The organism is Bacillus sp. N13C7 (assembly GCF_026790065.1).
Classification (GTDB): Bacteria; Bacillota; Bacilli; order Bacillales; family Bacillaceae; genus Bacillus.
Genome location: NZ_JALAMO010000002.1, coordinates 1 through 57370, shown reverse-complemented (window position 1 = coordinate 57370; position 57370 = coordinate 1). Strand labels below are relative to the sequence as shown.

57 protein-coding genes and 3 pseudogenes are annotated in these 57370 nt (G+C 44.7%); 27 read left to right on the top strand and 33 right to left on the bottom strand.

The window, feature by feature from the left end:
• Positions 1 to 55: 55 nt before the first annotated feature.
• Positions 56 to 1051: a lipoate--protein ligase LplJ gene (gene lplJ, locus MOB98_RS02595; protein WP_268357871.1), complete on the bottom strand. Its 996-nt coding sequence runs from the start codon at positions 1049 to 1051 to the stop codon at positions 56 to 58.
• A gap of 12 nt (positions 1052 to 1063) precedes the next feature.
• Positions 1064 to 1798: an MBL fold metallo-hydrolase gene (locus MOB98_RS02590; RefSeq protein WP_268357870.1), complete on the bottom strand. Its 735-nt coding sequence runs from the start codon at positions 1796 to 1798 to the stop codon at positions 1064 to 1066.
• 157 nt (positions 1799 to 1955) lie between these two features.
• On the opposite strand from MOB98_RS02590, the gene yhfH reads away from it, so the two are divergent.
• Entirely contained in the window at positions 1956 to 2090 is a 135-nt protein-coding gene (gene yhfH / locus MOB98_RS02585) for a protein YhfH (RefSeq protein WP_284439648.1), read from the top strand.
• 270 nt (positions 2091 to 2360) lie between these two features.
• Positions 2361 to 3650, top strand: a complete 1290-nt coding sequence (gltT, locus tag MOB98_RS02580) for a glutamate/proton symporter GltT (RefSeq protein WP_268357868.1) — start codon at positions 2361 to 2363, stop codon at positions 3648 to 3650.
• Positions 3651 to 3686: 36 nt separating this feature from the next.
• On the opposite strand, the gene MOB98_RS02575 is transcribed toward gltT, so the two are convergent.
• The 4 genes from MOB98_RS02575 to MOB98_RS02560 all read right to left on the bottom strand — a co-directional run bounded on the left by MOB98_RS02575 (position 3687) and on the right by MOB98_RS02560 (position 6339).
• The gene (locus MOB98_RS02575) at positions 3687 to 4094 is read right to left on the bottom strand and encodes an ASCH domain-containing protein (protein ID WP_268357867.1); all 408 of its coding nucleotides are present in this window, start codon (positions 4092 to 4094) and stop codon (positions 3687 to 3689) included.
• An 11-nt stretch (positions 4095 to 4105) separates the two neighbouring features.
• Positions 4106 to 5146, bottom strand: a complete 1041-nt coding sequence (locus MOB98_RS02570; RefSeq protein WP_268357865.1) for a M42 family metallopeptidase — start codon at positions 5144 to 5146, stop codon at positions 4106 to 4108.
• Positions 5147 to 5280: 134 nt separating this feature from the next.
• Positions 5281 to 5466, bottom strand: coding sequence for a hypothetical protein (locus MOB98_RS20795; RefSeq protein ID WP_311766015.1), 186 nt, complete (start codon positions 5464 to 5466; stop codon positions 5281 to 5283).
• Between the two features lie 96 nt (positions 5467 to 5562).
• Entirely contained in the window at positions 5563 to 6339 is a 777-nt protein-coding gene (locus MOB98_RS02560; protein ID WP_268357862.1) for a YhfC family intramembrane metalloprotease, read from the bottom strand.
• 129 nt (positions 6340 to 6468) lie between these two features.
• Here MOB98_RS02560 and fabHB point away from each other — a divergent pair.
• Positions 6469 to 7445 (top strand): annotated as a pseudogene (fabHB, locus tag MOB98_RS02555) (beta-ketoacyl-ACP synthase III FabHB).
• 41 nt (positions 7446 to 7486) lie between these two features.
• Here fabHB and MOB98_RS02550 read toward each other — a convergent pair.
• The 6 genes from MOB98_RS02550 to MOB98_RS02525 form a co-directional block, all read right to left on the bottom strand.
• Positions 7487 to 9814, bottom strand: a complete 2328-nt coding sequence (locus tag MOB98_RS02550; RefSeq protein ID WP_268367231.1) for a YhgE/Pip domain-containing protein — start codon at positions 9812 to 9814, stop codon at positions 7487 to 7489.
• A 70-nt stretch (positions 9815 to 9884) separates the two neighbouring features.
• Positions 9885 to 10460: a TetR/AcrR family transcriptional regulator gene (locus MOB98_RS02545; RefSeq protein ID WP_268362757.1), complete on the bottom strand. Its 576-nt coding sequence runs from the start codon at positions 10458 to 10460 to the stop codon at positions 9885 to 9887.
• A 148-nt stretch (positions 10461 to 10608) separates the two neighbouring features.
• Positions 10609 to 12021, bottom strand: coding sequence for a protoporphyrinogen oxidase (gene hemY / locus MOB98_RS02540; RefSeq protein ID WP_268362760.1), 1413 nt, complete (start codon positions 12019 to 12021; stop codon positions 10609 to 10611).
• Between the two features lie 14 nt (positions 12022 to 12035).
• Positions 12036 to 12968 carry a ferrochelatase gene (hemH, locus tag MOB98_RS02535; protein WP_268362761.1) on the bottom strand — a complete coding sequence of 311 codons (933 nt, stop codon included), beginning with the start codon at positions 12966 to 12968 and terminating at the stop codon, positions 12036 to 12038.
• 71 nt (positions 12969 to 13039) lie between these two features.
• The gene (gene hemE / locus MOB98_RS02530; protein ID WP_268367230.1) at positions 13040 to 14101 is read right to left on the bottom strand and encodes a uroporphyrinogen decarboxylase; all 1062 of its coding nucleotides are present in this window, start codon (positions 14099 to 14101) and stop codon (positions 13040 to 13042) included.
• 120 nt (positions 14102 to 14221) lie between these two features.
• A complete protein-coding gene (locus MOB98_RS02525; protein ID WP_268367229.1) occupies positions 14222 to 16366 on the bottom strand; it encodes a transglycosylase domain-containing protein in 2145 nt (714 codons plus the stop codon).
• Between the two features lie 121 nt (positions 16367 to 16487).
• Between MOB98_RS02525 and hmoB the strand changes: the two genes are divergently transcribed.
• The 4 genes and pseudogenes from hmoB (at position 16488) to sndC (ending at position 20069) form a co-directional block, all read left to right on the top strand.
• A complete protein-coding gene (gene hmoB / locus MOB98_RS02520) occupies positions 16488 to 16988 on the top strand; it encodes a heme-degrading oxygenase HmoB (protein WP_268362623.1) in 501 nt (166 codons plus the stop codon).
• 44 nt (positions 16989 to 17032) lie between these two features.
• A pseudogene (locus tag MOB98_RS02515) lies at positions 17033 to 17351 on the top strand (hypothetical protein).
• Between the two features lie 67 nt (positions 17352 to 17418).
• Positions 17419 to 18810: a hypothetical protein gene (locus tag MOB98_RS02510; protein ID WP_268362634.1), complete on the top strand. Its 1392-nt coding sequence runs from the start codon at positions 17419 to 17421 to the stop codon at positions 18808 to 18810.
• Positions 18811 to 18878: 68 nt separating this feature from the next.
• Positions 18879 to 20069 carry an N-acetyl amino acid acetylase SndC gene (gene sndC, locus MOB98_RS02505; RefSeq protein WP_268362625.1) on the top strand — a complete coding sequence of 397 codons (1191 nt, stop codon included), beginning with the start codon at positions 18879 to 18881 and terminating at the stop codon, positions 20067 to 20069.
• A gap of 17 nt (positions 20070 to 20086) precedes the next feature.
• On the opposite strand, the gene MOB98_RS02500 is transcribed toward sndC, so the two are convergent.
• From MOB98_RS02500 to ecsA, 3 genes are read right to left on the bottom strand one after another with little or no spacing between them, the layout of a single operon-like run.
• Positions 20087 to 20797 (bottom strand): EcsC family protein, encoded by a 711-nt coding sequence (locus MOB98_RS02500; RefSeq protein WP_268362627.1) that lies wholly within the window; start codon positions 20795 to 20797, stop codon positions 20087 to 20089.
• 19 nt (positions 20798 to 20816) lie between these two features.
• On the bottom strand, positions 20817 to 22043 hold the full coding sequence (gene ecsB / locus MOB98_RS02495) for an ABC transporter permease EcsB (protein WP_268362628.1): 1227 nt from the start codon (positions 22041 to 22043) through the stop codon (positions 20817 to 20819).
• Complete coding sequence (ecsA, locus tag MOB98_RS02490) at positions 22036 to 22779, bottom strand: ABC transporter ATP-binding protein EcsA (protein ID WP_268362631.1); 744 nt, start codon at positions 22777 to 22779, stop codon at positions 22036 to 22038. Before ecsA ends, ecsB begins: the two co-directional genes overlap by 8 nt.
• Positions 22780 to 23262: 483 nt before the next feature.
• Between ecsA and MOB98_RS02485 the strand changes: the two genes are divergently transcribed.
• From MOB98_RS02485 to trpP, 3 genes are all read left to right on the top strand, one after another.
• Complete coding sequence (locus MOB98_RS02485) at positions 23263 to 23700, top strand: HIT family protein (RefSeq protein WP_003239494.1); 438 nt, start codon at positions 23263 to 23265, stop codon at positions 23698 to 23700.
• A gap of 146 nt (positions 23701 to 23846) precedes the next feature.
• On the top strand, positions 23847 to 24926 hold the full coding sequence (gene serC / locus MOB98_RS02480) for a 3-phosphoserine/phosphohydroxythreonine transaminase (RefSeq protein WP_268361882.1): 1080 nt from the start codon (positions 23847 to 23849) through the stop codon (positions 24924 to 24926).
• 122 nt (positions 24927 to 25048) lie between these two features.
• Positions 25049 to 25567, top strand: a complete 519-nt coding sequence (gene trpP, locus MOB98_RS02475; RefSeq protein ID WP_268361884.1) for a tryptophan transporter TrpP — start codon at positions 25049 to 25051, stop codon at positions 25565 to 25567.
• A 71-nt stretch (positions 25568 to 25638) separates the two neighbouring features.
• Here trpP and MOB98_RS02470 read toward each other — a convergent pair whose 3' ends face one another.
• Positions 25639 to 25830: a hypothetical protein gene (locus tag MOB98_RS02470; protein ID WP_079288669.1), complete on the bottom strand. Its 192-nt coding sequence runs from the start codon at positions 25828 to 25830 to the stop codon at positions 25639 to 25641.
• Positions 25831 to 25959: 129 nt separating this feature from the next.
• On the opposite strand from MOB98_RS02470, the gene MOB98_RS02465 reads away from it, so the two are divergent.
• Both MOB98_RS02465 and MOB98_RS02460 read left to right on the top strand, forming a co-directional pair.
• Positions 25960 to 26316, top strand: a complete 357-nt coding sequence (locus tag MOB98_RS02465; protein WP_268361887.1) for a YtxH domain-containing protein — start codon at positions 25960 to 25962, stop codon at positions 26314 to 26316.
• Positions 26317 to 26493: 177 nt separating this feature from the next.
• The gene (locus tag MOB98_RS02460) at positions 26494 to 27105 is read left to right on the top strand and encodes an HTH-type transcriptional regulator Hpr (protein ID WP_268361890.1); all 612 of its coding nucleotides are present in this window, start codon (positions 26494 to 26496) and stop codon (positions 27103 to 27105) included.
• Here MOB98_RS02460 and MOB98_RS02455 read toward each other — a convergent pair.
• Positions 27102 to 27443 carry a YhaI family protein gene (locus MOB98_RS02455; protein WP_003239502.1) on the bottom strand — a complete coding sequence of 114 codons (342 nt, stop codon included), beginning with the start codon at positions 27441 to 27443 and terminating at the stop codon, positions 27102 to 27104. The two genes, MOB98_RS02460 and MOB98_RS02455, sit on opposite strands and share 4 nt — an antisense overlap.
• Before the next feature lie 205 nt (positions 27444 to 27648).
• Between MOB98_RS02455 and MOB98_RS02450 the strand changes: the two genes are divergently transcribed.
• Positions 27649 to 28167, top strand: coding sequence for a DUF3267 domain-containing protein (locus MOB98_RS02450; protein WP_268361893.1), 519 nt, complete (start codon positions 27649 to 27651; stop codon positions 28165 to 28167).
• Between the two features lie 328 nt (positions 28168 to 28495).
• Here MOB98_RS02450 and yhzE2 read toward each other — a convergent pair whose 3' ends face one another.
• Entirely contained in the window at positions 28496 to 28582 is an 87-nt protein-coding gene (gene yhzE2 / locus MOB98_RS02445) for a sporulation protein YhzE2 (protein ID WP_003155248.1), read from the bottom strand.
• Between the two features lie 124 nt (positions 28583 to 28706).
• Positions 28707 to 28793, bottom strand: coding sequence for a sporulation protein YhzE1 (gene yhzE1, locus MOB98_RS02440; RefSeq protein WP_003327753.1), 87 nt, complete (start codon positions 28791 to 28793; stop codon positions 28707 to 28709).
• Positions 28794 to 28952: 159 nt separating this feature from the next.
• Between yhzE1 and prsA the strand changes: the two genes are divergently transcribed.
• On the top strand, positions 28953 to 29831 hold the full coding sequence (gene prsA / locus MOB98_RS02435; RefSeq protein ID WP_268362800.1) for a peptidylprolyl isomerase PrsA: 879 nt from the start codon (positions 28953 to 28955) through the stop codon (positions 29829 to 29831).
• A gap of 44 nt (positions 29832 to 29875) precedes the next feature.
• Here prsA and yhaL read toward each other — a convergent pair whose 3' ends face one another.
• From yhaL to MOB98_RS02405, 6 genes are all read right to left on the bottom strand, one after another.
• Positions 29876 to 30088 carry a sporulation protein YhaL gene (yhaL, locus tag MOB98_RS02430; protein ID WP_061188284.1) on the bottom strand — a complete coding sequence of 71 codons (213 nt, stop codon included), beginning with the start codon at positions 30086 to 30088 and terminating at the stop codon, positions 29876 to 29878.
• 125 nt (positions 30089 to 30213) lie between these two features.
• On the bottom strand, positions 30214 to 31158 hold the full coding sequence (gene yhaM / locus MOB98_RS02425; protein ID WP_268362798.1) for a 3'-5' exoribonuclease YhaM: 945 nt from the start codon (positions 31156 to 31158) through the stop codon (positions 30214 to 30216).
• A 73-nt stretch (positions 31159 to 31231) separates the two neighbouring features.
• On the bottom strand, positions 31232 to 34126 hold the full coding sequence (locus MOB98_RS02420) for an ATP-binding protein (RefSeq protein WP_268367228.1): 2895 nt from the start codon (positions 34124 to 34126) through the stop codon (positions 31232 to 31234).
• Positions 34127 to 34130: 4 nt separating this feature from the next.
• Positions 34131 to 35357: a metallophosphoesterase family protein gene (locus MOB98_RS02415; RefSeq protein ID WP_268367227.1), complete on the bottom strand. Its 1227-nt coding sequence runs from the start codon at positions 35355 to 35357 to the stop codon at positions 34131 to 34133.
• 106 nt (positions 35358 to 35463) lie between these two features.
• Entirely contained in the window at positions 35464 to 36723 is a 1260-nt protein-coding gene (locus MOB98_RS02410) for an ABC transporter permease (RefSeq protein ID WP_268362476.1), read from the bottom strand.
• On the bottom strand, positions 36716 to 37612 hold the full coding sequence (locus MOB98_RS02405; RefSeq protein ID WP_268362477.1) for an ABC transporter ATP-binding protein: 897 nt from the start codon (positions 37610 to 37612) through the stop codon (positions 36716 to 36718). The genes MOB98_RS02410 and MOB98_RS02405 overlap by 8 nt, the downstream gene beginning before the upstream one ends.
• 125 nt (positions 37613 to 37737) lie before the next feature.
• Between MOB98_RS02405 and MOB98_RS02400 the strand changes: the two genes are divergently transcribed.
• Complete coding sequence (locus MOB98_RS02400) at positions 37738 to 37923, top strand: YhzD family protein (protein WP_268362478.1); 186 nt, start codon at positions 37738 to 37740, stop codon at positions 37921 to 37923.
• 20 nt (positions 37924 to 37943) lie between these two features.
• Here MOB98_RS02400 and MOB98_RS02395 read toward each other — a convergent pair whose 3' ends face one another.
• Positions 37944 to 38711, bottom strand: coding sequence for an enoyl-CoA hydratase (locus MOB98_RS02395; RefSeq protein WP_268362480.1), 768 nt, complete (start codon positions 38709 to 38711; stop codon positions 37944 to 37946).
• A gap of 164 nt (positions 38712 to 38875) precedes the next feature.
• On the opposite strand from MOB98_RS02395, the gene khtS reads away from it, so the two are divergent.
• The 3 genes from khtS to khtU are packed head-to-tail and all read left to right on the top strand — an operon-like array spanning position 38876 to position 40999.
• A complete protein-coding gene (gene khtS / locus MOB98_RS02390) occupies positions 38876 to 39235 on the top strand; it encodes a K(+)/H(+) antiporter modulator KhtS (RefSeq protein ID WP_268362482.1) in 360 nt (119 codons plus the stop codon).
• Between the two features lie 41 nt (positions 39236 to 39276).
• Entirely contained in the window at positions 39277 to 39774 is a 498-nt protein-coding gene (khtT, locus tag MOB98_RS02385) for a K(+)/H(+) antiporter subunit KhtT (protein WP_268362485.1), read from the top strand.
• A gap of 7 nt (positions 39775 to 39781) precedes the next feature.
• On the top strand, positions 39782 to 40999 hold the full coding sequence (khtU, locus tag MOB98_RS02380) for a K(+)/H(+) antiporter subunit KhtU (protein ID WP_268362488.1): 1218 nt from the start codon (positions 39782 to 39784) through the stop codon (positions 40997 to 40999).
• Between the two features lie 18 nt (positions 41000 to 41017).
• On the opposite strand, the gene MOB98_RS02375 is transcribed toward khtU, so the two are convergent.
• Together MOB98_RS02375 and MOB98_RS02370 are read right to left on the bottom strand one after the other, a co-directional pair.
• Positions 41018 to 42523, bottom strand: coding sequence for a coproporphyrinogen III oxidase (locus tag MOB98_RS02375; RefSeq protein ID WP_268362491.1), 1506 nt, complete (start codon positions 42521 to 42523; stop codon positions 41018 to 41020).
• Positions 42524 to 42635: 112 nt separating this feature from the next.
• A complete protein-coding gene (locus MOB98_RS02370; RefSeq protein ID WP_268367226.1) occupies positions 42636 to 43502 on the bottom strand; it encodes a Cof-type HAD-IIB family hydrolase in 867 nt (288 codons plus the stop codon).
• Positions 43503 to 43989: 487 nt separating this feature from the next.
• On the opposite strand from MOB98_RS02370, the gene MOB98_RS02365 reads away from it, so the two are divergent.
• Positions 43990 to 45063 carry a DNA alkylation repair protein gene (locus tag MOB98_RS02365; RefSeq protein ID WP_268362847.1) on the top strand — a complete coding sequence of 358 codons (1074 nt, stop codon included), beginning with the start codon at positions 43990 to 43992 and terminating at the stop codon, positions 45061 to 45063.
• Between the two features lie 43 nt (positions 45064 to 45106).
• Here the strand turns inward: MOB98_RS02365 and MOB98_RS02360 are convergent, their stop codons facing one another.
• Both MOB98_RS02360 and MOB98_RS02355 read right to left on the bottom strand, forming a co-directional pair.
• Complete coding sequence (locus MOB98_RS02360) at positions 45107 to 45460, bottom strand: YlbF family regulator (RefSeq protein ID WP_268362849.1); 354 nt, start codon at positions 45458 to 45460, stop codon at positions 45107 to 45109.
• A gap of 92 nt (positions 45461 to 45552) precedes the next feature.
• Positions 45553 to 46686: a DUF445 domain-containing protein gene (locus MOB98_RS02355; protein ID WP_268362851.1), complete on the bottom strand. Its 1134-nt coding sequence runs from the start codon at positions 46684 to 46686 to the stop codon at positions 45553 to 45555.
• Between the two features lie 253 nt (positions 46687 to 46939).
• Here MOB98_RS02355 and spaC point away from each other — a divergent pair, with 253 nt between their 5' ends.
• From spaC to MOB98_RS02325, 6 genes are all read left to right on the top strand, one after another.
• Positions 46940 to 48031, top strand: a complete 1092-nt coding sequence (gene spaC, locus MOB98_RS02350; protein ID WP_268362853.1) for a spore coat associated protein SpaC — start codon at positions 46940 to 46942, stop codon at positions 48029 to 48031.
• The gene (gene yheD, locus MOB98_RS02345) at positions 48021 to 49382 is read left to right on the top strand and encodes a spore coat associated protein YheD (RefSeq protein WP_268367225.1); all 1362 of its coding nucleotides are present in this window, start codon (positions 48021 to 48023) and stop codon (positions 49380 to 49382) included. Before spaC ends, yheD begins: the two co-directional genes overlap by 11 nt.
• 157 nt (positions 49383 to 49539) lie before the next feature.
• Positions 49540 to 49749 carry a YheE family protein gene (locus MOB98_RS02340; RefSeq protein WP_268360015.1) on the top strand — a complete coding sequence of 70 codons (210 nt, stop codon included), beginning with the start codon at positions 49540 to 49542 and terminating at the stop codon, positions 49747 to 49749.
• 207 nt (positions 49750 to 49956) lie between these two features.
• Positions 49957 to 50160, top strand: a complete 204-nt coding sequence (gene sspB, locus MOB98_RS02335; protein ID WP_003224226.1) for a beta type acid-soluble spore protein SspB — start codon at positions 49957 to 49959, stop codon at positions 50158 to 50160.
• Positions 50161 to 50265: 105 nt separating this feature from the next.
• Positions 50266 to 50391 carry a hypothetical protein gene (locus tag MOB98_RS02330; RefSeq protein WP_268360014.1) on the top strand — a complete coding sequence of 42 codons (126 nt, stop codon included), beginning with the start codon at positions 50266 to 50268 and terminating at the stop codon, positions 50389 to 50391.
• A gap of 36 nt (positions 50392 to 50427) precedes the next feature.
• Entirely contained in the window at positions 50428 to 51048 is a 621-nt protein-coding gene (locus tag MOB98_RS02325) for an NAD(P)-dependent oxidoreductase (RefSeq protein WP_268360013.1), read from the top strand.
• 50 nt (positions 51049 to 51098) lie between these two features.
• Here the strand turns inward: MOB98_RS02325 and bmrD are convergent, their stop codons facing one another.
• The 3 genes and pseudogenes from bmrD to MOB98_RS20790 form a co-directional block, all read right to left on the bottom strand.
• Positions 51099 to 53117, bottom strand: coding sequence for a multidrug resistance ABC transporter ATP-binding protein/permease BmrD (bmrD, locus tag MOB98_RS02320; RefSeq protein WP_268360012.1), 2019 nt, complete (start codon positions 53115 to 53117; stop codon positions 51099 to 51101).
• Complete coding sequence (gene bmrC, locus MOB98_RS02315; protein ID WP_268360011.1) at positions 53114 to 54871, bottom strand: multidrug ABC transporter ATP-binding protein BmrC; 1758 nt, start codon at positions 54869 to 54871, stop codon at positions 53114 to 53116. Before bmrC ends, bmrD begins: the two co-directional genes overlap by 4 nt.
• A gap of 128 nt (positions 54872 to 54999) precedes the next feature.
• Positions 55000 to 55156, bottom strand: a pseudogene (locus tag MOB98_RS20790) (hypothetical protein); the annotation flags it as partial.
• Positions 55157 to 55318: 162 nt separating this feature from the next.
• Between MOB98_RS20790 and MOB98_RS02305 the strand changes: the two are divergent.
• A complete protein-coding gene (locus MOB98_RS02305; RefSeq protein ID WP_268360010.1) occupies positions 55319 to 55819 on the top strand; it encodes a universal stress protein in 501 nt (166 codons plus the stop codon).
• A 124-nt stretch (positions 55820 to 55943) separates the two neighbouring features.
• Positions 55944 to 57305, top strand: a complete 1362-nt coding sequence (gene nhaC / locus MOB98_RS02300; protein WP_268360008.1) for a Na+/H+ antiporter NhaC — start codon at positions 55944 to 55946, stop codon at positions 57303 to 57305.
• Positions 57306 to 57370 lie beyond the last annotated feature (65 nt).

Here is a 57370-nt window from a genome sequence, read left to right as displayed (position 1 = left end):
TCCTGTCTCCATTATTTCAAAAACACAACCGCTCTTTCAAACAATGTGTTTCGCCTTAATAAATCAGATCAAGAAAATCCTCTTTCGTAATGTCCCCAAAATAATGCTTGAGATTCACATTTTCCAGGACATCAGCGATAACGCTGCGTTCATATTGTTTTCCAACCAGCAGGTTTTCGATTTCAGATACATCACCGGCACCGAAGAAATCTCCGAAGATTTTGCAATCCTCAATTTTGCCTTTCTTCACTTCCAGGCGCAAATCAATCGAACCGATCGGATAACGTTTCGAATGATTGAGGTTAAATTTCGGTGAGCGCCCATAGTTCCAATCCCAATTTTGATAGCGTTCTCTCGAAATTTGATGAATAACTTCCCAATCTTTTTCCGTCAGCTTATACTCCGGTACGTTTTGAATGTCATTTGTGTTAAAAATATGGCGAAGCAAATGGCTGCGGAATTCTTCCGTGGTCATTTTTTCATCAAGAAACTCACTGATGTTTGCCACGCGGCTTCTGATCGATTTAATGCCTTTTGATTCAATTTTATCCTTTTTCACCTTTAACGCAGACACGACATGATCAATCGCTGAATCAAACATGAGGGTGCCGTGGCTGAAGATGCGTCCTTTTGTCGCAAACTGGGCGTTTCCGGATATTTTCCGGCCGTCTACTACAATGTCGTTCCTGCCGCTCAATTCTGCTTCAACCCCAAGCTGGTGTAAAGCCTGGATCACCGGCTCAGTGAATTTTTTGAAGTTATGAAAGCTGTCCCCATCATCCTTTGTGATAAAGCTGAAGTTCAAATTTCCCAGATCATGATATACAGCCCCCCCGCCTGATAAACGGCGGACAACGATGATCCCGTTTTCGTCTACATATTTTGTATTGATTTCTTCTATTGTATTTTGGTTTTTCCCAATGATAATAGACGGCTGATTCACGTAAAAGAGCAAATACGGCTGTTCAGGGTCTAAGTGCTTTACACAGTACTCCTCGATAGCAAGATTGATCCGCGGATCATTGATGTTTTGATTGTCTATAAATAACATGGTGCTCCTCCTTTATCCTTCCCACACAAAACCTGATTTCGCAATATTCACTTTACCGTTAAAAACGGTTTTCGCTTCTTTGCGGAGATTGTCATGAACGCCGAAATGCGGCAAGTGCGTCAGCAGCAGCTCTCCCGCTCCCGCTTCTTTTGCAATTCGCCCGGCCTCCAGGCTGTTCATATGGCCAGCGCTTGTCCCATCTTGATCAGCATAAAAATTGCATTCTGAGATCAGCAAATCGGCATTTTTCGAAAACGGAATAAATGAATCCTGATAGCTGGAGTCAGCAGTATATACGACAGTATGGCTGCCGTCAGTAATCCGCATGGCATAGCAGGTCACCGGGTGGATTGTTTTTAAAAAGGTGATCGTAAAAGGACCGACAGTCAGCGCCTGATCCGGCTGATAGGCAATCCCTTTCGTATGTGTTTTATATGTAAGCTTTTGAAACTGTTCTATATCAGCATCATGTCCGTAAATCGGAAGCGTGTGCTCTCCTTTGCCGAGAAACGAACCGACTTGTTTGGCAAATTGCAGCGGCCCGATGTCAGCAATATGGTCATGGTGATAATGAGACAGAACGACCGCATCCAGCTTTTCCGCCGGCACATACCCGAACAGCTTAGACAATACGGCACTGCCGCAATCGACAAGCAAAGAGTAATTACCTGATTGAAACAAATAGCCCGACGTTGCTTCATTTGCAGCCGGAAAACCGCCATAGCATCCGATAACTGTAACTTTCATAATGTCCTCCTATCTTTTCAAGAAAATTGATCCTCCTTCAATATACCCATTTTTCTTAAAAAAAGCATGTTTTAAACATTGTATCAAAACAGTTATTGATTTTTTCAATCTGTTATATTACAATGAAATCACTACAAAGGGGAAAGAGGGATTGGTTATGCTGGGAAAAATCACAGAATTTTTTAGAAACCTGCCTTCGAAAAAGTGCGCGGAATGCGGAAAAAAGATAGAAGAACAGCATGAATGTTATGGTAATATCTGCAATGACTGTATAAAAGTAAACAATTTGTAATGAGCGAAAATCCCGCGCCTTACGCGTGGGATTTTCTTGATTATTCACATATCTTTTCATTTTGAAATAATAGTCAAGTTAGGTCAAAGCTCACCTGTTTTTAGATAATTCTGGTGATTACGCTAACATCATTGAATATTCTTTATTTTCGAAATATAATTTACTATAGACGAATTCTATTCTTATCTATTATAATTTGATCTAATAGTGAGATTAAATATATGTCTATTCATGATATATGTTGATACTTTGTTTTTTGGGAGGTAATCTATGAAAAGAATTAAGTTTGGATTAGCCACACAAATATTCGTTGGACTTATTCTAGGTGTCATTGTTGGCGTCATTTGGTATGGCAACCCAGCACTGCCTACTTATCTGCAGCCAGTCGGGGATCTCTTTTTACGCTTAATCAAAATGATAGTGATTCCTATTGTTGTATCCAGCTTAATCATCGGTGTAGCCGGTGCAGGAAATGGAAAGCAAGTCGGTAAACTAGGCTTCAGAACGATTCTGTACTTCGAGATCATTACCACTTTTGCCATCATTCTCGGACTAGCCCTTGCAAACATCTTCCATCCGGGTACAGGAGTTAATATACACGAAGCTCAAAAAACGGACATTAGTCAATATGTTGAAACTGAAAAAGAACAAAGCAATAAATCAGTGGCGGAAACGTTCCTGCATATTGTGCCGACCAACTTCTTCCAATCATTGGTTGAAGGGGATCTTCTTGCCATTATCTGCTTTACAGTACTATTTGCATTGGGAATTTCAGCGATCGGCGAAAGAGGAAAGCCTGTATTAGCCTTTTTTGAAGGCGTATCCCATGCTATGTTCCACGTTGTAAACCTTGTCATGAAAGTAGCGCCATTCGGCGTTTTCGCACTAATCGGAGTGACTGTGTCTAAATTCGGGCTCGGTTCTCTTCTCTCTCTTGGAAAGCTCGTCGGATTGGTTTATGTCGCGCTTGCTTTCTTCTTAATTGTCATTTTCGGGATTGTCGCAAAAATTGCCGGCATTAGCATCTTCAAATTCCTTGCTTACATGAAGGACGAAATTTTACTGGCGTTCAGTACGTCCAGCTCTGAAACAGTTCTTCCTCGCATCATGGAAAAAATGGAGAAAATCGGCTGCCCGAAAGGCATTGTTTCATTTGTTATTCCGATCGGATATACGTTTAACTTAGACGGTTCCGTTCTCTATCAATCTATTGCCGCGCTGTTTTTGGCACAGGTATACGGCATTGATTTGACAATTTGGCACCAAATTACGCTTGTGCTCGTATTAATGGTGACATCTAAAGGGATGGCTGCCGTGCCTGGTACTTCTTTTGTCGTCTTGCTTGCGACACTTGGCACGATCGGCGTTCCAGCTGAAGGGCTTGCCTTTATTGCCGGTGTAGACCGCATCATGGACATGGCGCGTACAGTTGTCAACCTGACTGGAAATGCGCTTGCTGCTGTTGTTATGTCTAAATGGGAAGGCATGTTTAATCCTGCGAAAGCAGAAACTGTTATGTCCCAAGCAAAAGCAGATCAAAACGCAACCATTTCCGGTTAATGAAAAGCCTGCGGGGTTCTTGCCCCGCAGGCTTTTTTAATCTGTAGCTAGCTTAAATAGCTCTGTAATCAAAACCGTATCCTCATCCAGCTCCAGTTCACCGCTTTTGATCAGTTCCGCCCATGCCATCCGGTGATCCTCCTGAAATTCATCAATTCGGTCTCCATTGCCCTCCCCTTTGACTAGCCGCATATCAGGCGCTCCAAAAGTTGTTTCAAACACATCTGTCACTTTTATATTGCATCTCGGATTGTCATGTTTATCATAAACAGTAACAAGCTGACCCGCTGTTTGATACACGGCCATTAATTCATCTTTTGAATATAATATTTTCGGCGCGCATGTGGCTGTTTTTTCTCCAGCGATGATTTGCTGAATCAGCTGTTCCCCCAAGCCGGCATCACCTTCCCAGCCGAATGTGCTTTTCAGTTCATAAATCTTCATTCGCCTTCCCCTTATACCATAGGTGACTGGACATAGTAGTACAGAAGCTTAGCCGTATGGCGAAGAGATGATTTATGGGTGCGTTCAAACGCATGCGAAGCGTCAATTCCCGGCCCAATGAGGCCATGCACAATATCATGCCCGGATTTGATCGCCGCTGACGCATCCGACCCGTAGTACGGATAAATATCAAGCTTGTAGTCGATATGATGCTTCTCGGCTAAATGGACTAAATGCTTTCTGAGCTGATAATGATACGGCCCGCTCGCATCCTTCACACAAATTGATACTGAATATTCATCTGTCGCCTGTCCGTCTCCGATAGCCCCCATATCCACCGCCAAATACTCGACCGTTTCAGGAGGAATATTCGAGTTCCCCCCATATCCGATCTCTTCATTATTTGAAATGAGAAAATGAGTTGTATACGGCAGTTCAATGTCTTCTGTTTGAATCTGATGAATTAAGCGGAGCAATAAGGCGACGCTTGCTTTGTCATCCAAATGGCGCGATTTAATAAATCCGCTTGAGGTGATCTCGACGCGGGGATCAAACGACACAAAGTCACCGACGCCAATGCCGAGCTCTTCCGTATCTTTCCTGCAGTGAACAGGTTCATCAAGGCGGATCTCCATATTCTCTTGATCCCGCTCAGCTTTTCCCGCGTCTTTGTAGACATGCACAGACGTTTGATGCATTAAAATTGTTCCTGTATATGTTTTTCCCGTGGCGGTTTCAATTTGGCAATACTCCCCCTCAATCGAGTTGTAGCGGAAGCCGCCGATCAAATCGATTTTCAGCCGGCCGTCAGCTTTAATTTCTTTTACCATAGCTCCGAGGGTGTCAACGTGCGCCGTCAGCATGCGGTGACGGGATGTATCGCGTCCGGGAAGCGTTGCAATTAAGCCGCCCTTATGGTTCCGGACTGTTTCTACCTTCCATTCTTTTAAAAGGCTTTCAATATAATTGATCACCTCATATGTATTTCCTGTCGGGCTTGGGATCGATACAAGTTCTTTAATGAGCTCCATCGTTTTACGTACGGACGTCACAGGACATTCCTCCTTTTATTTTTCTATTTAAAATATACTCTTTTCCCGAGGGACCCGTCCAATCTTTTCCTATCAATCTCTCATATGCTGTAGTAAGCATGGGAAGAGGAGGGATATCTATGTGCTGTCGTCATTCACATGAACAGAAATGTCATTGTCACAGTTGGTTCGATGATTTTTGGTTCTTTGACGAGTGGTTCGATAAAGATTTCCACGACCATTGCGAGAAAAAGAAAGAATGCCATGACCCTTGCAAGAAGAAGAAGAAAAAGAAAAACCATTGTTTCTCTTGTAAAAAACACAGACACTCTTGCTGTCATTGGTAAAGACCGAATCAGAAATATTCTGATGACCCATGCTTAATGAATATTTCCATTCACATTTTTCCAAGCGGGCATTGCTGCTGCTTGGACCTTTTATTGAAACAGCCTTTTTGCTTTTACGATCCAATAAACTGATACGGCCGCTATCAGAGCAACAATGATTTCAACAGCAGCAGCATGTTCTATTATTCTTTTTTGGTATAAAACCGCCGGTACATTAAACAGTGCATGTAAAAGGATAGAATACAGCAAAAACAGCGGCCGGCGGTTTTTAACCGCGTACAAAACAAGCAGAGACAGACCAATTTGGACAGCAATGGCACTGATTCTTTCTACTCCGCCCAGCAGCCATTCATATGAAGGAGTATGCAGCAGCTGCTCCTGAATCGGTAAAAGTGCCTGTTTGACATCGCCATTGATCAAAAGCTGTTCAAACGTCCCGCTATTGATCGCAAATGCGTATACAATAAGTGAGATAGAGGACAAGCCTGTAATCAGGATGGCTTCAAGCCCCCCATGCCCCGCTCCGAAAGCCAGGCCATCCGCCCAAGTATGATGGCGCTTCATAAAAAATCGCATCATAATATACCGCCCGCACTCCTCAAAAATTCCGGCCATTAAGCACCCGTAAATGCCATACCATAATGGATGCTGCATCGCTTCTTTCGTCATTTCATTCACCTGCAGTACATAAACATGAACGCTGCCTTCCAGCAGCTGAGCAAAGACAAAAAACGTGAGAGCGCCAATAAAAAACACCTTCAGCGAGGCGCCATACCTTCGCTTAAACCATACAATCAGTCCGATCGGCAACAAAAACGCAATAGCTCCGGATATTGCCATAAAGACTACTGCTTCTTGACTGACCATTTTTCAGCCTCCTTTTTCTATTTTAAAGATTCCTTATTTCACACTTCTCTATTTTTATCAAAAAACCCTTCTTTTTAGTACCAGATACTAATATCTAGTGTTATAATCTGACCATAAGTAGTGATTGATATGTCAAAAGCAAAAATAACAGCTATCGGCACCTATGCGCCGAGCAGGCGCTTAACTAATGCTGATTTAGAAAAGATTGTTGATACATCTGATGAATGGATTGTTCAGCGCACAGGAATGAGAGAACGCCGGATCGCAGATGACAGCAGTTCACCTCTGATTTATGCATCGAAGCTGTAAAGGATCTCAAGAGCCGTTATGAAGGGACGCTTGATGATGTGAATATGATCCTTGTTGCCACAACAACATCCGATTATGCTTTTCCGAGTACAGCTTGCCGTGTGCAGGAATATTTCGGCTGGGAAAACACCGGTGCGCTGGATATTAATGCGACGTGCGCGGGGCTGACATACGGCCTTCATTTGGCAAACGGATTGATTACATCCGGACTTCATCAAAAAATTCTCGTCATCGCGGGAGAGACATTGTCAAAGGTTACGGATTATACCGATCGAACGACATGCGTTCTGTTCGGCGACGCCGCGGGTGCGCTGTTAGTAGAACGTGATGAAGAGACACCTGGATTTCTAGCTTACGTCCAAGGAACTAGCGGGAACGGAGGAGAAATTTTATACCGTGCCGGTTTGCGGAATGACCTAAATGGAGTCCCGCTTGCTGGTTCCGGTAAAATGGTCCAAAATGGCCGAGAAGTGTATAAATGGGCGGCGAGAACCATCCCCGTCGAATTTGAACGGCTTTTACATAAAGCGGGGCTCAGTTCTGATGATCTCGATTGGTTTGTGCCTCACAGCGCCAACTTGCGCATGATTGAGTCAATTTGTGAAAAAACACCGTTCCCAATTGAAAAAACGCTTACCAGTGTCGAATCCTTCGGAAACACATCTTCTGTTTCGATCGTGCTGGCGCTGGATCTCGCAGTGAAAGCCGGAAAGCTGAAAAAAGACCAAACCTTAATGCTTTTTGGGTTCGGCGGCGGATTAACCTATACAGGATTGCTTGTCAAATGGGGAATGTAATAAAAAAAGAACTTGTTTCCAAGGAAACAAGTTCTTTTTCATTATGAAGCCGGCTGTTCTTCTGATGTTTCTTCCTTCCGGCTTAAAATCGTAAAGTAAGTAATGCTGAGCGCAATCATGACGAGGGCAATGCCGATTAAGACGCCGGCCATCTGCCACATGTAGCCAAAGTCCCCGTTTGAAATAACCGCTCTGAATCCATTAATGCTGTAAGTCATCGGCAATGCGCCATGAATCACCTGATAGAAATGAGGAAGCAATTCCAGCGGGAAGGTTCCTCCGCTCGCCCCCAGCTGCAGCACTAAAATAATGACTGCGATAAATCGTCCCGGGTTGCCCATTGTGGTGGCCAAAAATTGAATCATCGCCAGGAAAGCGAGACTCGTAATGATCGTAAACACGTAAAATCTCCACGTGCTCTCAACCTCGAGACCGATCCCTAGCAGAAGAACCGTCGCCACAATCAATGATTGAATGATTCCCACGAGCATCATGACATTAAATTTGCTGAAGAACCACTCAAAACCGTTTCTCGGACGTCCTGATGCTTCCTTCAGCGGGAAGACAACCGTCAGCATGATACCGCCGACATACAAGCCCATTGACAGGATATAAGGTGTCAGCCCTGTTCCGTAGTTAGGAACAGAATGAATGGCATCATCTTTGGTTTTCACCGGATCGGCAAACATGCTGTATGTTTGATCATCAGCATCGACATCTCCTGTTTGGTCAGCCGCATCCTTCAGCTTACTAGACAGCTCTCCTGTGCCGTCCAATAGCTTGCCTAAACCTGTATCAAGTGAAGCAGATCCGTCTGCAAGTTTTGAAGATCCGCTTTGGACCTGTTTGGAACCTTCTAACAGCTTAAACAATCCGCCGGATACTTGGCTGCTTCCTGTTACCAATTGCTCTGAGCCCGCTTTTGCTTTTGCGAACTGCTTATTATATTCACCGATACCGGCTGTCAGTTTGTTTTGATTTTCTGTCAGCTGCTGTGAACCGTTGTATATCTTCTCAGTTCCTTCGGTTAATTTATCAATAGCATCTTGAGTCGTTTTTGCACCGTTATAAAGCTTAGATGTAGCTTCCGGCATTGCTTTCAGCTGTGCGACCTCCGCTTTCACATCTTCAAGAGAGCTTTTTATCGTTGCAATGTCAGGCAGCTGATCAGCTGTAGGAAGCTGGCTTAAGATTTGATCAAAATCAGGCGCATCAACTTGCGGAAGCTTTTTCTCAACAGATTTAATCAGCTGGCTCTTTTGCTCCGCTGTTAAGAAATCACTTGAATTGATGAGATTTTTAAATGCCTGATCACGGTTTTTCAAGCTGTTTTCAAAGTCAGTCAGCTGTTTTTGGAATTCCTTCATCGCTGTTTCTGACTTTTCCAGGTTGTTCACAGCTGTTTCAAGCTTTGTTAAATCGAGCGCATTTATGATTTTTTCCGCTTTTGCTGCTTTCTCAGAACCTTCTTGCGCTTTACTGTTGAGCTGATCCAGCCCGTTTGTCAGATTAGGCAAGCCCTGCTGCACTTTTTGAAGTCCGCCAAGAAGTTCATTCAGTTTGCCTGTCAGCTCGCCCGATCCTGCCGCAAGCTTGTTAGAATTATCATAAATCTGGTTGCTGCTGTCCTGGAATTTACCGAGCGAGCTGTCAAGCGATTGGATGCCGCTCGTCACCTGAGCCGCTCCATCTGCAAGCTGCGCTGTTTTGTCACTGATGGTGGCTGTGCTTTCCTTCAGCTTTGCCAGATTTTCTTTCAGCTGGGCGCTTCCGTTTTTCGCATCCTTTGTGCCGTCATCAATTTTTTTCGCGCCGCTGCTCGCGTCGCTCAAACCTTTTGCGATATCTTTAAAGTTATCAAAAATGACTTTCGTATATTGCTCGGTCACTTCTTTTGAAACAGAGGCTTTCAGTTTATCAATCGCTTTTTCGCCGATCGTTGCCCCTACATAGTTTGAACCGGCATTCGTATGGTATTTCAGATCCAGCTTTTTCGGATTTTTGTCCAACACAGTGCTGGCATTCTTAGAAAAATCCTCAGGAATCTCGACTACTAAATAGTATTTTTGATTTAATAAGTCCTTTAACGATTGGTCGAGATCAGTTGAAAAATGCCAATCAAAGTTGTCATTATCCTTTAATTCTTTAACCAGATCATCGCCGATTTGAAGTTTTTCTCCTTCATATGTTGCTCCTTTGTCTTGATTGACAACGACGACAGGCAGCTGGTCAACTGTGCCGTATGGATCCCAATAAGCCTTTAAGAATACGCCGCTGTAAATAAGCGGGACAAACAAAATGGCAATAATAGGAATCAATAGTTTTTTACTTGTTACGATGTCTTTCCACTGACTTCGTATTGTGTTCATCCTGATGCCTCCATTCTAAAACTGACTCATCATGAAAAATGGTCATTTTCTTGCAAAGAGAAAGGATTATCTAGTTAGCTGACAATCCTTTGACAACATACACTTCAAGCATTTCTGCAATCGTCTCTTTATCAAGCGGGGGATGCTGTTTTTCCCAATCAAAAATGAGTGCGATATAAAGCTTCAGCATCACAAAAGCTGTCAGCTCCGGGTCGCACGGCTTGATTGCACCGCTTTCGATCCCGTCTTCAATCTTATTTTTTATATAAGAGAGAATGGCACGCTCCATTTTTTGAATTACATCTTGAACTGCTATTGTACCAATCTCAGCATTTTCTTGGAAAATTTTAATCGTCAGCTGATGTGTTTTCCTGAATTCCAGAATGGCAAACAGCGCTCTGTGCACATTTTCATGGAACGGAAGATCCGGCTCCATCGCTTCGTCCGCTTTTTGCTTCATTTCCTTCAATATAGTAGTGAAAATCTCGTCAAACAGCTCTTCTTTGTTTTTGAAAAAAGTATAAATGGTTCCCTTCCCCACGTTCGCAAGCTTTGCCACAAGATCCATTGTCGTCGCTTTATACCCGAACTGCGTGAAAGACTTTGTAGCCGCCTCTAAAATGAGCTTTTTTCGATCTATTGACATTGTATTCACCTCAAAACTGACCATTTGAACATTTTAGTCATTAAGTACATATGCAAATGTATCATAACCAGCTGATCAAATCAATCATTTTTTTAAACAATATGGCCATTGCAAAATAAAAAAAACCCCCGTTATATGGCGGAGGTTTTTAGCTGAATAAATAGGTAAGCGCGTCAGATACAGCAGCTTTTCCTTGATCGATGCAGTCCGGAATTCCGACACCTTCAAAAGAAGCGCCTGTCATGTAAACACCCGGATATGCGGATGCCAGTGCTTCACGCAGCTCCTTAATGCGCTGCTTATGGCCGACATGGTACTGCGGCATGCTTTCATGCCAGCGGGTGACACATGTCATTTCAGGCTCCCCGTTTATGTTCATGACTTTCTTTAAGTCTTCTAACACAATGTTGATAATGTCGTTATCTGAGAGATCAACGATGGATTCGTCTCCGGCTTTTCCGACATACGCCCGAAGCAGCGTTTTGCCTTCCGGCGCTGCGTGCGGCCATTTTTTGTTCGTCCACGTACAGGCTGTGATCGCGAAATCACTGTTTCTGGAAATAACAAATCCCGTGCCTTCATGCTCCATTTGGACGGCGCCTTCAGGAAAGCCCAAGGCCACATTTGCCACGGATGTGGAGTGCATATGTTTCAAATGAGAAATGGCAGGAAGCTCAGATAGCATTCCTGCAGCCGCTTTATGCGGAGCAGTTACAATTACTGATTCTGCATCTAACGTGACACCATTATCCAGTTCGAGCGAGTAGCCAGTGCCGCCTCGGCTGATCTTGGTCACTTTTGTGCCTTTGTACACGTTCGTCAGCTTTAGTTGCTTCTCAATCTCTTCTACAAGGGTCTGCAAACCGGTTGTCAGGGTCTGAAACTGCCCTTGTTTTTTAGCCGTCAGCTGCTGGCCAGAGCTTTGAGGCCTTGTTTTTTTCATGCCGAGAATCAGGCTTCGATGCTTTTGTTCCGTCTGGTAAAATTGCGGGAATGTCGACATCAGGCTGAGCTTGTCAATGTCGCCTGCATAGATGCCTGATAGGAGCGGCTCGATTAAATTCTCAACCACTTCATCTCCGACACGTCTGCGGAAAAATTCCCCCAATGACTGGTCGTCTTTTGATTTGCTTGCAGGCAGGATGAAATCCATAGCAGCTCTTGCCTTCCCGGACAAAGAAAACAGGCCGGTTGAAACGAACGGAGCTATTTTTGTCGGTATCCCCATTACGGCGCCTTTCGGCATTGGATGCAGGGTGCGGTTTACAAGCACATAGGATTGTCCGGTCGCATTGTTGACAAGCAAATGTTCAAGCCCTACATCTTTGACAAGCTGCGGAGCGCTTGTCTTCCGTTCCAGAAATGAGTCAGGCCCTCTTTCGATGATATAGCCGTCTTTCTTGACAGTCTGGATTTTCCCGCCGACTCTCGGGCTTGCCTCAACAAGCGTCAGTTCAAGCGGCAGATTTTTTTCTTTGATTTCTTTTTCCATATAGAAGGCGGCGGCTAAACCGGTAATGCCGCCGCCGATGATGACTACATGTTTTTTGCCTTCACTCATGTTCATCGCCTTCTTTAACGTCCTAATTTTTTTAATACAACTGTTGCCAACGCATCAATAAACTCAGGCTTAGCATTCGGCATTTCCGGCCGGTAATAGCTTGCGCCGATATCGTCAGTTACCACTTTGCATTCATAATCATTATCATAAAGCACTTCTAAGTGGTCCGCGACAAATCCGACAGGAACATATACAAATGCCCGATAGCCTTTTTGTTCGAATAGATCACGTGTTAAATCCTGCACATCAGGTCCGAGCCAAGGATCAGGCGTGTTCCCCTCACTTTGCCAGCCGACCGCATATTCGGAGACGCCTGCACCTTCAGCAATCATTTTCGCAGATTCATGAAGCTGGTCCGGGTACGGGTCTCCCAATTCTTTAATTTTTTCCGGCAGGCTGTGTGCGGATACGATGAGCATTGCGTTTTCTCTTTCATCCTCAGGCATTGACGCATATGTTTCCTTCACTCGGTCAACCCAATATTTCACGAACTTCGGTTCATCGTACCAGCTTTCAACTGACGTAATCGTTAAGCCGCCAATTTTTTCTGCCTCTTCTTTGGCACGTTTGTTGTAGGACTGCACGCTGAACGTGGAGAAATGCGGTGCCAGCACGATGCTGACCGCTTCTGTAATGCCATCCTTATGCATCTCTGCCACAGCATCTTCAATAAATGGCTCGATATGCTTCAGTCCAATATACGCTTTAAATGTTATCTCGTCCTGAATCTCATTTAAGTGCTGTTCAAGCTTGTGCGCTTGCTCCTCTGTGATTTTGGCAAGCGGTGAAATGCCGCCGATTGCTTCGTATCTGTCTTTCAAATCTTGAAGCATTTCAGGCTCAGGCTTTCTGCCTCTTCTGATATGTGTATAATAACGCTCGATATCTTCTTCTTTATAAGGCGTGCCGTACGCCATAACGAGAAGCCCCATTTTCTTTCTACTCACTGTTTACACCCTCTTTAATGATCTGATACAAACATTTTGACAGGATATCTTCAAGATACCAAAAGATATGCTTAGGAATATTGACCCATTTTTTTGTTTTGTGAATATTTATGGACAAACGCCGTCAGCTTTTTCAAAACATCAGGGCTGACATCAGGAAATACACCGTGTCCAAGGTTGAAAATGAAGCTGTCCGATTTCAAACCCTGATCGAGTATTTCCTTCGTTTTCTTCTCAATGACTTCCCATGGCGCAAGCAAAATGGACGGATCCAGGTTGCCCTGCACTGTTTTGGTGATGCCTTTTGATCTGGCTTCATCAATGCCGAGTCTCCAATCGAGCCCGACCACATCAAGTGGAAGGTCATGCCAATCAGCTGCCAAATGGCTCGCACCGACGCCAAACATGATCAGCGGCACATTCTCCTCCGCAAGCTCTGAAAAAATCCGGTTCATTACCGGTTTGATGTATGTTCTGTAATCTGCCTGATTCAGCGCGCCGACCCATGAATCAAAGATTTGAATCGCTTTTGCGCCAGCCTTAATCTGCGCTTTTACGTACACGATAATCATGTCGGCTAGCTTGGACATCAGCAGACTCCATGCATCCGGCATGCTGTACATGAAGGCTTTTGTTTTATTGTAGTTTTTCGACGGGCCGCCTTCAATCATATAGCTGGCCAGCGTAAAAGGCGCACCTGAGAAACCGATGAGAGGGACGTTCAGCTGCTCGTTGACAAGCAGTTTAATCGTCTCAAGCACGTACGGCACGTCCTGTTCTGGATCAATTTGGCCGAGTTTTTCAATGTCCGCCAGAGACCGGATCGGCTGATCAATCACGGGTCCGATCCCGTTTTTGATTTCAACATCCACACCGATTGACGGCAGCGGAGTCATAATATCTTTATAAAGGATTGCAGCATCGACTCCGTATTGCTCAACCGGCAGCCTTGTGACATACGCACAAAGTTCTGGCTGATGTGTGATCTCAAACAATCCGTATTTTTCCTTCAGCTTACGGTATTCCGGCTGTGAGCGCCCTGCTTGTCTCATATACCATACAGGCGTGTGATCCGCTTTTTCTCCCCGTGCAGCTTTTAAAAACGTCTCGTTAAACGTTTCTCGTTTACTCATCTGATTTCCACCTTTCATACTGCAACCATACGTTCGTATTTCTTGACCATTACACTATACCTCGTTTTTGGCAAATGGTATAGAAATGAAGCTTAAAGTTCAAAAAATCGCCGAATTCCATTAAGAGGAAAATAGTTTCGGCTGAACGTATTCGGTTCCTTCCCCTTCTCTTTTTGTCTGCGTATTATAAGGCACAATTTTATAAGAAGCGCCTGAAAACAAGTTGGCATAAGGGATCTCATAGCTTCCCTTTCCTTCAACCGAATCAAGAAGCGTCTCCTTGCCGTCCTTGTTTACATAAATTCTGTATACAGCCCGATCATCCTCTTGGGCATCCCATTTTAATTCAATGGTAAACAGTCCGGCAGCTTTAAATGTGTAATCCGCTTTCAGTGTTTTAACTGGCTCCAGCTCTATCGGGCTTTCCAGTTCTTTGACGTTTTTAGGCTTCGTAAACACAGAGCCGGTTTCTCCTGCCTGTGTCAAAATATCCTTATACAGCCGCGTCGGATACGCGCTGCCGCCTTTTAAATAATGGTTTTGATCCGTTTTGTCATAGCCCATCCAGACTGCCCCGGTTATTTTCGGCGTATAGCCTGCAAACCAGGCGTCCTTTGTCGCGCCAGAGACGCCTGTATAAGACGTTGAACCGGTTTTTCCCGCCAGATCGCCGTGATAGGTGCCGGATGTGGCGGTTCCCCTTTTGACCACCTGCTGCAGCATTCTCGTCATATTCCAGGACGTCTGCTTGCTGAAGACCCGCTTTCCTTCTTCTTTATGATCGGCTATAGCCTCTCCGTCTTCATCTATTATGCTGGAAATAAAATACGGCTCAGTATACGTTCCATTCGCGGCAAACGTATGAAACGCGCCGGCAAGCTGGAGCGGTGAAACGCCTTTTTCCAAGCCGCCTAGAGCAAGAGCAAGGCCTTCATCAGGGATATCCATGCCGTTTGCTTTCAGATAAGATTTTCCTGTTTCGACACCTATCTCATTCAGCGTCCAGACAGCCGGCGCGTTTTTGCTGTATGTAATGGCGTCAGACATGGTCACTTCGCCTTCATACTGGCTGTCATAGTTTTTGGGCGTATAATCTCCGTAGGATTGCAACTCGTCCTTCAATAGAGAATATGGCTTAAATTTCTTTTCCTGCATTGCCGGTCCGTATACAGCAAGCGGCTTAAATGTGGAACCCGGCTGGCGGAGGGCTGTCACTCGGTTATATCCTTTAGATGTGTAATCTCTTCCGCCGATCGCCGCTTCCACACCGCCTGTCTTGTTATTAATAAAAACCGCGCTTCCTTCAGCATTCTGATCAGTTCCGGGATAATAGCTTCCCTCTTTCATCACCTGGTAGGCTGTCTTCTGCAGCTTCGAATCAAGCGGCACCTTAATCGTGTATCCGCCTTGAAGAAGCTGTTCTCCGGAAATCGAGTACTTGTCTTCTGCCTCTTGAATCACAAGATCAATATAGCTGTCAAACCAAGGTGTTTCCGACTGTTTCTTCACGTGCAGCCCGAGTGTCCGGCCCTGCGCGCTGACAGCCTCTTTCGCACTGATAAAGCCTTGGTCATTCATCATCCCGAGAATCGTATCGCGCCGCTCCTTATTTTTATCAGGATGCAAAACAGGAGAATACGTAGAAGGCGCCTTCGGTATAGCGGCCAGAACCGCACCTTCCGATACAGTTAAATCTTTTACTTCTTTATTAAAATAATAGTGAGACGCCGCTTGGATGCCGTATACCCCATGTCCGAAGTAAAGCTGGTTCAAATACATTTCCAGCAGCTTGTCCTTGCTGTAATCCCGTTCAAGGTTGATTGCAATGATCACTTCTTTTGTTTTTCGTAAAAATGTTTTGTCATGCGTCAGAAAAATATTTTTGGCAAGCTGCTGGGTGATCGTGCTTCCGCCTTCCACCTTTCCGCCTGCTAATATATCACGGTATACTGCCCTTCCGACAGATTTTGCATCAATGCCGTGGTGCTCGTAGAATCTTTTATCCTCAACTGCAATAAACGCTTCTCTTACCTGCTTCGGAATCTCATTGATCGAGACCGGCTCGCGATTTTCTGTATACAGGCTTGCAACCTCATTCCCGTTTTGATCTACAATTTTTGAAGAGGCATGAAGAATCAGCTTCTTTTCATCTATAACATAATGTCCGAGAAAAATAATTGAAATATATCCTAGTAAAGCGAGAAAAGCAGTTAACACTAAAATAATGATGGGTATAAAAAGTTTGTTTTTCTTTACCTTAAACATGAACTCACCTCGCCTTTCTAAAGGTAGTATGGGAAAAATTGTTTGGAATTATGTTCGAAGCACTCGCCAATAGAAACTTATACCATTGTTTTGATATACTAGCAAGCAGGAGGTGGCTGATATGAAGGTTTATATTACATATGGGACAGCCGATTTTTTAAAAACGATCGTAAAGAAGCATCCCTCAGAACATATCCTTTTAATGCAGGGGCAGGAAAACGCGATTTTGATCCACGAAACAAACGGGGATACGGTTTTCCAGGCACCACACGCTTATGAAGTCATTGACCAAGCCGGAGAGATAAAGCATCCCGGTTTTGCAGTATTGAACAATATTGCTGTCACTCAGGAAGGGCGTCCGCTGTTTGAAAACAGATTTAAAAACAGAGCGGGAAAAGTCGAAAACCAGCCTGGTTTTGAAGCGATTCGTGTGCTTCGCCCGCTTGACAGTGACACCTATGTCATCCTGACCTTGTGGGAAACCGAAAGAGACTTTCAAGACTGGCAGCAGTCAGATTCATACAAAGAAGCCCACAAAAAACGCGGCACATCTGCCGGAATTGATACAACGTCGATCTTCTCACGGCCTTCTTATGTCACCACATATTTCGCTGTCGAATAGCTGCCGGCATGTCCGGCGGCTTATTTTATTGGGAGGAAAACAAAATGAAATATACTTGTCCAGTATGCGGGTTTAAGGGACTGACTGAACCGGCATATGATAAGCAAGGGGATCATTCTCATGAAATCTGCCCGTGCTGCGGTTTTCAGTTCGGATTTGACGATTACGAGATGTAGCGCGAGGATGGTGCATTTTTCGAGCCATCGGAAAGCATTGCCGGCTACAGAAAAAACTGGCTTGCTGATGGGGGCGTCATTTTTTCTCCTGAATGCTTCCCGGAAACATCAGCAAAAAGCGAACAGAGTGTTACAGCATCGTTTGATTGAACAGCTAAAACAGATCAATGTTCATCTTCCATCATAACCCTGCCTTCTGTCCCGGCACCTTCCGCCCGCCTATGAATAATCTGTAGGAAGCGGAAGGAGTGATAATGATGGAAATCGGGATCTTGCCTGTCCATGTTCTTTATGTCTTTTTTATCGGGGCGATTATCCTATTTATGCTGCTGCGGAAAGATACGACCTTTATTTCCTTATTCGGCATTTTTATCATATCATTGTGGGCCAGCCATTCATTTTCAGCTTCTGTCAGCAGTTTATTCCACAGCTTTATCTACGCGGCTGGCGAACTGCTGCCCACGATTTTCATCATTTGTTTTATCGTTTCGATGAGTGATCTGTTAACAAAAACAGGGATAAATGAGGCCATGATTTCTCCCTTTATACGCCTTGTAAAAGGCCCTATAATCGCCTACTGGCTGATTGGCGGCCTGATGTTCGCCATTTCTCTCTTCTTCTGGCCTTCTCCGGGTGTCGCGTTGATCGGCGCCGTCCTGCTTCCGGCAGCCGCCCGCGCCGGTTTGCCGCCCATTGCCGCCGCCATGGCCATGAACTTATTTGGTCACGGTTTTGCGCTGTCAGGAGACTTTGTCATTCAGGCGGCGCCAAAGCTGACAGCAGATGCAGCAGGCATTCCAGTTGGTGATGTCGTCTCAGCGAGCATTCCCCTTGTCCTGATTATGGGCGTGACCACAACAGCCGCAGCATTTATCATGATTCAGCGCGAACGCAAAAAACAGCTGACTCCAGATTCTTTTTCCCCTTTACTTTCAGGTGAGCAAGACACCTCGCTGTACCTGCCAAAACGGCTGCGGTTCACAATGGCTCTTTTAATTCCGCTTGTCTTTCTTGCTGATATCGCCTGCATGATCTTGTTTAACCTTCAGGGAAATGATGCGACCGCGTTAATCGGCGGGTCTGCAATCTGCATCCTCCTGATCGTTCATTTTCTCGCGCATAAGCAAAAGGGACTCGAAAAAATCACTGGCTATTTTATTGATGGATTCCAGTTCGGCTTTAAGGTTTTCGGCCCCGTCATCCCAATTGCCGCTTTCTTCTACCTTGGCGACTCAGGCTTTGAGAGCATACTGGGCACTTCACTCCCTAAAGGTTCCCACGGCATTGTCAATGATCTTGGCATTGCCTTATCCCATACGCTGCCCATGTCAAAGGAGCTTGCCGCCGTTGCTTTAACTGCCGCTGGCGCCATCACGGGCCTCGATGGCTCGGGGTTTTCAGGCATTTCTCTCGCCGGCTCTATCGCCAAGCTCTTTTCGTCCGCTCTTCATGCAGATCCCGCTGTTCTAACTGCACTCGGACAAATAGCTGCCATTTGGGTGGGCGGAGGAACACTGGTCCCATGGGCGCTGATTCCCGCTGCGGCCATTTGCAAGGTTGATCCTTTTGAGCTTGCCAGAAAAAACTTTATCCCTGTCGTGATTGGCCTTTCAGTAACAACCGTCGCAGCCATGGTTCTGCTTTGAAAACGAGTTGAAATATTCAGACTTTTTCTATACAATCATGGAAAAGCATAGAAAAGGGGGAAGCGGCTTTGTCGATATCTACACTGCAGAAAGAGATAAACAAACAGCTCGACAGCTGTTTTGAAGAAATGGTCGAGATCAGGCGTCATTTTCATATGTATCCTGAGCTCTCGTTTCAAGAAGAAAAAACCGCCGCATTTATTGCTTCCTATTATGAATCATTAGGCGTTCCGATCCGCACGAATGTCGGCGGCAAAGGGGTTTTAGCCTATATAGAAGGAAGCGACCCCGGTCCTACCGTCGCTTTGCGCGCAGACTTTGACGCCCTTCCCATTCAAGATGAAAAAGATGTTCCTTACGCCTCAAGAGTGCCCGGTGTCATGCATGCATGCGGCCATGACGGCCATACAGCAGCTCTTCTTGCAGTGGGAAAGGTTCTCCACCAAAACAGACATGAGCTGAAGGGAACGTTTGTAATGATCCACCAGCATGCAGAAGAATATTATCCAGGAGGCGCAAAGCCGATGATTGATGACGGGTGCCTCGAAAACGCGGATGTGATATTCGGAACCCATCTTTGGGCAACTGAGCCGCTCGGAACCATTTTATGCCGCCCAGGCGCCGTAATGGCGGCGGCGGACCGATTTACGATTAAAGTCCACGGAAAGGGCGGCCACGGCGCTCACCCGCATGATACAAAAGACGCCGTCCTGATCGGCTCGCAAATCGTTTCCTCTTTGCAGCACATTGTCAGCCGCAAAGTCAATCCGATTCAATCCGCCGTCATTTCAACAGGCTCCTTCATCGCCGACAACCCGTTTAATGTCATCGCAGACCAAGCGGCACTCATCGGCACAGCGCGTTCTTTTGATGAAAATGTCCGGGACATTCTGGAGAAAGAAATTGAAGCAGTTGTAAAAGGAGTATGCAGCATGCACGGCGCCTCCTATGAGTACAACTATGAACGGGGTTATCCAGCGGTTGTGAACCATCCTGCAGAAACGAGCCACTTGGTCAGCATCGCTAAAAACACTGAGGGTGTTCAGCAGGTTATTGACGGTGAATCGCAAATGGGCGGCGAGGATTTTGCTTACTACTTACAAAACGTAAAAGGCACTTTTTTCTTTACAGGTGCTGCTCCTGAACAGCCAGAGCGGGTCTATTCCCACCACCATCCGAAATTCGATATCAATGAAAAAGCAATGCTGACAGCGGCCAAGGTTCTTGCGGGCGCTGCGATCACCTATCATTTACTATAAAAAAACAGCCGGAGTGTTTATTCTCCGGCTGTTTCCTTTACTATCCTCAGATGAAAAACGTGTCTGGCCGTCTCTCCAAGCTGAGCTAGCAGCTTATAATTGGCAATTCCTCCGACTGCCGCTCCTATGCCCGGCAAAAGCTGAAAAAGCTTCACGACGTCGATATAATCGCGATATTCCTGCTGGAACACTCTCCAGTCGATGCTCTTTTTCTCCGTCTCCCAATTTTCAATGACAGAAAAAAGCGATTTGCGGCAGTCATCACTCGAAAACGCAAGCTGAAACATAAGCAGCAAGAACATTCTCTCTTGTTTATCCTTCACATCAAAGCCATATATTGAAGATAAAGTAAATAAACACTTCATCTTAATAGAAAGCAGCAGCGGAAAATCGGCAATGCCTAAAAAAATGCCGCCCGCTCCGGTGCCGACTCCCTCAGCAGCTGCCACTTTCTGATAAGAAGCAATTGTTTTTTTCGCCAATTCGTTTTTTTCACTAAGCGACAGTGCACTTGTATCCTTGTTATAGGTGATGATATTGGAGCCTGCCATTGTCGCTTCCACCATTTTTTTCACGCTCTCAGTGACGACTGTATGGATTTTTTCAGGAATCCGCTCATTCACCTTCGTTTGCACACGCTTCGAAAAGCGTTCAAACATGGAATCCTTTCGCAAAAAATGCATTTTCCATTGAAGGGCTTCCTGCATCAGCATCTGGTTGTCTGTCATTTGACTACCCCTTTTCAGTTCACAGCTTTCCATGTTTTTTCAGTCTTGTTGTTATATAAGACGGCAGAACAACAAGAATCAGAACGGCAGAACCGATCAGCGCGTACAGAAAACCTGTCAAGCCGGCAGCGTACGCAGATGCAGCCGACATCAGCAACGCTTGAGTGCTAAGCGCAGTTTTTAATAGGGAGAAATAGCTTTTCAGCTTCGTTTCTTTTTTCACAGGGTAAAGCTCCTGAAGCGCCAGATGGTCAAAGTGGCCGAACAGCGGCAGAAGCTGAACACCCGTAATGAAAATGGTAAACACAGTCAAAACCCCTGCAATCAGCGGGCTTGCCGATACATACATAATAATCAGCGCGAAAATAACCGTTAATCTGACGAGAAGGCCCAAATAATCACTAGAACGCAAGAAGGCGCGGGCAAACATGTACGTAAACGTTTTGCGCTGCTCAAATGGCACGAGCCGCAGCAAAAAGTCAAGATAGGCCCTGCGTTTCGCTTGCTTTCGTAAATGCGGCACATCAGTGAACAGGTTGGCAATCCGATAGAAACGCTGCTTCCGTCTTAATTCGGACTCGATATGGCTTTCCCATTTAAACGTTTTCCGTTTCGCTGCCGAAGACATATACAGATACAGAGCAGCCATAATGACATAGACCACAAGCGCATACATATAAACAGATTGGAATACAAAATAGAGAACGAGCGTATTCGCCGCAAAGCGAATGATAAGATCCATCCGTTTCAAGCTGCGGTCATTCTGGAAGGTTGTACGCCATTCCATTACCTGATTCCACACTTTCAGCAGTAAAAGCTGGACAAAGACTGCCGCATATGATGCAAGCGAAGCCCCAGGTGCGACGGCGAAATAAAGCGGCATCGCAACAAGACTCAGCGCAATCAGCGGAAACAGCTGAGACACATAGCTGTAGACAAACGCCTGCTTCAAGTAAGGCGCCATTTTCGCTTCTAGCGGCAATAAGAAGACAAGGTCAGCCTCCTTCAAAAGCGTCCGCACGTAAGAGCTTGTCAACACGAGCGAAAACAGCACGGCCATCACCCAGAAGGACGGAAAGTGAGCGGGAATGTCCCGGATCCATTTGCTGTACCAGCTTGCAGCGCCCGCGAGAAAAAAGATCAAAACAATGACGAGGTGATCGTTGAGCATATATTTCATGTACGTTCTTGTTTCTTTGATATGCTCCTGCAGCCGCGACTGCCAAATATCAAGCATATTATTCATGGCCAGCGTCTTCCTTTGTAAGCTCAAGATACAGATCATCCAGCGCCGCGTCCTTCATTCCAAACTGCTCTCTGAGCTCGGACAGCGTGCCTCGCGCCCGCACCTCGCCGTTATGTAAAATAATGAACGAATCACAATAGCGTTCTGCCGTTGCCAAAATGTGCGTTGACATCAGCACGCTCGCCCCGGCTTTTTTCGCTTCATTCATCCGCTCAAGCAGCGCGTTAATCGCAAGCGGGTCAAGCCCCAGGAAAGGCTCATCGATAATATAGAGCGCGGGTTCAGCCAAAAATGCGCACATGATCATAACCTTCTGCTTCATTCCTTTGGAAAAATGAGCCGGGAACCACTTCAGCCTCTTCTCCATTCGGAATTCCTTTAAAAGCGGCGGCAGCCTTTTCTCCATCGTTTCTTTTGAGAGGCCGTAAGCCATGGCTGTTAATTCAAGATGCTCCATCAGCGTCAGCTCTTCATATAAAACAGGTGTTTCAGGGATATAGGTGAATTGAGAGCGGTAGCCTTCCGGGTCCTCAGCAAAGGTTTTTCCGTTTAATTCGATTGATCCTTTATGCGGGTCCATCAGCCCGATGACATGTCTGATGGTTGTACTTTTACCTGCACCGTTCAGCCCGATTAGACCTACAATTTGATTCGGTTCAAGGGTGAATGATACGTTTTTCAACACCGGATTTCTTGTATATCCGCCGGTTAAGTCTTTTACCGATAGCAGAGACATAGTTTCTCCCCTTATATTGTTTTTCTTCATAGTACCAAAAACAAGGCCCGATTTGAAACAATTCCCTTTTAACAAATGATGAATTTGCTGTCATAAAGAAACAGGTTTCTGGACATCATAATGGTCGTAGAGGAAAAGCATATCAACTGAAAAATGAGGTGTTTGTCAAAGACGTCTTAGATACAGTTGGATAGAAAATAAACATGTCCAATGCTCAAACATTTCTCTTCACTGAATTGATGAATTCTTCTTATGAAGCAAATTGTCAAATGAGGTGTTTATCGCAGGAATCGTTAAGCATTAACAAGTCTTCATTTTACTGACAAATGAGGTGCTTACCAAAGGCATATCACATTTTCTTTATATAAGCTCTTCCTCTGCATTCAGGGTGAACGCTCGCCGTTCATCCTGTTTTCTATTTTCTGCATTTCTGTGGTACGATGAGTGTATACATACCAAACAATTTCATAAGGAGGAACCCTCATGCATAGTGCAGAGAATTGTATCTTTTGTAAAATTATTGCCGGCGACATTCCATCCGCAAAGGTGTATGAAGATGAACACGTGCTGGCCTTCCTTGATATCAGCCAAGTGACAAAGGGACACACACTTGTCATTCCAAAAACACATATCGAAAATGTGTATGAATTTACGGATGAATTAGCAAAACAATATTTTCACGCTGTTCCGAAAATCGCCCGCGCGATCCGGGATGAATTTGAACCGATCGGCTTAAATACGCTGAACAATAATGGCGAAAAAGCAGGACAATCTGTTTTCCATTACCATATGCATATTATCCCGCGCTACGGAAAAGGAGACGGATTCGGAGCAGTTTGGAAAACGCATGCTGATGATTACAAACCAGAGGATCTTCAAAACATTTCTTCCTCTATCGCAAAACGCCTGGCCTCATCATAAGATGAGGTTTTTTTATTTGTGAACATTTCGCCAATATCCGTCAATTTCTTTTGATAATTCAAATTTTTTATCAAAAAAACTGAATTTTTGTGATAGGATAATTGTATTATTTTATACATTAACGTGGAAAACAGGGAGAGATCATGATGGAACGTACAACGAATTTTAATGCAGGTCCTGCAGCGCTGCCATTGGAAGTTCTGCAAAAAGCACAGAAAGAATTTATTGATTTTAACGAATCCGGCATGTCTGTTATGGAGCTTTCCCACCGCAGCAAAGAGTATGAAGCGGTGCATCAAAAAGCGAAAAGCCTATTAATTGAACTGATGGGCATTCCGGAAGATTACGATATTTTGTTTCTTCAAGGCGGGGCAAGCCTTCAATTCTCAATGCTTCCGATGAACTTTTTAACACCTGAAAAAACCGCGCATTTTGTCATGACCGGAGCCTGGTCTGAAAAAGCACTGGCAGAAACGAAACTATTCGGAAATACGTCTATCACTGCTACAAGTGAAGCAGACAATTACAGCTTTATTCCGGAGGTTGACCTCTCGGATGTAAAAGACGGTGCGTATTTACATATCACATCCAACAATACGATTTTCGGCACACAGTGGCAGGAATTCCCGAATTCCCCTATTCCGCTCGTTGCTGACATGTCCAGCGATATTTTGAGCAGAAAGATCGATGTATCCAAGTTTGACGTGATCTACGGAGGCGCCCAAAAGAACCTCGGCCCTTCCGGCGTGACAGTTGTCATCATGAAAAAAACTTGGCTGCAGAATGAAAATGCGAACGTTCCAAAAATCCTGAAATATTCAACGCATGTCAAAGCGGACTCACTTTATAACACTCCGCCGACATTTGCGATTTATATGCTGAGCCTTGTTCTGGAATGGCTGAAAGAAAACGGCGGTGTAGAAGCTGCAGAACAGCGCAATGAGCAAAAAGCGCAAGTTCTATACAGCTGCATTGATGAAAGCAATGGATTCTATAAAGGGCATGCCAGAAAGGACAGCCGCTCACGCATGAATGTTACCTTTACGCTTCGTGATGACGAATTAACAAAAACATTCGTTCAAGAAGCAAAAGAAGCAAAAATGGTAGGTCTTGGCGGACACCGTTCAGTGGGAGGCTGCCGCGCTTCTATTTATAATGCGGTGTCTCTCGAAGACTGTGAAAAATTAGCTGCGTTCATGAAGAAATTCCAGCAAGAAAATGAGTAAAAAGTCTGGCTATGCAAACGGTCCGTTTGGTATACTGTTTGCATATACATTCTTTAAGCCTTCGCAATAAATGACGAGCATATTATTGGGGGGCAAAAAGCTTAGCAGAGGAGAGCATAGATATGAAAACAAAAGAGTTAGTCATTATGGCTCTGTTTGCCGCAATCGGCGCAGCGCTTCATTCCATTATTCCGCCCTTTTTAGGCGGCATGAAACCAGATATGATGCTGATCATGATGTTCATGGGGATCCTGCTGTTCCCGCGGGTGCAAAACGTACTCGTCATCGGGATTGTGACCGGAATCATCTCCGCGCTTACAACCGCATTCCCAGCCGGACAGATTCCTAACATCATCGATAAACCTGTATCAGCGTTTCTGTTCTTCACCCTGTTCCTTTTGTTCAGAAAGAGCCAGAAAACAGGTGCAGCTGCAGTGCTGACAGCGATCGGAACTATCTTATCGGGAATTGTATTTTTATCTTCAGCTTTATTGATCGTCGGTTTGCCTGGCGGTTTCATCGCATTGTTCGCGGCAGTTGTTCTGCCTGCTACTGTGCTGAATACCATCGCCATGATCATTATGTATCCGATTATACAAACGATTTTAAGACGTTCGAGCTTTTTGGAAGCTGTTAAATAATTATCACCCAAAACCTCTTCCGCTTCCGGGAGAGGTTTTTTGACAAAGAGCCCGCAGCATGCCAGCATGTTTTAAGCGAAGAGTTTCGTGAAAAAGATAAGGCATAGTGTAAAGGCGGTTCCGGTTGAACAAACAAGCGCTTTTTGCCGGATGACCTTCTTGGGCGGATAAGAAGCAGCCTGGCTGAGAAGTCTGATATAGTAAACAGCGCCTGAAGCGAAGACAAGTGTGATGCAGGATAACACAATCATAAAGACAGACAACCTTCTCCCTCCTTTTCACTTAAAAAATATGCTAAAATAAAGCAAGCTATGTATAGAAGTTCAGGCTTTCAACAAAAATGAAAAATACTGAATGAATCCTATTTTCAAGAAAAAGACGGGGTGATTGTAATGGCGGACGGACGTTCTCTATTAACAGGACTATTCGTAGGCGGCATCATCGGAGGAGCAGCAGTTCTTCTATCTGCACCTTCCTCAGGAAAGCAGCTGCGTGAAAAAATGAAAACCAATTATGATTCTTTCGAAGAAACGATCAAACGCTTAAAATCAGACGGGCTTGCGTTAAAAGACCAGCTGATCAAAGCGGCAAAAGAAAGTACAGACGCCATTAAAGACGTAAGCGGCGAGCTCCAAACGTCAATTAAAAAATGGCAGGAAGAGATCAAGCCTCACCAGCAGGATTTGCAAAAAGAAATCGCTGATATTGAAGAGAAGATCAGACAGCTGGAGAAAACCTTACAAAACTAATATCCTATTCAAAAGAAAAAAATGCGGTCCAAACTGGGACCCGCATTTTTTTTTGCCGAAAAAGCCTCTCACCGCAATGGTTTGTGAATTTATTAAAAAATTCTTACATTTTCATCTTTATTAATCTTTATTTTATTGGCATAATAGAGAAAAAGAAAAAGAGAAGCAGGTGACGTAATGAATCGAGTGGAACCGCCCTATGATGTGAAAGAGGCTCTGGTCTTCACCCAGAAAATGGCTCAGCTTAGCAAGGCTCTTTGGAAATCGATCGAGAAGGATTGGCAGCAGTGGCTCAAACCGTATGACCTGAATATCAATGAGCATCATATTTTATGGATTGCGTATCAACTGAATGGAGCTTCCATTTCTGAAATCGCTAAATTCGGAGTCATGCACGTATCAACCGCATTCAACTTTTCAAAAAAGCTGGAAGAACGAGGATATTTAAGGTTCTCCAAACGGCTGAATGATAAACGGAACACATACGTTCAATTAACTGAGGAAGGCACCGAGGTTTTCTGGAGCTTGCTTGAGGAATTTGATCCAACTCGCAACGCGGTTTTTAAAGGGTCACAGCCTTTGTATCATTTATTCGGAAAATTTCCTGAAGTGGCAGAAATGATGTGTATGATACGCCATATCTACGGCGATGATTTTATGGAAATTTTCGAAACGTCACTCACCAATATTGACAATGACTTTGAAAGCGTAAACGGAAAGCTGAAGAAAAAAGCAAAGAACAGTACTGCGGATGAACCGGCAGAAGAGCTCGAACCTGTAAACAGCTAATCAAAATGCTTCATGATATCAATAAACACTTCCATCAGTTCTTGATAAAGCCCCTGCTCATACAGGGCAAAAATCGTTTCGTGAACATCTAATTTTTCATTCAGCTGTCCGGCAAAAAGCGCAAGGAGCTTATCGAAAGTTACAAATCCTTGCGCTTTTTGTGTTGCCAGCTCTTCCGACAATTCATCGCATATCCTCATAACCTCTTCCCCTTCCTCCTTGCTCAGTCCTTTATCAATGAGAAGCGCATAGAAGGGGTACCTGTCCATATCTACTGTTTTCACTAATAATTGTATGTAATATTCTAATCGCTCAATGCGATGATCCATCGAATCCATCCACACCACTTCTTTCTATCTTTAATCTTATTTTAGCTGATATTTCACTGAGAAGAAAGTTCTAACCCCATATTTTGCAGTTTGTTTGCTTGTTTCAAAAAATACCTGCCGGATGATATTTTTTCTTAAAAAGCATTGATTTTTTCTCTTGGGAGGAGTAAATTATTTTGAGATTCTATTCAAGATGCATGGAAGGATGACTTTGATGAATTGCTGGAAGACCATAAATCTCATGAAGGATTATGGCGCCGTTCGCATAATATTAACTGCTGTATGTTTTATGATTTTGGTTTTTATATCTACCTTTTTAGCATTTGAGCTGCTGCGGCCTGGCACAAGCTTAAGCGATGAATACGTACCCTTATTCGGCGGTTTGCTCGTCGTTATTTTATTTGTACATAAAGTCATCCATGTCCTGCCAATCATCTGCAAAAAAAGAAAAATAGAAAAAAAGGTTTACATATTGCGCATGCGCTCATGGAAACGGATACCAAAAACGACAATGCTGATTTCGCTCGTAAGCCCGTTTTTGCTGATTACGCCTGTACTGTTTTACGCGGCGCTGGCATTTCCAAATCACGCCCATTATTTCTGCATGATTTCGGGCATACATGCCGGCTATTGTCTGCCTGACTTCTTGCTGGCTCTCAAGCTGATACAAGCGCCGAAAGCCTGTTTTATAGATCAGGAAGCAGATGGCTTGGATATTCTTGTAGAAAAGTAGCCAGACCTCGATTTTTGAATTTGCATTCTATCTTTTTTAATAAATATTTGGTAATGTAATATGGGACAGTTCAGAGAGAGGGGGAATCTCCCATCATTTTATTCTATTTTATCGTGGCTGCCATGTTTATTTTATACTTCATAAACAGGCTCACCAATACATTATGCCTTGTCAGAGAGATTCCTGAAGAGCGGCAGGATAAGGTATTTCGATTTATTAATGTATCTATATTAATTTTACTGATCTCTTCGTTTGTGGAGATCTCCTTTACTGTGTAAATATGAAAAAAGCATAGCTGCTGTTTCAGCAGCTATGCTTTTTTGTTTGATTAGTACAGCCAAGAAGCGCCGATGATAATCAATAAAATGAACAAAACAACCAATAAAGCGAAACCGCCTGCAAATACTTCACCCATCTTAAAAAGCACCTCCTGTAAAAAGCTTTATTTACCAATTACATCTTATGCAATTCATGATTGAAACGATTAGGCGCTTGTGTAAATAAAGGATCGCTTATCGTGCAAGCGATCCCCGGGCTGCTTAGTAGATGTAAGCTGCACCTACGATGATAAGCAAAATGAACAGTACTACGAGCAACGCGAATCCGTTAGAGTATCCTCCGCTCATGTTACATACCTCCTTTTCTTGATCAATATATAAGTATGTCGCCAGCAAAAGTTTGACTAGACGAATGCCCTTTATTTAAAATCTTTTTACAGAAAGCCACAATATGTTATGATACGCATAGGTAATTTAATTTGGAATGATTAGGAGTGTTTGAAAACAATGAAGAAAATCGCAATAGCAGCTATCACTGCTACAAGCATCCTCGCTCTCAGTGCTTGCAGCAGCGGCGACAAAGAAGTCATCGCAAAAACAGACGCAGGCGATGTGACGAAAGGCGAGCTTTACACAAACATGAAGAAAACAGCTGGTGCAAGTGTGTTGACACAGCTGGTGCAAGAAAAAGTATTAGACAAGAAATATAAAGTTACAGATAAAGAAATTGACAACAAGCTGAAAGATTACAAAACACAGCTTGGCGATCAATATACTGCCCTTGAAGACCAATACGGAAAAGATTACCTCAAAGAGCAAGTAAAATATGAATTGCTGACACAAAAAGCGGCTAAAGATAACATCAAAGTAACAGATGCCGATATCAAAGAGTACTGGGAAGGCTTAAAAGGCAAAATCCGTGCAAGCCACATCCTTGTTGCTGATAAAAAGACAGCTGAAGAAGTAGAGAAAAAGCTGAAAAAAGGCGAGAAATTTGAAGACCTTGCGAAAGAATACTCAACAGACAGCTCTGCTTCACAAGGCGGCGACCTTGGCTGGTTCGCAAAAGAAGGCCAAATGGACGAAACGTTCAGTAAAGCTGCATTTAAATTAAAAACAGGTGAAGTCAGTGATCCTGTCAAAACACAATACGGCTACCACATCATCAAAAAGACAGAAGAACGCGGCAAATACGAAGATATGAAAAAAGAGCTGAAATCTGAAGTGCTTGAACAAAAACTTAATGACAGCACAGCTGTTCAGGAAGCTGTTCAAAAAGTCATGAAAAAAGCTGACATTGAAGTGAAGGATAAAGACCTGAAAGACACATTTAATACATCTTCAACAAACAGCAGCACCTCTTCATCTTCAAGCAATTCTAAATAATAATAAAAAAAGCTGTGCACGCTCATTGAGCTGCACAGCTTTTTTTATGCGATGGAATGGTTTGGATTTTCTTCGTCATGCTGCTGGGAACTGCGGCGTTCTCTCTCCTTTTCCATCCTCTCTATATAAATCTGCCCCTCTTTTTCAATAAAGGACTGGTCTACTTTTTCTTCCTCTTTGGCTGCCGCCACAAGTTTATATGCGCTGAAAATGATGCCTACAATACAAAGATACACCCACCATGGAAAAAATAACACGGGCTCCTCCCCCTTTTGCATAGATTCTTTATTCTTAACCATATGCGGGAGTGAGACGAGTTATGAGCGGCAATAACGCATAAAAAAGGACTGAGCTGAATGTTTCAGCATCAGTCCTTTTTTGATTATTTATGAAAAGTCGGTTTATAAAAGGAACGGTTTTCCAGTGCAAATACACGTTCAGTGTATTCGCCCGGTTTCACGCGCTCAAGCGCTCTGTCCATCATATTCATTTTGGCATCCAGGTTGTCTATATAATGTAAAATTTCCGCTTCCTTCACCATCGGGGGTTTTGGGCTGCCCCATTCTGCTTTGCCGTGATGACTTAAAATCAAATGCTGAAGAATTAACACCTCTTCTGAATCGATTTGAAGCTCCTCAGCCGCTTTTGACAGCTCTGTGACCATAATCGAAATATGGCCGAGCAAATTGCCTTCGACCGTATATGAAGTGGAAACAGGGCCCGACAGTTCTTTCACTTTTCCGAGATCATGCAGGATAACACCGGCATAAAGCAGATCACGATCAAGAGACGGATATAAATCTGCAATGGCTTTTGCCAGATTCAGCATAGAGACAACATGATACGCTAAACCTGAGACAAACTCATGGTGGTTTTTCGTCGCTGCCGGATAATCCATAAATTCAGCTTCGTGTTTTTTGACTAAAAACCTTGTTATCCGTTGGATATTTGGGTTTTTCATTTCAAATATATATTGAGTGATGGTGTCCATCATTTCATTTTTCGGAATCGGCGCGGTTTCTAAAAAATCATCAATATTGACGTTTTCATGTTCGCTTACCGGCCTGATATTTCTCAGCTTCAGCTGGGTGCGCCCACGGTAATGGTGGACATCCCCTACGACCTTCACAATTGTTTGCGGCGCATAGGTCAGTTCATCACTTTGCTTGGCATCCCACAGCTTTGCTTCAATATCACCTGACTGGTCTTGCAGCATCAGCGTTAAAAACGGTTTTCCATTGCTTGCAATCCCTTTCGTCGAGGATTTAATCAATAGATATTGGTCCACCTGTTCGCCAACCTCATGTAGCATAATCCCTTTAGCCATTCTATTAAAGCTCCCTCCGTATCTTACATAATACCAGTATATCACATACCGATTTACAGCTATAGAACCTCTTTTATGACACCAAATGGATGATTTGGCTGTTTTGAAATGCATCTTTTACATGGTCATGGCATGTAAAATACAAAATCTGTCGTCCGCCTTCAGATAAATCATAAAGAACGTCTAATACGCGTTTCAGCCTGGCCTGATCAAAGTGAACAAAGCTGTCGTCAAGCTGGAACGGAAGCCTGGCCCCATCCTGACGCGTAACGGCCAGAGCAAACCGGATCGCTGTATACAGCTGCTCGCACGTCCCTTGTGACAGTTCTTCGGCATGATAGACAGTTCCATCACCGTTCATGACCATAATGGAATCATCCGTTTCAGAGAAATAAATCGTTTGATAGCTTCCGTCAGTCAGCGGGCGGAAAAATTCTCCGGCTGTCTCCAAAAGGCGGGGAAGCTCGACTTTCTTATGCCGCTCCAATTTGTTTCTGATCACCTGTTTAATCATTTGTATGGAGGCCCATTTTTTAGCGGTCTCTTTCACACGCTCTTTTTGCATTTCGGTTTGAAGCTTGAGGTCTGAGACCAGCCCAGAAGCCTCTAATTGTTCCTGTTTGACCAAGAGCAATGCGATTTGGCTGCGAAGCTGTTCGATCTCCTCAGTCAGCCGCTCTTTTCTTTCATTCTCAATGAATTGCCGGTTTTTCAATTCAGAAAGCGTATTGGCCCCCGCCAGTTCAAGTTCCTCTGGGTGTCCGCCTTGCAGCTGTGCGTTTACGTGATAACGTTTGTTCTCCGTATCCTTCAATTCCCTGCTGATGTCTGCCATAGCGCAAAATTCATTTCTGTCTTTTACAGCTGCTACGGCATATAGCTGTTCGATCTGTGCGTGGAAATACTGTATTTCTTGTTCCAGCTCCAGCATCTGTTCCTTTGTATAATGAATATCTGTTTCAATTTCCTTTTTTTGCTTCTCGATTTCTTTTTCTCGTTCAACGCTTTTCCGCAATGTGTGAAGGGCATCCGAGATGGAGATGTCCTGGCTCTGGTTCACAGGATGAAGCATGCTGACGCGTTCTTCGAATGCTCTCCGGTGCTTTCTCAGCCTGCCTGCTTCAATGGTCAGCTCGTGCTTTTTATTCACTTCTTTTTTGACATCCTTCATTAAGCTGTATGCATCAAGCAAAAAAGACGGATCTTCCTTGAATCCGAGCTCCTTCATAAAATGCTCAACCTGAGCAAAGGACGGAGCCATATCGGTTTCCCACTGTTCAAATTGCTGGATGACCCTTTCATACGCCGCCTCTTTTTGCTGCAGCACCGCCCGCTGTGTGATGAGATGCTGTTTATTGCGGTCATCCTCCCATAGCGCTTCTCGCAGCGCTTCGGCTTCTGCCGGCGAAATATCCGTCATTGGCAGTCTCGCCTCCCGGTTTCGGGAAGACGGTGCTTTTTTCCCTGCGGCAACCCAATACACGATAAGGGCTGCGCCGATACATATGGCGGGAATCCATTGCTGCAGCAGCAGAAAGAGAACGATGAACAACATGCCGGCTGACATCACAGCCTTTTTCTGTTTAGCCTGCTGCCTTTCAAAAAACTTCAGCTGTTCTCTCAGCTTCGTTTGCTCCTGATGCTGCCCCTGTGCTTCATCATATGCTTTAAGAGCCGCTTCTTTATCTTTTCTTTGGCTGTTTTCAAGGATGGCAGACGAAGCGGCACGAACGGCCTTTTCTGTGTCTTCCAGCTCCTGCCGGGCAATTTCAAATGTCTCATCGAGCTGCCGTTTTCTGTCCCTGGCCTGCACGTACTGCTGTACCGCCTGCTGAAGCTTCCATTCATAGTCATATGACGTGTTCATCTTCAGGAGTTCATTTTCATCCGTTTTATTGAGCTGTTCCAGCCCTGCCGCTGCCTGTGCAGACGACTGGCGCAGCTGTGCCTGAATGGCAACGAGCTGTTCTCCGTAGGATTGATACATATGAAACCCTGCCGAAAGCTCTTGTATCAGCGTTTCTCTCGCCAATATGTCTCTATCCGGGTTAAGCTTTTGCATCTGCTTGTCCAGTTCAGCCATCTTCACCCGAAGCGCCTCAAGCTGTGCTGATTTCGGATGAAGATGAGATTCGTATTTTTCCAGCTGATGCAGCCCGTCAGCCGGAAATTGTCTTGCTTGTTCCGGATATTGAGCAATCGCCTGTTCCAGCGTCGCTTTTTCATTTAGCAGCGGCTTCAGCTCAATCGCTCCCTCAATCATTCGGATATGTCCGGCCGCCTCTTTCAATTCGGTTTCGGCGGCTTCAAGACGGGCTTCAAGCGTTCTTTTTTCCTCAAGAAGCTGATGATAGCCCGCTTCCTCTGCCTCAGCCTGCTTCAGCTTCGCTGCCAGCTGCTTCAGCGTTTCCAGCTCCTGATTCAATTGGGGGTTTCGCCCGTTTGGTTTATAGAGCCTTTCGCTTTCCTTGGCCAGCCTTGAATCAAGCTTAGAGACGGCTTCAGCGCCAAACAAGCTGGAAAACAGCAGAAACTCCCCAATCTTGTCCCGATTAAAGGCGTGAATTTCCTGAAGCCCAAATACGTCAAACGAATAAATGGCTTTATAAAGCGCCCTGTCCGTGCCTTGGAACAGCTGCTTTAAAAAATCTCCATGCTTCACTTCGCCCTTTTCGGTGTACACTCTCAGCTTCTCGGCAGTCCCTTTCGTCCGTTCGATCTTCACAACCCCATACTCAGGATGTTCGGCTTCAAGAACACCGCCGTAGACACCGCCTGTTTTCGGTTCATATTTTTTCGTTTTTGGAAAACCGAACAGCATGCTTTCAATAAAGGACATCATCGTCGTTTTTCCTGCCTCATTTAATCCGTAGATTAATTGGACAGGTGAGGCGGAGAAGTGAAAGGTCTGATTGGAAAATTTCCCATAGTGGTAAATGTGTAAAGATTTAATTCGCAAAGCTTTCACCGCCTCATATTTCATGCACCTTAAGCTGTCTTTTCAATAAAATCTGTGCCTGTTCTTTTATTTCCTTTACCTCCTCTTGGCTAAACCGGTCCGCGTGCCTTCTATACACAGGGTGCCGCTCAAGCCCTTCCAGCACGTCTGATAAATCACTGCGATCAATGTCTTCCAATAAACCGCCAAAAAAAGGATCAAGGTCTGTTAGGTTTGTTTCTTGTTGCGTCTCATCTTCTAATGCAAGCGGCCAAATGAAGTGTTCTTCCTCCGCCTCCTGCTCCTGAAACGTTTCAAGAAGCTCATTCAAAGTGCCTCTCGGCGCCTTCAGCAGCCATTCCGGCGCCGTCCCTTGTAATACCAGTCTTACACAAACAGGGCTGCCCTTTGTCCGCATCTTCGAAAACGTGTCCTCAACCATTTGGAAAAGGGCGGTCATATTCTTTGCCTCTGTCACATCAACTGCCACTTTTTCCCACAGCACATCGTGCGCTTTCTGGAATTCATAAGAAATGTCTCCGTTTGTCACACGAACGAGATAATAGCCTTTATCTCCCGTCTCCTTCATATGGCGCGCTTGCGTGTTTCCCGGATAAATGACTGCCGGATGCTCGGCAGAAAGAACCTGGCGTTTATGTATGTGGCCAAGTGCCCAATAATCCATCCCGCTTTTCATAAGATCGTCATGTGTAAACGGGCAATACGGATCGTGCCCTTCAGCTCCTGATAGCGTGCCGTGGAGCATACCGATATGAAACGGCGCGTCAGTCGATCTCCGATAACGGGCGGCTTGATTTTCCGTTACGGCTCTGGCCTGGTAGCTGAAGCCGTAAATGCTTGCTATGCGCCTGCCTTCCTTATAAAACGATTTTTCTTCAGGATCAGCGGATGCAAAAATGTGGACATTCTCCGGCCATTCAATCGGCGTCCACTCCCCGCCCAGATGATCGTGGTTCCCAAAGATCACATAAACTGAAATCCCGCACTCTCTGAGTCTTTCAAACTGTTTTTTCAAAAAGAGCTGGGCCTTTAAGCTTCGATTGGCTTCGTCAAATAGATCTCCCGCCAGCAAAATGAAATCAACGTTTTCTCTCACTGCGGCGTCTATTATATATCTCACGCTAGCAAACGTGCTTTCTTTAATCCGGGCAAAAATCGGTTCCGGCAGGTGCGATATCCCGTAAAACGGGCTGTCAAGATGAAGATCTGCCGCATGAATAAAGGTTAGATCAGTCAACATTCTGCTCCTTTCCAGGATGAAGTACCCTTATTTTAGCACCGAATTCTTACGAATGCACGTTCTGTCAAAAAAGAAACAGCCTGAGAAACCCCAGGCTGTTTTTTCATCAATTTTTCGCTAAACGAAGTGCTTGTTTGATCGCTTTGAACGCGCTTGAGTTGCCGTAAATCAACACACCGCCTTTGTAAATTCTGGCGCCGATGACTGCCAGTATGACAATAGTGAGCAGTGTGATTCCGATTCCTGCAGCCGCCTGCCAAAACGGAATATCAAGCATGCCGACGCGCAGGAACATAATCATTGGCGTGAAAAACGGAATAAACGAGGTTACCGTAATAAATCCTGCATCAGGTGCATTCAAGCCGAACATCGCGATCATAAAACCGGCGACCACCAAAAGCGTCATCGGCGTGATCGTTTGCTGCACGTCCTCTATTCTGCTGACGACACTGCCGAGAAACGCGGCGAGTGTCGCGTATAAAAAGTATCCGAGCAAAAAGAAAATCACAGCATAAATAACAGTCGTTGCTGAAACGTCGGTCAGGTTAAGGAATCCGCCGACAGATGAAGCCGTGTCGCTCGTTTTGTTCAGCTTAAGCGACAGAGAGCCGGCTGCTATAATGACAGCAAGCTGAGTGATCCCGACGAGCCCGATGCCAAGCAGCTTTGCAAACATCTGCTGAATCGGCGGCATGCTTGAGATGAGAATTTCCATGACACGCGATGATTTTTCAGTTGCGACCTCCATCGCAATCATGCTGGCATACATAATCACAGAGAAATAAATGACGAACAGCATGATATAAACGAGTCCTACCGTCTGGCCCAGCTCTTCCTCAGACTTGGCTCCCTCTTTCAGCGCCTCCTGCCCAACAGTAACGGGCGCATAAAGGCTGCTGATTGTTTCCTGCGAAACGCCGAGCTCCGCCGTTCCGACAGCCGTTTTGGTTTGCGTCAAGGCCTGCTGCAGCGTTTGATACGTGCTTTCATCAGAAATCGTTAACGCTTTATACGTTCCTGAAATGGTTCCTTTTTCATCTCTTTTGATGATGAGCATGCCGTCAAACGTTTCATCTTTGACTTGCTTTGTAACCTCATCCTCCGATTTCTTCGACTGCTTTACATCAAGATCGCCGTTTGTATCAATCGCCTTCAGCTGCTTCGAGAAAATCGGGTATAATTCGTTTGTTTCATCAACAACAGCGATTTTTTCTTTGGCGTCATCACCTTGAAACAGAGAAATAATCGACTCCAGATTCGTTACAACTAAAACAAGCAGTACCGTGATGACAGTCGAAATAATAAAGGATTTTGCCATAATCTTATTTTTATATGTATGAGAAAGCATGATCCAAAATTTATTCATAGACGGCCCCCACCTTTTCTATAAAAATATCATGCAGTGACGGCTCTTCAAGCTCGAACTTTCTGATGAACCCTTTCCCTTGGAGCAAAGCAAAAATCTCTTGAGAGATGTCTTCATTGGCAATCTGCAGCTTGACGCCGCCGGCCGTTTCCTTCCATTGAAGAATGCCTTCATGAGACTGCAAAAAACGCAGATCGTCATCGGAGTGAATGGTAACATTCTTTTTTCCGAAGGAACGCTTGATCTCCTTCAGCTTGCCTTGCACAACCGGTTTTCCTTTCTGCAATATGCAAAGGTTCTCACAAAGCTCCTCCACATGCTCCATGCGATGGCTTGAAAATAAAATAGAAACACCGCTGTTTTTCAGCGAGATCACAGCCTCTTTTAACAGCTCAACATTGACAGGGTCCAGGCCGCTGAATGGCTCATCAAGAATCAGCAGCTCAGGCTTATGCAAAACAGCCGAAATGAATTGGATTTTCTGCTGGTTTCCTTTTGAAAGCTCCTCCACCTTCTTATTCTCGTAATTTGTTATATTGAAGCGTTCAAGCCATGTGCCGAGCTCTTTTACAGCCTCCCGCTTCTCCATCCCTTTTAATCTGGCAAGATAGACAAGCTGATCCTTTACCTTCATTTTCGGATAAAGGCCCCGTTCTTCCGGCAAATAACCGATTTTGTTGCTGATACTGTAATTCACAGGGCGGCCCTTCCAGCTGATTGAGCCCTCTGTAATGCTTAATAAGCCAAGGATCATGCGAAATGTCGTCGTTTTTCCCGCTCCGTTTGCGCCTAAAAGACCGAACATTTGCTGCTCCGGAATGTCTAAGTCTAATCCGTCAACGGCCTTATAATCTCCAAATGTCTTCGTGACATGATCAATCGTTAGCACTTAATCTCCTCCTTCCCTGACCCATTATATACTAATTTTGGAGGAAACATAATAAAGGATTTTGATTCCCTGTTTAGAATATAATTGAAGAAAGAACGATAAATCTTGTAAATGGAGGGAAACCTATGGCTGATTATTTCCTTACAGCTTTTGATCCTGCGGGAACAACACTGGTAAATGAGCGATTCGAGGCTGAAAATGAAGAAGCGGCAAAAACGCATGGTGAAGCCCTGTTAAAAGAAAAAGAGCTTCTCAGTCATACCCATCGTTTAGTTAATGCAGCCGGAAAGCTGATTTTGTTTCACAGATGATCAGCTTCCCGGCTGATCTGTTACACTTGGAACTTCGGCTCCCGTTTTTCTAAAAAGGCACGGATTCCTTCTTGGTGATCCTTGGTCCTTCTCATTTTTTCTTGGGCGTTGCGCTCTAGAGAAAGCACCTTTTTCAGTTCTTCAAGCTGGAGGCTTTGAAAGATGGCTTTCGTCTCGATCATCGCCAATAGAGGTGAGGCCATCAGGGTTTCGATAAAGGGCCTTGCGCCTTCCGCAGGGTCTCCGGCAAATGTCCCATCCAGAAGGCCCATATCGGCGGCTTCCGCGGCGGAAAGTTTTTTCCCGCTCCAAATCAGCTTTTTCGCCTTCGCCTCCCCAATTCTTTTCTTCAGCAAATAATGACCTCCGCCATCCGGAACAAGCCCAATGCCGATAAAATTCATCGCGAGAACGGCGTTTTTTTCCGCGAGCACAATGTCAGTGCAAAGTGCCAAACTCAGGCCCAATCCCGCAGCAGCGCCGTGAATAGCTGCAATTGTCACTTTCTTCATCTGATATAGCGTCAGAGTGACAGCCTCAATCGTATCCATCAGTTGCTTAAATTGATCAGGGTCATGCTCTGATGTCATCATTCGGATGTCTCCGCCGGCCGAAAAACCTTTCCCGCTTCCTCTCAGGAGAACGATGAGCGCCTCGCTTGCAGCCGCCATTTCGACCGCTTCCTTCAATTCAGACAGCATTTGTTCATTCAAGGCATGATGGGCGTCAGGTCGATTCAGGATAATCTCTGCTACGGCCCCATTACATTCATATTGAATAAACTCCATATGAAGCACCTCCATGTATACGCTTTCTTTTTTCTTTCTCCTATACATTCCCCGCCACTCTCAAATAAACCTTTTTATTTTTCAAGGTCAATAGATACTGAAAAATGCATATTGTTTGAATGAAAACATAAAGTTTTATATAGTGAAAAAGAAGGGATATCAGGATGAGAAAGGAGGGAAGGAACATGGATAAATTGCTGATCAGTTTTCTGCTAAGTTTATTTATGGTGTACTTTCCCCCTTCGGACGTGGTTCTGCCTTCCCAGCTTGAAGCAAGCACTGACAGCTATGTGCCTATGTCCTCATATCCGCAGGAAACACAATCGGCCAAAACGCCGTCGCCGGGCAGCATGTATCCGGCAGAGCTGATCAAAGAGTACAGCCCGCTGGCGCAATCTGTCAGGCAGCTGTCTGTCAAACCTCTTGACGAACCGCTGATAAACAGGCTGGAAAAGGTCTGTGCCGTTCCTGTCAAATACCAGTCTAATTACCTCCGAATATACATGTTCACGTTTTGTTTGTAACTTACCCCATTTAGCCAACACTACATTCGGAGGGATTTTCATTGAATATTAAAGAGAATGATTTGCCTGGCATCGGCAAAAAATTTGAAATCGAAACAAGAAGTCACGAAAAAATGACGATTATCATTCATGATGATGGAAGAAGAGAAATTTACCGGTTTAATGACCGAGATCCGGATGAGCTTCTTTCCAATATCTCATTGGATGATGCTGAAGCAAGGCAAATTGCTGCCATCTTAGGGGGCATGGTCTATAAACCGCAAGCGCTTGAGTCCATCGAAATGGCCTTCAGCGATCTCATTATTGAATGGTTTAAGGTCGAAAAAGGCGCAAAATCGATCGGGCGCACACTCGGAGAGCTTGATGTCCGCCAAAACTACGACGTCACTGTGATTGCCATCATCAAACACAGCCAGGAGAAGCTTTTAAATCCCGGAGCCGATTCGGTCATTGAAGAAAATGACACACTTGTCCTCTCAGGTGAAAGAAAGCATCTGAAGAAGCTGATTCACGATTTTCTTTCTGGAGAGGGCGTGTGATCGGCCGATGGATCATCTTGTATTTGAAGTCGGGACTGCACTTGTGCTTGTGGCGATTGCCAGTCTAATCGCCAATAAAATTAAATTCTCAATTATTCCATTTCTGATTGTGCTTGGAATGCTGCTTGGACCGCACGCGCCGAAAGTAGGGATTATCGACCTTACATTTATAGAAAGCAGTGAAATTATCGAGTTTTTCGGACGGATGGGTGTGCTGTTCCTCCTTTTCTATCTCGGACTCGAATTCTCCGTTGGAAAATTAATCAAATCCGGAAAATCAATCGCAATCGGCGGAACGATTTATATCTTGATTAATTTCAGCCTCGGAATGCTTTATGGGTTTATCACCGGGTTTTCCTTTCTGGAAGTCCTCGTCCTCGCAGGCGTCATCACAATCTCGTCAAGTGCAATTGTCGCAAAAGTGCTCGTTGATTTAAAAAGAACGGCCAATCCGGAAACCGAGCTGATTCTTGGCATCATTATGTTCGAGGATATATTCCTTGCCGTGTATTTGTCGGTTGTGTCCGGCCTTGTGCTAGGTGATGCGACATCCGTAGGGAGTGCGCTCTTGTCCATTTTGATCGCCTTCGGTTATATGCTGCTGTTCTTTATTGCAGCCAGAAAGCTCCCGCCGCTGTTGAATAAACTGTTGGATATTCGCTCAAATGAAGTGTTTATTATCGTCATTTTTGCCGCACTCTTTTTTATCGCCGGGTTTTCAGAGACGATTCATGTAGCAGAAGCGATTGGCGCGTTGCTGCTCGGTTTGGTTTTTTCTGAAACAGAGCATTCTGACCGGATTGAGCATCTAGTTGTTCCGTTTCGCGACTTCTTTGGAGCAATGTTCTTTTTCAGCTTCGGACTCAGCATCGACCCGTTTTCGCTCGGTGAAGCGGTTTGGCTTGCGCTGGGAGCAGTGATTTTGACCATCCTCGGGAACTTTATCGCCGGAATGGTGGCAGGACGGCGCGCAGGGCTTTCCCATAAAGCTTCATCGAATATCGGCCTGACGATCGTATCACGGGGCGAGTTTTCGATTATCGTTGCCAATCTCGGGATAGCCGGCGGCCTGTCAGCTACATTAAAGCCATTTGCGGCATTATATGTCCTCATACTGGCGATTTTAGGACCCCTTTTAACAAAGGAATCAAAACGAATCTACCGCCTGCTGAACATGGTATTTAAATGGAAGCCTGATGTTCAGCCTGCAAAAAAAAGGGGATAAAAAAAGCAGCACTGTAAATCAGTGCTGCTTTGTTGTTTTCTCAAAAATCTGCTCTAAATATTTGATCTTTTCATCCGTGTAGTGCTCGAAGCGCTCATTGTATGATTTCGGATCTTTCGGATTGGCAAAGTGCGTAATTTTCCCTGTCTCACGATCAATAAATTTACTTGCTGCGCCGCAGCCGATGCCGATAATCGTCTGCACCTCTTCCATAATCATGATGTTATAGATGCTTTCTTGTCCAGGCAAAGAGTATCCGACATTTTCAAGGTTTCCAAGAATGTTTTTCTGGCGGTATAAATAATAAGGCATGTACCCATGATCTTTCGTCCAGGCTACCGCGTCATCCATCATTTGAGAAACCTCTTCCCTGCCAGCGACTTTGTACTTATGCTTGTTTCTTGTCATTTCAGACGCCCGTTTAAAGGAAAGGGTATGAACCGTAAGAGATTCCGGCATCAGTTTTTCCGTTTCTGAAAGGCTGTGCCTGAACTCCTTCACGCCCTCCCCGGGTAAACCGATAATCAGGTCCATGTTGATATTATTCATGCCGTGCAGGCGTGATAGATGATATTTCTCAATGGTTTCTTCAACTGTATGATGCCGTCCAATCGCCTTTAGCGTTTCGTTTTCATAGGATTGCGGATTGATGCTGATCCGGTCAATGTCATATTTGTTTAACACGGCGAGTTTTTCTTCTGTAATCGTGTCAGGGCGGCCGGCTTCCACCGTAATCTCGCGAATGTTTTTCACATCCGGGAAGGAGCGGACCATTTCTTCATACAGCAGATCCATTTCCTCCGCTGTAATGCTTGTCGGCGTCCCGCCGCCAAAGTAAATGGTTGTAACCTTAACATCATGCTCCTTCAGCCATTCGCCGATTTTCTGCATTTCGTAATGCAGCCCCCATAAGAATGAACCGACTCTGCCCGCCTGCCCTTGGATGGCGTACGCAGGGAACGTGCAGTACGCGCATTTTGTCGGACAGAACGGAATGCCGATATAAATGCTGACTTCGTCCTTTACTTCATACAGATCCGGCACTGCCGCCAGCTGCCGGTCTACAATTTCCTGCATTAACTCGATTTTCTCATCATGAATTAAATAGTCTTTTTTCAATTCAGCATGCGCTTGCTCCTTCGACATTCCGCTTTGCAGCTTTTTATGAAGCAGTTTTGTCGGCCGGATACCTGTGAGGATTCCCCACTTTTGCGTGATGCCCGTATGTGCTTGAAGAAGATTAAGGTACACATAAGAAATCGTGTTTTTCACTTGCTTAAAAGCTTCTTTTTCATTCATGCCGGGAGAAAAAGATTTTGTATGCTGCTCCGTTATACCAGTTCCCTTCACTTCTCCCGAAACCGTCACTTGCTCATCCGTTTGTGAGCACGCTAAAGAAATAGCAACATCTGCGGGCTCATCTCCGCCGTACACAAGCTCGCACTCTTCATAAAACAAATTTGCAATATTTTGCAGAGGCCGATGCAGGCGGTCATCATGTATGCCTTCTATTTTAATTTGCAACGTCATCACCTAATTTATCAGATTCAAAACTTTCTTTAGTGTACAGAAATAAACCGCTAAAATCAATCCGGCAAAAAAGCCGCCGCACCTGTCAGGGCGCGAGCGGCTTTTTTTATACACGTTTCATGTGGAACTTATCAAGAAATCCTTTTCGCTGCTGCATTCGGAAATATTCTTTCATCATATAAGCGACACCCTGCTCGTCATTGGACCTTGTGACCCAATCAGCCTTTCTCTTGATCTCCGGAGCGGCGTTTCCCATCGCTACCCCAAGGCCGGCAAGTTCAATCATCGGGAGATCGTCATACTGATGCCCGATGGCCACGACATCATCCATGGTCAGCCCCAGCTCTGAAGCGACGAGGGCCAGGCCCGCTTCCTTCGAGACACCTCTCGGGACGATATTCAGCTTCCCATCGTTTACGTGAATCACGTCAACCACAGGGAAGGCTTTCGTAATTGTTTCTGTGATGTCATGCTGGATATCGTGCTCCGTGTACACTTCGATGACAGGCGCGCTTACCGGCTCATCCATGAGAAGATCGCTTAATGATTCAACGAACTGGACTGGATAAAAGATCGGATCAGACGGGTGAATGAGTGCTTTCCCCAATAAATTCGAATTTACTTTTTTCTTGTTTCCAATAGAATATTTCTCGTGCAGAAGCCGAATATTGCATTGATAGCTCTCCAGCACTTGAACAATATTAAAGGTGTGATCGTCAGAAATTCTTTTTTCAAAAAACGGGGCGTCTATTTTTTCAGCAATGTATGCCCCGCTATGGGTGATCAGCTTGGCATCAAGCTTCAGCGATTTCGCGATTTTCTGTGCTGAACGAAAATGGCGGTTGGTCACGAGCGTGACGTAAATCCCTTTTTTCTTAACGTATTCAATCGCGTCTTTCGTTGCCTGATGAATCTTCCCGTTCGACCGAAGCAGCGCTCCATCTATATTTAAGGCAAGCAGTTGTTTTGACACAGAGATGTCCCCCTCCTTGATGACTGTACTTGTGTATAAGATATGACCCTGTCTCTGTGTTTAGAACAACCTTTTCCGCAAAGCAAAAAAAGCCTGGCTCAGCAGACTTTGTGGATTGAAACATATAGGATACGATCGAAGCAGCCATTCTCCCTAATATCGTTATTTCGATTTACGAAAAATCATGTATCAGGAACCCCTTGTTTGACCAATGATGCGCTCCGAACACTTACTCTCTGTTGCTTATCCCCTCTATATAACGGCATGATATGCGACCGTATCCATTTATAAATCAGGTAAGTGTAGGCGCTTTCAATGGTATTATCTCAGTTTTCTTTGCAGATGACAAGGGTTTTTTTAACTAAAAAAAGTGACCAGGTGATGTATACCTGAGGTAGCACTAATTGTTAATTTTTGGAACACGACACTTGATGCAGAACATATATTCTCATATAATATACATACTAAGCGATAAAGCGGTGATTAGATGGCTGATTTAAAAGAAATATACAATGAAAAACTACTATCTCGATTAATACACCATGTTAAGGCATCCTATCCTGATTTTAACCAAGACAGATTTGAGGAACATTTACTGAAGGAAGAATGGCCTGGGCTCGCATTAAAAGAGCGGATGCGCCGCATTACAGTTTCCTTATACGAAACACTGCCAAAACATTTCGGTGAAGCGGTGGCCATTTTACGGGATGCTGCCCCTCATTTTAAAGGACTCAGCGGAATTCTATTCCCTGATTATGTGGAGCAGTACGGGTTAGCGCATTGGGATGAATCAATACACGCATTGGAATACTTTACGCAATATTCTACTTCAGAATTCGCTGTGAGGCCTTTTTTGCTTTTGGATCAAGACAAAATGATTGCACAATTGCTTGCATGGTCTGAGCATGAAAATGAGCACGTGAGAAGACTTGCGAGTGAAGGAAGCAGACCCCGCCTGCCATGGGGAAAATCGATACCCGCTTTGAAATCGGACCCTTCTCCGGTTCTGCCGATCCTTGAGAATCTGATGCAGGACGAGTCCTTATATGTACGAAAAAGCGTGGCCAACAATCTGAATGATATATCAAAAACACATTCTCATTTGCTGAGAAAAGTCGCAGATCAATGGTACGGAACACATCCCTATTCTGATTGGATCATCAAACACGCCTATCGTACCTTATTAAAAAAGGGTGATAAACAAGCCTTAGCGCTTTTTGGTTATGAAAATGCCGATTCAATACAAATACATGATCTAACATGCCAACCAAGCCGTATAGCCATTGGCGAAAGCATTGCATTTTCTTTTTCTGTTCGATCAGACAGGGATCAAAAAGTGAGAATTGAGTACGCGATTGATTTTGTCAAAGCAAGGGGCCAGCGTCATCAAAAAATATTTAAAATAACAGAAACAACTATTCGAAAAAACGAAACGAAGTCATACACAAAAAATCATTCCTTTAAGGACCTAACGACCAGAAAACATTACAAAGGCACTCATACATTATCAGTGATTATCAACGGAGAGACAAAAGACTCACTGGATTTCGAAATTTGCTGAATGAATAAAAAATCCCTTCTTTTCCAAGAAGGGATTTGCTTCATTAGCCTTCAACACTGCCGTAAAGCTCTTCTAAAGGCTTCATAATGATTTTGTTCAATTCACCGATCAGCATGCTCATGCGCTGTTCCGCTTCCATCAGCTGAGAAATTTTTTCGTGCTGCTGTACAAGCGCAACAGTTTTTTGAGCCTGTGTCACTTCTTCTTGTGTAATTTCTTCTCCTGCCATTTGTTTTTGCTGGAGTCTAAGCTGCACGTCACGGAAGTTTTCGAACATGCGCTTCGCTGATTCATCTGCGTTTACCTCATCGTAAAGGTTTTTTAAACGGGTGAACTCTTCGCTCCCGCGTAATGCTTTTTCCAGATCATACGCTACATCATAAAAATTAACAGCCATTATAAATAGCTCCTTTCATCATTGCCATTTGACATACCACTCCACTATAACAAACTATGGAGCTCCTTTCATTAATCACAAACCATTTCTTCTTAAAAAAGGATGACAAACAGCGCTTGAATCGCACCTATGATCCCGCCGAGAAGGCCTCCCAAATAAGTAATCATTTTAAATTCTTTTTTTGAAATGGACAGCACCATTTCTTCAAGACGCTGCACCGGGAACTGATCCACCTGCTCCTTGACGATCTCCTCAAGGCGCATCCGTTTTAAAACACTTTCAAGATTGGCCGAAATCCCTTCAAGCAATTTGTCTAACAGCGCCGGGAGCATTTGCTGGGCCAGCTCAGATTCATAGCGGACAGCAAGACTGCCAATCGTATTGTCGAAGAAAGGAGCAGTCGAAAATGTTTTCAGCACGCTTCGTTTCAGGCTGAAAATAAGCGCTTTGGCATTCCATTTTTCGTCTGCTTCATAAAACGTATACTCTCTCAGCTTGCCCCATTCGTTTTTCAAAAGATCAGAAAGCAGTCTATTTGTTTCCTCGTTCCTCAGAAACTTCAGCAGCTCCGGCAGCACGCGGTCTGCGAGGCTTGTATTGCCCAAAAACATTTGCACCATGCTTCCAAGCATGCCGCGCTCTTTTAAAAAATCATCAATCATATTGCCGAGTCGGATTTTTCCTTCATCGCTTTCAAAATATCTGACGCTGCGTGCCAATATATATCCTGAAATCATCGGGATCTTTTCCTCAAGCTTTTCCTGCACTTCCAAAGGCACCAGCTCTTTTAACGATTGGTGCTCGTATTGGCGGAAAAGCTGATTCAGCTTATCATCCGTCCAGTTGCTGATCCATGCATCTGCCGCTTCATCAGCACTCTTCACCCCGGCTTTTTCAAGCGCTTCTTTTACTGTCATTTCAGAAAGTGTCAGCTTTTGAATCAGCTGCTCCCCAATTTGGAGAGCCTGCGTTTTGGCTGTATCAGAGACGAGCCGCTTTTTAATGCCCTCAGGGGTTAACAGATGATTGACGACCATCAGTCCCATTTGTTTTGCCAGTTCATCCCGCCTTCTTGGAATCAGCCCGGGGGTAAAAGGGACTCGTTTTCCAAACAAATAGTACGCCTTATAAGGCCTAAATAGCATTTGAATTGCTAAATGATTCGTCACCGCGCCAATGACGGCGCCGATCACGATCATAAAAATAAAGGTTCCTGCAATACCCATTCCTATTCATCTTCCTCCATCTGTGCTTCAGCTTTTTTTCATATAGATGATATATCTATTCGTATTATAGAGGTTGATGCAATCACTTAGCAAATAAGGAGACAAATTCCTGTTGTCATAAAATCAGCTTGTTCATCTGGAATAGGGCAAGGTGGAGAATCGTATTCTGTAGAGTAGAATACCGTTTACATGTATTTAGCGTAAAGCTGCTGACACCCGCCGGCAGCTTTTGAATAAAAGGGGGAGTCTCACCATGATAACACTTGGTTTTATGTCCTTATCCCGCCAGCATGAAGCGGACTATTCCGCAGAGCTGGCCAAAAGAGCACCCGAATTTGGCATACGTTTCATCCGGTTTACGCCGTTTGATATTTCACCTGACACCTTGCGTGTGAAAGCATCAGTCTATCATTCGGCCAGCAGCACATGGAACGAAACTGAAATGGCAATACCAGATTATATTTATGACCGCTGTTTTTACGCCAAGGATTCACAATCCCAAAAAGCAAAACCGATCGTTGAGTGGCTCAAAAAATATCCGAAAACGGAATTCATCGGGCTGGGCTTGCCAGATAAGTGGACCGTCCTTCAAGATTTGCAGCAGCATGCTGTCATTAACCCCTATATTCCGGAAACGATGAAGGTGAACCGTTATGAGCAAATCCACTCCTTTTTATCTAAAGAAAAAGCCTGCATCCTAAAACCGGCGTTCGGTGCAGGAGGCAGAGGCGTAATTCTTTTGGAGCTGGGCAAGAAAAACATCACTGCCACTTATCACATCGGAAAGGATAAGCAGTCAAAAACCTTTTCCAACCAAACTTCTTTCAAAACATGGTGCAAAAAAGTGCTTCAGCACCAATATTTGCTTCAGCCTTATTTAAATATTCAAGATAAGGAACAATACCCATGTGATATCCGCCTGTTCATGGAAAAAAACGAAGCAGGTGAATGGAATACAGTCGGCAAGGCAGTAAGACGAGGATACAAACATGGGCTGCTGGCCAATTTGTCAGGCGGATCTGATGCACTGACATTTGATTCGTGGTTTGAAGATATACCGAAAAAACAGCAAGTGGTCTTACTTGATGACGTGTTCTCGATCACCCAATCGGTTCCGTATTATCTTGACGAGCGCTACGGACCGCTGTTTGAACTCGGACTCGATATATGCCTTGCAAAGGACGGGAGAATTTGGATCATGGATATCAATTCCAAACCCGGCAGAAAATCAATCCTGCGTGTCTCTCCCGAGCAAAAAGAACAGCTGTACACCTGCCCCCTTAAACGCTGCCAATACCTGTTTTCCGAGCAAAGCCAGAAAGGAGTTCTTCCGCGTGAATGGTAAACGGTTTTTGATCGGCATAGACAAAACCAGTGAAAATACCCTGTTTCTGCCCTCATCTCTAAAGCAAGACGGACTTTTGCATGCCGCATTCGGGACGAAGGTTGTCAGATGCCACGTTTCTTATAGACAGCATCTAGAACAAACCGTGCTTCTCTCTGAAAATCTGTTTCATGAGCTTTTGCTTCCCCACCGAAGCAGGGCTGACATTCTGATTCATGATCATACGGTTCATATCGGACCGCTGATCGGTATCTTTACGGCGGGGTTTTCCGTATCTCTTGAGCGCCCTTTTAAGGACCGTTCCCTCTTTTTTTCTAAGCTTGTGACGTTACACGAGCAAGCAGGAGGCTACTGTTTCGTTTTTGGCGCGCATCAAATCAATTGGGAGGAAGGCACAATTGAAGCGCTCCTTTACAGGGAAAACGGCTGGGAGAAAAAAATCGTCCCGCTGCCAAATGTCGTTTATGACCGGTTGCCAAACCGAAAAATTGAAGATTCGCTTCTCCTGCAGCATACAAAAAAACGGCTGATTGATGAATATCAAATCCCATGGTTTAATAAAACATTTTTTAATAAATGGAGCGTTCATCAATTGCTCGAACAAGATCCGAGAACAGCTCCTTTTTTGCCAAAATCGGAGCTGACACCATCTGTGGAAAGAATTGCAGAACTCTGTGATGCATACAAAAAAGTCTATATCAAACCTGCAAACGGAGCACTCGGCACCGGAATTTATCAGCTGACAAAAACAGACGATGGCCTGACGGTGAAACATACGAACGATGCCAAAACGTTTTCTGCAATCAATTATTCCGATGCCGCTGCATTTCTGGCAGAATTTCAAAAACAGCACGATCCATCCGACTTTCTCATTCAGCAAGGTGTGGATCTGATCAAATTTCAAGGAAAACCAGCGGATTTCCGCGTCCATACGAATAAAAACAGAAAAGGGAAATGGACGGTGACAGCCATAGCCGTCAAAATTTCCGGAGAAAACAGCATTACAACCCATCTTTCGAATGGCGGAACGGTAAAAACACTTGCGGAAGTATATGATGATCCCGCTGAAAGAATTGAGGTCATTAAAAAGCTTTCTGCTGCAGCACTGACGGCAAGTCATGTGCTTCACGACCATATCGAGGGGTTTATCGGGGAGATCGGTTTCGATTTTGGCATTGATCAGAACGGTAAGGTATGGATGTTTGAAGCGAATTCACGTCCGGGCCGCAGTATTTTTTCTCATCCAAACTTGCATCATGTTGATTCTTTGACAAAACGAAGAAGCTTTGAATACGCATCCTATCTATCCGAGAAGGCGATCACCTCCCATGATGCGTTATGGCCTTCGTAATCTGTCCGCTTTTTTTGATAAAGCGGGCTTACCTTTTTCCAAACCTAGGACAAACTGCCGCACAAAGACCTCTTCAATGATGTTCTGAAACAGTGATACAATGAAAATAATCGTTCGTATCAGGTCAATGGATATCAATTTTAAGGAGCGTGGCGTAATGATTTCGCATTTTAGCTGGAAACCGTTGTTCCAAAAAGAGAAGCTGCCCGGATGGAGCATTTCGTTTTATTATAAAGGAACCCATTATGAAGGCATCTATCATAAAAGCGGTGAAATTGAATGGGGAGACTTGTTTCCCGCCCGCGCTGACGAGCCTGCTCTTAAAAATGAGATACATGAACTGATGCTTTTTCATATTTATGACTAGCTTAGCCTGAACGGCTAAGCTTTTTTTTAGCTTCTCAAGATTTACCACTCAATTATCCGCATGAGCTTCCGGGCATTTTAACATAATACTAGTAACAAGCCGGCAAGCATTGGGTTACGCCGAGGGGCAGTGACACCCGAGACGGGTCCACAGACTGGTGCAACTCCAGTTAACCCAACCACACTAAACAAAAAGGAGATTTTACACATGGCTAACCAAAATTCTTCAAATGACTTACTAGTTCCTGGCGCAGCTCAGGCTATCGATCAAATGAAACTTGAAATCGCTTCTGAATTCGGCGTTAACCTTGGAGCGGAAACAACTTCCCGCGCTAACGGTTCTGTCGGAGGAGAAATCACAAAACGTTTAGTATCTTTCGCTCAACAGCAAATGGGCGGCAGAGTACAATAACAACTTAATATATGGCTATAGAGGGCGCGGTTTCCGCGCTCTCTTTATATTTGTCACCCTTTTTTCCTGCTCCACATATCCTAGAAAAAAAGGGAGGGAATAAGGGTGTCATTCATCGCCTTTGTGAATTGGGAGCTGGTTCAGTTCGTAAGTATATCCATGATTCATGAATATGTTTCCCATCATTCTGTCTATTTGTACAGGTATTCTTTCCCGCGCTGTTCAAATTGAGAACATCCTTTTATAATAGGGCGAGGAGGGTTTTTGATGAAAATCGCTTTATTTGGAGCCAGCGGCCGCGTCGGACAAGCTTTTTTAAAACAAGCTGCCGCAGATGAACAATTTGACATATATGCTCTGGTCAGATCTCAACCTACTGAGCTTCCCCTTCCAAAAGACCGAATCGTTACGGGGAACGCACGCTGCCGGGAAGATGTAAAAAACGTGATGAAGGATGCTCAAATCGTGATCAGCTGTCTCGGCACGGATGGTGATGATACCCTGTCAACAGCTATGACACACATTCTCGCCACTATGCGGGAACAGGATATGAAACGGCTGATTACGATCGGTACCGCAGGCATTCTTGATTCCCGATATGAACCAGGAAAATACCGGTTTGAAACAAATGAATCGAAACGAAAGCTGACCCGCGCCGCCAAAGAGCACGCAAAAGTATACGAAATGCTTAAAGAATCCTCGTTAGACTGGACAATTATCTGTCCCACTTACCTTCCGGACGGAACAGCAACCGGCGTTTATCGAACCGAGCGTAGCGTTTTGCCTGAGGGCGGCACAAGGATTTCGGTCGGCGATACTGCTGATTTTCTATATCGTGAGCTCGTTACAGGAGAGTATGCCGGATACCGTGTGGGACTGGCTTATTAACTACATAAAAACAAAAAACCCAAAACACGATTGTTTTGGGTTTTTGTGCTTTATGCAATGGAATGTTTCTGGCCCTTTTGCAGTTCATACATTTGATAATATTGGCCTCTAACCGCCATTAGCTCCTCATGATTCCCTCTTTCTACAATTTCTCCTTTATCGAGGACCAAAATCTGATCTGCGTTTCTGATTGTTGAGAGCCGATGGGCGATGACGAAGGTGGTGCGTCCTTGTTTCACGACATCGAGCGCCTGCTGGATCACGGCCTCTGTCTCTGTATCAATATGTGCTGTTGCTTCATCTAAAATCAAAATGGCGGGATCAAACGCCAAAGCTCTGGCGAAAGAAATTAACTGCCGCTCTCCGGAAGACAGCGTGCTGCCTTTTTCAATCACGGGTTCATTTATGCCTTTCGGAAGCTTTTTCAGAAGCGGATCGGCACCAACTTGCTCCAGTGCTTTTTTGATATCTTCCTCAGTCATTCGTTCGTCATTCAGACTGACGTTTGAACCGATTGTGCCCGAGAATAAGTATGGGTCCTGAAGCACAATGCCCATTTGGGATCTGAGTTCCTGCCTTGACATGTTGTAAATGCTCTTCCCATCAATCAGAATATCCCCTTTTTGCGCGTCATAAAAACGAAACAAGAGATTTAAAATCGAGCTTTTTCCAGATCCGGTATGGCCGACGAGCGCTATGGTCTCGCCTTTTTGCGCGGTAAAGGAAATATGTTTTAATACCTCTTCACCATCTTGATAGGCAAATGACACATCACGAAATTCCACCCGCCCCAGCGCGCGCTCCTTCGCCGGTTCACCCGCTTCTTCCGTATCCTTTTCTTCAAGGAGTTCGAAAACGCGTCCGGCAGAGACCCGTGCAAGCTCCAGCTTTGAAAACTGATTGACGATGCCTGTAATCGGCTGAAATAACCGGTTTAAATAGTCGACAAACGCGTACAGCACACCGATGGAAACCATTCCGGCCGTATTCAGGCTTGCACCGCCAAAATGCCAGATCAAACTGACAAACGCAAGGTTTCGGATCACATTGACAAGATTATGGGACATTAAGGAGTTTAAATTCAGCATCCTGTTTTGAAAATAAAAATGTGATTCATTTAATTCCTCAAATTCTCTCATCGTTTCTTTTTGATGACGGAAAGCCTGAATAATCGTCATGCCTTGAATGGACTCATTCATTTTTGCGTTAATGCCACTATTGATTGAGCGGATTTTTTGATTGTAATATGACGCGTATTTTCGGTATATGACCGACCACAGCCAGATAATCGGCACAATTGCCAGACACACTAACGCGAGCTTAACATCCAGCAGAAACAAAGCCGTGAATATCCCAATCATATAGATTCCGCTTGTCACAAATGTTGACAGCACTGTGACATATAAATCCCTGATGGCCTCCGTATCGTTGGTAATCCGCGCAACCACTTTACCGGCCGGAAGGTTGTCAAAATAACGAATCGGCATTTTCTGTATGTGCGAAAACACGTCCTGCCTCATCTTTTGGATAATGCGATTGGCGCTCATCTGCAGCAAATAATGCTGTCCGTATTGAAAGAATACCGAAAAAACAAGCAAGCCCCCATACAAGCAGATCAGAAACACCATTCCCTTTATTTCCGGCTGATAGAACTGGAAAAGCTCCTGCTTTGTCAGCTTTTCGGCTTCATATGTCCGGCTCTCGTCTCCGTTTGTAATCGTCAGCTTTCCGTCAGAAAACGTTCTGTTCCCATCAAAACTGACCGCCTGATCAACAAAATAAAACGCCATTCCCACTTGATAAATATGCGCTTCTTTTTCTTTAGAAACAGGGCCCTGCATCCGGTCCTCTCTGACGTATGAAGTGCCGTGAAACTGAACGGCGTTTTTATCTTTTTCCGCTTCATACCATGTTTTCTCAATGCCGAGGATATGATCGTCAATCATTTTTTTGCCGATAAACGGTCCGGTCAGTTCTGCCCCGACAGCGATTGCCAGCAATAGGACGGCTGTGATCAGCAATTTTCGATAAAGGAGTGCGTATCTCCATAACGTTTTTCCTGTTTTCATGCGCCTGCTCCCCTTTCCTCCTCAGTGAACAGCTGCTGTCTTTCATATTGTTCCCGATACCACCCATTATTGGCCAGCAGCTCTTGATGCGTGCCTCTCTCCGAAATCACGCCGCCGTCCATCACAAGGACCAGGTCAGCATGCTCTACCGCGGATAAACGGTGCGTCAAAATAAAAGTCGTTTTTCCTTTGCGGTTTTCTCTGATATTGCTGATAATCGCCGCCTCTGTTTTAGCATCTACGGCAGAAAGCGAATCATCCAGAATCAAAATCTCCGGATTCGCCATAAGTGCTCTCGCAATCGAGATTCTTTGTTTTTGCCCGCCGGACAGCGCCACGCCTTTTTCGCCGACCATTGTCTCCAGGCCGGACGGAAGCATGTGTAAATCGGTTTCAAAATGTGCATCGGCAATAGCTTGCTGAACCTCTTCATCACTTGCATCCTGTTTTCCGTATAAGATATTTTCTTTTACCGTTCGTGAAAACAGCAAATGATCCTGCGGCACATATCCGATCCACCCGCGGAGCCGATCAAGAGGGATCTGCTCAATCGGCACGCCTGAGAATGTGATGCTCCCTTCACCGGGAGGGTACTGGCGCAAGAGCTGCTTGATAATCGTCGTTTTCCCGCTCCCTGTTTTACCGGCAATCCCAACAGTCTGCCCTTTTCGCACCGTAAACGAAATATCGTGAATATTGCTACTTGTTGAGCTTGGATATGTAAAGCAGACATTGCTGAAAACGATATCTCCTGGCTCTTTCAGTTCAGCGGGCTGCTTTGGATCTGTCACGTCCGGCTCATAAGAAAGGGTTTCATTTACCCGATCTAATGACGCATTACCTCGCTGCATCACATTAATAAGTTCACCGATTGCAAACATCGGCCAAATCATCATGCCGAGATAAACGTTAAAGGACACAAGCTCGCCAATTGTCAGCTCGTTCCGGAATACAAGAAATGCTCCATAGCCAAGTCCGATCAGATAACTGGCGCCGACAAGCAGCTTCACCGTCGGCTCAAACAGCGAATCAATAAATGCCACTTTCATGTTTTTCCGGTAAACATCTGCGGTCATTTCATGAAATCGGCGAACATCGTTTGTTTCCTGCACATATGCGCGAATCACCCGCACGCCTGAAACGGATTCAAGCACCCTGTCATTCAGCGCCCCAAACGCATTTTGGGCCTCCGTGAACCGCTCATGAATTTTACTTCCGTATAGGCTGATTGCAATCGCCATAATAGGGAGCGGGATAATGGCGGCAAAGGTCAGCTTCCAGCTGATTAAAAATCCCATTGTCAGAAAGATCGTCATCATAAACATCGTGGAGTCGACTAACGTCAAGATGCCAAACCCCGTCGTTAAACTGACGGCCTGAAGATCATTCGTCCCCCGTGCCATTAAATCGCCTGTCCGGTTTTTTTCATAGAACGGCGGCGACATCGTCAGCAGATGCCCCATCAGCTTTGTACGAAGAATTTTCTCCATCACATTCGCTCCGCCAAACAGCTGGTGCATCCAAAAATAAGACATGATATACACGGCCGCCGTCAGCACAAAAAAGATACCGATATAAAACAGCAGCCCTTCCGCATTAAATGCCCCTGATTTCATGTCATCTATGGCATTCCCCAAGAGCTTGGGCGGAAACATTTCAATGACATTAACTCCTAATAAAAGCACAATCGCAATCGTATAGCGCAGCCAGTAAGCTTTAAAAAACCAGCCAAGCTTTTTCAAAACTGAAAACATCGATTCCCATCTCCTTTATCTCATCAGCCGCCTTCTATTTTTTCCTTGCTGCTTTTTTCGTTCAGTTTGACGTGAGCTGCCCTCGCCTCTGTATTTGTCTTCACATCCCATACACCTGTCTTTCCTTCAATTTTGTATATAAAAAAGGCATGAAGCGTCAGCTCCATGCCTTTTTTATCCAAATGATATGCACAGCGCTTTTCAGCGCGCGGCTAGGCCAATAAACCGTTCAATTAAACAGAACATAGGGATTGCCGCGCCAATATGAAACTGTTTGATAAACACGCAAATTCCTTGGCATAGCAAACCCTCCTTCCGTTCTGATTTCATCTTTTTTTCATCATATAAACAAAACCTTTTTTTGTCAATCATTACTTGAATAGGAAAAGGTTAATTGTGCTTAAATCCGGGTATGGTGTTGTAAGACGTTTTGAGAGGGTGAGAATGATGTTTCATGCTGACCGTATCATCGTTGCGTTTGACGGAAGTGAAAATAGCAAGAAAGCGCTTCAGACAGCCATTGACCTTGCTAATACCGTAAATGCCGCCATTACCGTCGCCCATTCACATGATATGAAAGACAATCAGACCATCATCGACCCGCCGAGGCCCGCAGCCGGGGCAAGCTATATTGGCGGAGGCATGACAAGTGTTCCCGAGCCGCTGATATCTGATGTTGCCTCACCTGAGCCAATGATCTACGAAGACCGTACAGAAGAGGTCATCGCTGAAGCGAGAATGATGCTGAATGACCAGCAGGCAGATGGAGATATCGATATTTTAGAAGGCGATCCTGCTGAATCAATTATCGAGCATGCAAACCGCATTTCTGCAGATTTGATCGTAACTGGAACCAGAGACCAAAACAGGCTGAAAAAGCTGCTATTTGGAAGTGTGAGCGAAAAACTTTCAGCAAAATCAGATATACCCGTTCTGATCGTAAAGTGAGCACGCCCTGTGCTCGCTTTTTTATATTCATAATTGTGAAAAAACATAGATTTTCGTTTTTTTCTGTTATAATGCTTTCGTGCCCAAAAGCACAAAAGCATTAAAGAAAATACGGGGTGTTATTTTGGAATCTCAAAAAAAGCTGACGTTTCCGTTAGCCGTCGGTTTATTTATATTCATGTTAGGCATCATTATTTCTTGCTTATTCTTTCTTCATACAGAACCGCATATCCCGCTGTTTCTATGTGTTGTCATGCTTTCAGCAGCCGGTTTATGGTTCGGTTTTTCCTGGAAGAGCCTAGAAAAGGGGATTGTTGATGGAATCAAAAACGGCGTACAGCCGATTATCGTTCTGGCGCTGATCGGCATCTTAATCGGCGCTTGGATGTACAGCGGCGCAATACCGTCCGTGACAGTTTATGCTCTGTCCTTTATTGAACCAAGCCACCTCCTTTTGACAGCTTTGTTTTCATGCATGATCATCAGCACACTTGTCGGCTCAAGCCTGACTACTGTGAGCACGATCGGGGTAGCGCTGATCGGCGTGGCGAGCGCGGCCGGCGTTCCGCTTGAATGGACGGCGGGCGCAGTCATATGCGGCGCTTGTTTTGGTGATAAAATGTCTCCGATGTCAGACACCACCAATTTTGCCGCCGGCATAGGCGAAATACCGATCTTTGAACACATTCGCCATATGATGGGCACTACCATTCCGGCTTTGCTCATCACCGTCGTTCTGTTTTACTTTCTTGGTTTATCTGTGTCAGCTGATGCCGCTTCAACTGATGATATCCAACGTGTCATAACCGGCATAAAGGATGCCGCAAACGTGACACCGTGGGCCCTTCTTTCCCCGCTCTTAGTCGTTTTGCTGGCAATTAAGCGTGTGTCCGTGATTCCCGTTCTGACTATCGGAATTATTTCCTCGGGAATGTTGACTGCTATTTTTGTACCTGACAGCAGCCTTCAGGCATTTATGACAGCTTTACAAAATGGCACAACATTCGAAACAGATAATGAGGCGGCAGCAAAAATCATCAACAGAGGCGGTCTGCAATCTATGATGGGCTCTGTCTCTCTCATTATGATTGCTTTTGCACTCGGCGGATTGATGGAGAAAATCGGATTGATTTCAGCACTATTGGAAGGCGTCATGAAAGGCATCCGCTCAAAAGGCCGTCTCGTTGCAGCAACTGTCGGCTCAAGCATCGGCGTCAATTTGGCAACCGGCGAACAGTATTTATCAATATTAATACCGGGACAATCATATAAATCCTTATACGACCAACAAAACATCCCGCGAAAATTTCTGACAAGATCATTAGAGGATGGCGGAACATTGATTAACCCGTTAATCCCTTGGGGCGTCAGCGGCGCTTTTATGGCGAGCGCACTCGGTGTTCCCGTCATAGACTATATTCCGTTTACGTTTTTCCTTTATATATCGCCGATGATCTCCATTTTGATTGGATTTGTTAAAAAATAAAAGAGCACCGCTTGCAGGGACTGCCCCCATAAGATGAGACAAATAAAAACACCTTCAAGTTTGAA

Excerpts from the sequence above, each read along its gene's own strand:
- MOB98_RS02340 (WP_268360015.1), top strand. The coding sequence starts at position 49,540 with ATGATTTCGCATTTTAGCTGGAAACCGTTGTTCCAAAAAGAGAAGCTG.
- MOB98_RS02465 (WP_268361887.1), top strand. The coding sequence starts at position 25,960 with ATGGCGGACGGACGTTCTCTATTAACAGGACTATTCGTAGGCGGCATC.
- MOB98_RS02415 (WP_268367227.1), bottom strand. The coding sequence starts at position 35,357 with ATGTTGACTGATCTAACCTTTATTCATGCGGCAGATCTTCATCTTGAC.
- MOB98_RS02460 (WP_268361890.1), top strand. The coding sequence starts at position 26,494 with ATGAATCGAGTGGAACCGCCCTATGATGTGAAAGAGGCTCTGGTCTTC.
- MOB98_RS02525 (WP_268367229.1), bottom strand. The coding sequence starts at position 16,366 with ATGTTTAAGGTAAAGAAAAACAAACTTTTTATACCCATCATTATTTTA.
- MOB98_RS20795 (WP_311766015.1), bottom strand. The coding sequence starts at position 5,466 with ATGACAGCAAGAGTGTCTGTGTTTTTTACAAGAGAAACAATGGTTTTT.
- MOB98_RS02485 (WP_003239494.1), top strand. The coding sequence starts at position 23,263 with ATGCATAGTGCAGAGAATTGTATCTTTTGTAAAATTATTGCCGGCGAC.
- MOB98_RS02545 (WP_268362757.1), bottom strand. The coding sequence starts at position 10,460 with ATGTCAATAGATCGAAAAAAGCTCATTTTAGAGGCGGCTACAAAGTCT.
- prsA (WP_268362800.1), top strand. The coding sequence starts at position 28,953 with ATGAAGAAAATCGCAATAGCAGCTATCACTGCTACAAGCATCCTCGCT.
- yhaM (WP_268362798.1), bottom strand. The coding sequence starts at position 31,158 with ATGGCTAAAGGGATTATGCTACATGAGGTTGGCGAACAGGTGGACCAA.
- hmoB (WP_268362623.1), top strand. The coding sequence starts at position 16,488 with ATGAAGGTTTATATTACATATGGGACAGCCGATTTTTTAAAAACGATC.
- MOB98_RS02355 (WP_268362851.1), bottom strand. The coding sequence starts at position 46,686 with ATGGGTATTGCAGGAACCTTTATTTTTATGATCGTGATCGGCGCCGTC.
- ecsB (WP_268362628.1), bottom strand. The coding sequence starts at position 22,043 with ATGAATAATATGCTTGATATTTGGCAGTCGCGGCTGCAGGAGCATATC.
- MOB98_RS02305 (WP_268360010.1), top strand. The coding sequence starts at position 55,319 with ATGTTTCATGCTGACCGTATCATCGTTGCGTTTGACGGAAGTGAAAAT.
- yhzE1 (WP_003327753.1), bottom strand. The coding sequence starts at position 28,793 with ATGAGCGGAGGATACTCTAACGGATTCGCGTTGCTCGTAGTACTGTTC.
- MOB98_RS02450 (WP_268361893.1), top strand. The coding sequence starts at position 27,649 with ATGAATTGCTGGAAGACCATAAATCTCATGAAGGATTATGGCGCCGTT.
- serC (WP_268361882.1), top strand. The coding sequence starts at position 23,847 with ATGGAACGTACAACGAATTTTAATGCAGGTCCTGCAGCGCTGCCATTG.
- sspB (WP_003224226.1), top strand. The coding sequence starts at position 49,957 with ATGGCTAACCAAAATTCTTCAAATGACTTACTAGTTCCTGGCGCAGCT.
- yhzE2 (WP_003155248.1), bottom strand. The coding sequence starts at position 28,582 with ATGGGTGAAGTATTTGCAGGCGGTTTCGCTTTATTGGTTGTTTTGTTC.
- MOB98_RS02410 (WP_268362476.1), bottom strand. The coding sequence starts at position 36,723 with ATGAATAAATTTTGGATCATGCTTTCTCATACATATAAAAATAAGATT.
- bmrC (WP_268360011.1), bottom strand. The coding sequence starts at position 54,871 with ATGTTTTCAGTTTTGAAAAAGCTTGGCTGGTTTTTTAAAGCTTACTGG.
- MOB98_RS02590 (WP_268357870.1), bottom strand. The coding sequence starts at position 1,798 with ATGAAAGTTACAGTTATCGGATGCTATGGCGGTTTTCCGGCTGCAAAT.
- MOB98_RS02575 (WP_268357867.1), bottom strand. The coding sequence starts at position 4,094 with ATGAAGATTTATGAACTGAAAAGCACATTCGGCTGGGAAGGTGATGCC.
- ecsA (WP_268362631.1), bottom strand. The coding sequence starts at position 22,779 with ATGTCTCTGCTATCGGTAAAAGACTTAACCGGCGGATATACAAGAAAT.
- MOB98_RS02325 (WP_268360013.1), top strand. The coding sequence starts at position 50,428 with ATGAAAATCGCTTTATTTGGAGCCAGCGGCCGCGTCGGACAAGCTTTT.
- lplJ (WP_268357871.1), bottom strand. The coding sequence starts at position 1,051 with ATGTTATTTATAGACAATCAAAACATCAATGATCCGCGGATCAATCTT.
- spaC (WP_268362853.1), top strand. The coding sequence starts at position 46,940 with ATGATAACACTTGGTTTTATGTCCTTATCCCGCCAGCATGAAGCGGAC.
- trpP (WP_268361884.1), top strand. The coding sequence starts at position 25,049 with ATGAAAACAAAAGAGTTAGTCATTATGGCTCTGTTTGCCGCAATCGGC.
- khtS (WP_268362482.1), top strand. The coding sequence starts at position 38,876 with ATGAGAAAGGAGGGAAGGAACATGGATAAATTGCTGATCAGTTTTCTG.
- MOB98_RS02510 (WP_268362634.1), top strand. The coding sequence starts at position 17,419 with ATGATGGAAATCGGGATCTTGCCTGTCCATGTTCTTTATGTCTTTTTT.
- MOB98_RS02560 (WP_268357862.1), bottom strand. The coding sequence starts at position 6,339 with ATGGTCAGTCAAGAAGCAGTAGTCTTTATGGCAATATCCGGAGCTATT.
- MOB98_RS02360 (WP_268362849.1), bottom strand. The coding sequence starts at position 45,460 with ATGGCTGTTAATTTTTATGATGTAGCGTATGATCTGGAAAAAGCATTA.
- MOB98_RS02395 (WP_268362480.1), bottom strand. The coding sequence starts at position 38,711 with ATGGAGTTTATTCAATATGAATGTAATGGGGCCGTAGCAGAGATTATC.
- hemY (WP_268362760.1), bottom strand. The coding sequence starts at position 12,021 with ATGAGTGAAGGCAAAAAACATGTAGTCATCATCGGCGGCGGCATTACC.
- yhfH (WP_284439648.1), top strand. The coding sequence starts at position 1,956 with ATGCTGGGAAAAATCACAGAATTTTTTAGAAACCTGCCTTCGAAAAAG.
- MOB98_RS02400 (WP_268362478.1), top strand. The coding sequence starts at position 37,738 with ATGGCTGATTATTTCCTTACAGCTTTTGATCCTGCGGGAACAACACTG.
- MOB98_RS02365 (WP_268362847.1), top strand. The coding sequence starts at position 43,990 with ATGGCTGATTTAAAAGAAATATACAATGAAAAACTACTATCTCGATTA.
- khtU (WP_268362488.1), top strand. The coding sequence starts at position 39,782 with ATGGATCATCTTGTATTTGAAGTCGGGACTGCACTTGTGCTTGTGGCG.
- gltT (WP_268357868.1), top strand. The coding sequence starts at position 2,361 with ATGAAAAGAATTAAGTTTGGATTAGCCACACAAATATTCGTTGGACTT.
- MOB98_RS02500 (WP_268362627.1), bottom strand. The coding sequence starts at position 20,797 with ATGACAGACAACCAGATGCTGATGCAGGAAGCCCTTCAATGGAAAATG.
- bmrD (WP_268360012.1), bottom strand. The coding sequence starts at position 53,117 with ATGAAAACAGGAAAAACGTTATGGAGATACGCACTCCTTTATCGAAAA.
- MOB98_RS02550 (WP_268367231.1), bottom strand. The coding sequence starts at position 9,814 with ATGAACACAATACGAAGTCAGTGGAAAGACATCGTAACAAGTAAAAAA.
- hemE (WP_268367230.1), bottom strand. The coding sequence starts at position 14,101 with ATGAGTAAACGAGAAACGTTTAACGAGACGTTTTTAAAAGCTGCACGG.
- MOB98_RS02455 (WP_003239502.1), bottom strand. The coding sequence starts at position 27,443 with ATGGATTCGATGGATCATCGCATTGAGCGATTAGAATATTACATACAA.